At 41.2% G+C, this 57,671-nt stretch carries 52 protein-coding genes; 36 read left to right on the forward strand and 16 right to left on the reverse strand.

Annotated elements, in window-relative coordinates; all coding sequences use genetic code 11:
- On the reverse strand, window positions 1-521 hold a 521-nt coding region (locus ACQKMH_RS00005), incomplete at its 3' end, for an NAD(P)/FAD-dependent oxidoreductase (protein ID WP_427585503.1).
- A gap of 38 nt (window positions 522-559) precedes the next feature.
- Complete coding sequence (locus ACQKMH_RS00010; RefSeq protein WP_427585504.1) at window positions 560-991, reverse strand: DUF1641 domain-containing protein; 432 nt, start codon at window positions 989-991, stop codon at window positions 560-562.
- Window positions 992-1,354: 363 nt separating this feature from the next.
- On the opposite strand from ACQKMH_RS00010, the gene ACQKMH_RS00015 reads away from it, so the two are divergent.
- Both ACQKMH_RS00015 and ACQKMH_RS00020 read left to right on the forward strand, forming a co-directional pair.
- Window positions 1,355-1,525, forward strand: coding sequence for a hypothetical protein (locus ACQKMH_RS00015; protein ID WP_427585505.1), 171 nt, complete (start codon window positions 1,355-1,357; stop codon window positions 1,523-1,525).
- A gap of 176 nt (window positions 1,526-1,701) precedes the next feature.
- On the forward strand, window positions 1,702-1,839 hold the full coding sequence (locus tag ACQKMH_RS00020) for a hypothetical protein (RefSeq protein WP_427585506.1): 138 nt from the start codon (window positions 1,702-1,704) through the stop codon (window positions 1,837-1,839).
- 271 nt (window positions 1,840-2,110) lie between these two features.
- On the opposite strand, the gene ACQKMH_RS00025 is transcribed toward ACQKMH_RS00020, so the two are convergent.
- Window positions 2,111-2,695, reverse strand: coding sequence for a DJ-1/PfpI family protein (locus tag ACQKMH_RS00025; RefSeq protein ID WP_427585507.1), 585 nt, complete (start codon window positions 2,693-2,695; stop codon window positions 2,111-2,113).
- A 151-nt stretch (window positions 2,696-2,846) separates the two neighbouring features.
- Here ACQKMH_RS00025 and ACQKMH_RS00030 point away from each other — a divergent pair, with 151 nt between their 5' ends.
- Entirely contained in the window at window positions 2,847-3,278 is a 432-nt protein-coding gene (locus ACQKMH_RS00030; protein ID WP_427585508.1) for an Lrp/AsnC family transcriptional regulator, read from the forward strand.
- Window positions 3,279-3,408: 130 nt separating this feature from the next.
- The gene (locus ACQKMH_RS00035) at window positions 3,409-4,239 is read left to right on the forward strand and encodes an STAS domain-containing protein (protein WP_427587461.1); all 831 of its coding nucleotides are present in this window, start codon (window positions 3,409-3,411) and stop codon (window positions 4,237-4,239) included.
- 154 nt (window positions 4,240-4,393) lie between these two features.
- Here the strand turns inward: ACQKMH_RS00035 and ACQKMH_RS00040 are convergent, their stop codons facing one another.
- On the reverse strand, window positions 4,394-4,918 hold the full coding sequence (locus ACQKMH_RS00040; RefSeq protein ID WP_427585509.1) for a GNAT family N-acetyltransferase: 525 nt from the start codon (window positions 4,916-4,918) through the stop codon (window positions 4,394-4,396).
- Window positions 4,919-5,090: 172 nt separating this feature from the next.
- Here ACQKMH_RS00040 and ACQKMH_RS00045 point away from each other — a divergent pair, with 172 nt between their 5' ends.
- The 3 genes from ACQKMH_RS00045 (at window position 5,091) to ACQKMH_RS00055 (ending at window position 8,719) form a co-directional block, all read left to right on the forward strand.
- On the forward strand, window positions 5,091-5,237 hold the full coding sequence (locus ACQKMH_RS00045; protein WP_141994063.1) for a hypothetical protein: 147 nt from the start codon (window positions 5,091-5,093) through the stop codon (window positions 5,235-5,237).
- Window positions 5,238-5,364: 127 nt separating this feature from the next.
- A complete protein-coding gene (locus ACQKMH_RS00050) occupies window positions 5,365-6,330 on the forward strand; it encodes a quinone oxidoreductase family protein (RefSeq protein ID WP_427587462.1) in 966 nt (321 codons plus the stop codon).
- 628 nt (window positions 6,331-6,958) lie between these two features.
- A complete protein-coding gene (locus ACQKMH_RS00055; protein WP_427585510.1) occupies window positions 6,959-8,719 on the forward strand; it encodes a hypothetical protein in 1,761 nt (586 codons plus the stop codon).
- Between the two features lie 58 nt (window positions 8,720-8,777).
- Here ACQKMH_RS00055 and ACQKMH_RS00060 read toward each other — a convergent pair whose 3' ends face one another.
- Complete coding sequence (locus tag ACQKMH_RS00060; RefSeq protein WP_427585511.1) at window positions 8,778-9,473, reverse strand: FHA domain-containing protein; 696 nt, start codon at window positions 9,471-9,473, stop codon at window positions 8,778-8,780.
- A gap of 990 nt (window positions 9,474-10,463) precedes the next feature.
- Between ACQKMH_RS00060 and ACQKMH_RS00065 the strand changes: the two genes are divergently transcribed.
- Together ACQKMH_RS00065 and ACQKMH_RS00070 are read left to right on the forward strand one after the other, a co-directional pair.
- Complete coding sequence (locus ACQKMH_RS00065) at window positions 10,464-10,796, forward strand: hypothetical protein (protein ID WP_427585512.1); 333 nt, start codon at window positions 10,464-10,466, stop codon at window positions 10,794-10,796.
- A 460-nt stretch (window positions 10,797-11,256) separates the two neighbouring features.
- Complete coding sequence (locus tag ACQKMH_RS00070; RefSeq protein WP_427585513.1) at window positions 11,257-12,720, forward strand: protein adenylyltransferase SelO; 1,464 nt, start codon at window positions 11,257-11,259, stop codon at window positions 12,718-12,720.
- 105 nt (window positions 12,721-12,825) lie between these two features.
- Here the strand turns inward: ACQKMH_RS00070 and ACQKMH_RS00075 are convergent, their stop codons facing one another.
- A complete protein-coding gene (locus ACQKMH_RS00075) occupies window positions 12,826-13,254 on the reverse strand; it encodes a MarR family winged helix-turn-helix transcriptional regulator (protein ID WP_427585514.1) in 429 nt (142 codons plus the stop codon).
- Between the two features lie 121 nt (window positions 13,255-13,375).
- On the opposite strand from ACQKMH_RS00075, the gene ACQKMH_RS00080 reads away from it, so the two are divergent.
- Both ACQKMH_RS00080 and ACQKMH_RS00085 read left to right on the forward strand, forming a co-directional pair.
- A complete protein-coding gene (locus ACQKMH_RS00080) occupies window positions 13,376-13,963 on the forward strand; it encodes an NAD(P)H-dependent oxidoreductase (protein ID WP_427585515.1) in 588 nt (195 codons plus the stop codon).
- Window positions 13,964-14,006: 43 nt separating this feature from the next.
- Window positions 14,007-14,588, forward strand: coding sequence for a hypothetical protein (locus tag ACQKMH_RS00085; protein ID WP_427585516.1), 582 nt, complete (start codon window positions 14,007-14,009; stop codon window positions 14,586-14,588).
- A 141-nt stretch (window positions 14,589-14,729) separates the two neighbouring features.
- On the opposite strand, the gene ACQKMH_RS00090 is transcribed toward ACQKMH_RS00085, so the two are convergent.
- The 7 genes from ACQKMH_RS00090 to nikC all read right to left on the reverse strand — a co-directional run bounded on the left by ACQKMH_RS00090 (window position 14,730) and on the right by nikC (window position 21,462).
- On the reverse strand, window positions 14,730-16,055 hold the full coding sequence (locus ACQKMH_RS00090; RefSeq protein WP_427585517.1) for a sodium:solute symporter family transporter: 1,326 nt from the start codon (window positions 16,053-16,055) through the stop codon (window positions 14,730-14,732).
- Window positions 16,052-16,750, reverse strand: coding sequence for an AraC family transcriptional regulator (locus ACQKMH_RS00095; protein ID WP_427585518.1), 699 nt, complete (start codon window positions 16,748-16,750; stop codon window positions 16,052-16,054). The genes ACQKMH_RS00090 and ACQKMH_RS00095 overlap by 4 nt, the downstream gene beginning before the upstream one ends.
- Window positions 16,747-17,514 carry a sensor histidine kinase gene (locus ACQKMH_RS00100; RefSeq protein WP_427585519.1) on the reverse strand — a complete coding sequence of 256 codons (768 nt, stop codon included), beginning with the start codon at window positions 17,512-17,514 and terminating at the stop codon, window positions 16,747-16,749. Before ACQKMH_RS00100 ends, ACQKMH_RS00095 begins: the two co-directional genes overlap by 4 nt.
- An 88-nt stretch (window positions 17,515-17,602) precedes the next feature.
- Window positions 17,603-18,592, reverse strand: a complete 990-nt coding sequence (locus ACQKMH_RS00105) for an ABC transporter ATP-binding protein (protein WP_427585520.1) — start codon at window positions 18,590-18,592, stop codon at window positions 17,603-17,605.
- Entirely contained in the window at window positions 18,592-19,614 is a 1,023-nt protein-coding gene (locus ACQKMH_RS00110) for an ABC transporter ATP-binding protein (protein WP_427585521.1), read from the reverse strand. The genes ACQKMH_RS00105 and ACQKMH_RS00110 overlap by 1 nt, the downstream gene beginning before the upstream one ends.
- Window positions 19,615-19,626: 12 nt before the next feature.
- Window positions 19,627-20,547 (reverse strand): nickel ABC transporter permease, encoded by a 921-nt coding sequence (gene nikB / locus ACQKMH_RS00115; protein ID WP_427585522.1) that lies wholly within the window; start codon window positions 20,545-20,547, stop codon window positions 19,627-19,629.
- 12 nt (window positions 20,548-20,559) lie between these two features.
- Window positions 20,560-21,462: a nickel transporter permease gene (gene nikC / locus ACQKMH_RS00120; RefSeq protein WP_427585523.1), complete on the reverse strand. Its 903-nt coding sequence runs from the start codon at window positions 21,460-21,462 to the stop codon at window positions 20,560-20,562.
- Between the two features lie 208 nt (window positions 21,463-21,670).
- On the opposite strand from nikC, the gene ACQKMH_RS00125 reads away from it, so the two are divergent.
- From ACQKMH_RS00125 to ACQKMH_RS00195, 15 genes are all read left to right on the forward strand, one after another.
- On the forward strand, window positions 21,671-23,227 hold the full coding sequence (locus ACQKMH_RS00125; protein WP_427585524.1) for a glutathione ABC transporter substrate-binding protein: 1,557 nt from the start codon (window positions 21,671-21,673) through the stop codon (window positions 23,225-23,227).
- 67 nt (window positions 23,228-23,294) lie between these two features.
- Window positions 23,295-24,803, forward strand: a complete 1,509-nt coding sequence (locus tag ACQKMH_RS00130; RefSeq protein ID WP_427585525.1) for an amidohydrolase family protein — start codon at window positions 23,295-23,297, stop codon at window positions 24,801-24,803.
- A gap of 1 nt (window position 24,804) precedes the next feature.
- Window positions 24,805-26,289, forward strand: a complete 1,485-nt coding sequence (locus ACQKMH_RS00135) for an amidohydrolase family protein (protein ID WP_427585526.1) — start codon at window positions 24,805-24,807, stop codon at window positions 26,287-26,289.
- Between the two features lie 122 nt (window positions 26,290-26,411).
- Window positions 26,412-27,977: a glutathione ABC transporter substrate-binding protein gene (locus ACQKMH_RS00140; protein WP_427585527.1), complete on the forward strand. Its 1,566-nt coding sequence runs from the start codon at window positions 26,412-26,414 to the stop codon at window positions 27,975-27,977.
- Window positions 27,978-28,142: 165 nt separating this feature from the next.
- Entirely contained in the window at window positions 28,143-29,390 is a 1,248-nt protein-coding gene (locus tag ACQKMH_RS00145; RefSeq protein WP_427585528.1) for an amidohydrolase family protein, read from the forward strand.
- Window positions 29,391-29,414: 24 nt separating this feature from the next.
- A complete protein-coding gene (locus ACQKMH_RS00150; protein WP_427585529.1) occupies window positions 29,415-30,656 on the forward strand; it encodes an amidohydrolase in 1,242 nt (413 codons plus the stop codon).
- 35 nt (window positions 30,657-30,691) lie between these two features.
- Entirely contained in the window at window positions 30,692-31,939 is a 1,248-nt protein-coding gene (locus tag ACQKMH_RS00155; RefSeq protein ID WP_427585530.1) for an amidohydrolase, read from the forward strand.
- Window positions 31,940-32,380: 441 nt separating this feature from the next.
- Entirely contained in the window at window positions 32,381-33,676 is a 1,296-nt protein-coding gene (locus ACQKMH_RS00160) for a uracil/xanthine transporter (protein WP_427585531.1), read from the forward strand.
- Between the two features lie 612 nt (window positions 33,677-34,288).
- The gene (locus tag ACQKMH_RS00165) at window positions 34,289-34,543 is read left to right on the forward strand and encodes a heterocycloanthracin/sonorensin family bacteriocin (protein WP_427585532.1); all 255 of its coding nucleotides are present in this window, start codon (window positions 34,289-34,291) and stop codon (window positions 34,541-34,543) included.
- 157 nt (window positions 34,544-34,700) lie between these two features.
- On the forward strand, window positions 34,701-36,632 hold the full coding sequence (locus ACQKMH_RS00170; RefSeq protein ID WP_427585533.1) for a putative thiazole-containing bacteriocin maturation protein: 1,932 nt from the start codon (window positions 34,701-34,703) through the stop codon (window positions 36,630-36,632).
- A complete protein-coding gene (locus ACQKMH_RS00175) occupies window positions 36,629-38,572 on the forward strand; it encodes a TOMM precursor leader peptide-binding protein (protein WP_427585534.1) in 1,944 nt (647 codons plus the stop codon). Before ACQKMH_RS00170 ends, ACQKMH_RS00175 begins: the two co-directional genes overlap by 4 nt.
- Before the next feature lie 23 nt (window positions 38,573-38,595).
- Entirely contained in the window at window positions 38,596-40,164 is a 1,569-nt protein-coding gene (locus ACQKMH_RS00180) for a SagB family peptide dehydrogenase (protein ID WP_427585535.1), read from the forward strand.
- 205 nt (window positions 40,165-40,369) lie between these two features.
- Window positions 40,370-41,800, forward strand: coding sequence for a PLP-dependent aminotransferase family protein (locus ACQKMH_RS00185; RefSeq protein ID WP_427585536.1), 1,431 nt, complete (start codon window positions 40,370-40,372; stop codon window positions 41,798-41,800).
- Between the two features lie 595 nt (window positions 41,801-42,395).
- Window positions 42,396-42,590, forward strand: coding sequence for a hypothetical protein (locus ACQKMH_RS00190; RefSeq protein ID WP_427585537.1), 195 nt, complete (start codon window positions 42,396-42,398; stop codon window positions 42,588-42,590).
- A gap of 391 nt (window positions 42,591-42,981) precedes the next feature.
- A complete protein-coding gene (locus ACQKMH_RS00195; RefSeq protein WP_427585538.1) occupies window positions 42,982-43,431 on the forward strand; it encodes a YfmQ family protein in 450 nt (149 codons plus the stop codon).
- Between the two features lie 388 nt (window positions 43,432-43,819).
- Here the strand turns inward: ACQKMH_RS00195 and ACQKMH_RS00200 are convergent, their stop codons facing one another.
- Complete coding sequence (locus ACQKMH_RS00200; protein WP_427585539.1) at window positions 43,820-44,698, reverse strand: MurR/RpiR family transcriptional regulator; 879 nt, start codon at window positions 44,696-44,698, stop codon at window positions 43,820-43,822.
- Between the two features lie 725 nt (window positions 44,699-45,423).
- Between ACQKMH_RS00200 and aspA the strand changes: the two genes are divergently transcribed.
- Window positions 45,424-46,854: an aspartate ammonia-lyase gene (gene aspA / locus ACQKMH_RS00205; protein WP_427585540.1), complete on the forward strand. Its 1,431-nt coding sequence runs from the start codon at window positions 45,424-45,426 to the stop codon at window positions 46,852-46,854.
- 265 nt (window positions 46,855-47,119) lie between these two features.
- Here aspA and ACQKMH_RS00210 read toward each other — a convergent pair whose 3' ends face one another.
- Both ACQKMH_RS00210 and ACQKMH_RS00215 read right to left on the reverse strand, forming a co-directional pair.
- Window positions 47,120-47,812 carry an N-acetylmannosamine-6-phosphate 2-epimerase gene (locus tag ACQKMH_RS00210; RefSeq protein ID WP_427585541.1) on the reverse strand — a complete coding sequence of 231 codons (693 nt, stop codon included), beginning with the start codon at window positions 47,810-47,812 and terminating at the stop codon, window positions 47,120-47,122.
- Window positions 47,813-47,843: 31 nt separating this feature from the next.
- Entirely contained in the window at window positions 47,844-49,379 is a 1,536-nt protein-coding gene (locus tag ACQKMH_RS00215) for a maltose/glucose-specific PTS transporter subunit IIC (protein WP_427585542.1), read from the reverse strand.
- Between the two features lie 410 nt (window positions 49,380-49,789).
- On the opposite strand from ACQKMH_RS00215, the gene ACQKMH_RS00220 reads away from it, so the two are divergent.
- The 9 genes from ACQKMH_RS00220 to ACQKMH_RS00260 all read left to right on the forward strand — a co-directional run bounded on the left by ACQKMH_RS00220 (window position 49,790) and on the right by ACQKMH_RS00260 (window position 57,620).
- Complete coding sequence (locus tag ACQKMH_RS00220) at window positions 49,790-50,164, forward strand: DUF2294 domain-containing protein (protein WP_427585543.1); 375 nt, start codon at window positions 49,790-49,792, stop codon at window positions 50,162-50,164.
- A gap of 192 nt (window positions 50,165-50,356) precedes the next feature.
- Window positions 50,357-51,394, forward strand: coding sequence for an ABC transporter substrate-binding protein (locus ACQKMH_RS00225; RefSeq protein WP_427585544.1), 1,038 nt, complete (start codon window positions 50,357-50,359; stop codon window positions 51,392-51,394).
- 21 nt (window positions 51,395-51,415) lie between these two features.
- Window positions 51,416-52,345, forward strand: a complete 930-nt coding sequence (locus ACQKMH_RS00230) for a nucleoside hydrolase (RefSeq protein WP_427585545.1) — start codon at window positions 51,416-51,418, stop codon at window positions 52,343-52,345.
- Between the two features lie 24 nt (window positions 52,346-52,369).
- Window positions 52,370-53,191 carry an ABC transporter permease gene (locus ACQKMH_RS00235; RefSeq protein ID WP_427585546.1) on the forward strand — a complete coding sequence of 274 codons (822 nt, stop codon included), beginning with the start codon at window positions 52,370-52,372 and terminating at the stop codon, window positions 53,189-53,191.
- Between the two features lie 6 nt (window positions 53,192-53,197).
- Window positions 53,198-53,986 (forward strand): ABC transporter permease, encoded by a 789-nt coding sequence (locus tag ACQKMH_RS00240; protein WP_427585547.1) that lies wholly within the window; start codon window positions 53,198-53,200, stop codon window positions 53,984-53,986.
- A 15-nt stretch (window positions 53,987-54,001) separates the two neighbouring features.
- A complete protein-coding gene (locus ACQKMH_RS00245) occupies window positions 54,002-55,066 on the forward strand; it encodes an ABC transporter ATP-binding protein (protein WP_427585548.1) in 1,065 nt (354 codons plus the stop codon).
- Between the two features lie 20 nt (window positions 55,067-55,086).
- The gene (locus ACQKMH_RS00250; RefSeq protein WP_427585549.1) at window positions 55,087-56,805 is read left to right on the forward strand and encodes an adenine deaminase C-terminal domain-containing protein; all 1,719 of its coding nucleotides are present in this window, start codon (window positions 55,087-55,089) and stop codon (window positions 56,803-56,805) included.
- A 347-nt stretch (window positions 56,806-57,152) separates the two neighbouring features.
- Window positions 57,153-57,302 (forward strand): hypothetical protein, encoded by a 150-nt coding sequence (locus tag ACQKMH_RS00255; protein WP_427585550.1) that lies wholly within the window; start codon window positions 57,153-57,155, stop codon window positions 57,300-57,302.
- A gap of 165 nt (window positions 57,303-57,467) precedes the next feature.
- Complete coding sequence (locus ACQKMH_RS00260) at window positions 57,468-57,620, forward strand: hypothetical protein (protein ID WP_155726505.1); 153 nt, start codon at window positions 57,468-57,470, stop codon at window positions 57,618-57,620.
- Window positions 57,621-57,671: the final 51 nt, after the last annotated feature.

Consider the following 57,671-nt stretch of genomic DNA (forward strand, 5'->3'; position numbering starts at 1 on the left):
ACAATTTCACCAATTAACTCGACGCCCGTCAATCCGCCGCCGCCGATTACGATGGTAGCGTCCGCTTCATTTTTAGTTTGTGCATATTCACGAATACGATCTTCGATATGTTTGTAAATATTGTTTGCATCTTTTACGGATTTCAACACCATGCTGTTTTCTTCAAGTCCTGGAATGCCGAAGAATCCTGTTTGGCTTCCCAAAGCAACAACTAGGGCATCATAAGATAAAGTGGACCCATTGGAAAGGTTCACTTCTTTTTTATCAACTGAGAAAGACTCCACTTTTGAAATGGCAAGGTCGATATCTTTTCCTTTGAAAAGTTTTTCCAAAGGAATGGAAATGGCTTGCTCAGAAATGGATCCGCCTGCAAGACGATGCAATTCGGTGATGATTTGGTGTGTTGGAAATTGATTCACCACTGTAACCTGCACTTCATCCTTATTGTAATATTCACGTACGGATAACGCAGATAGTAATCCAGCGTATCCTGCACCTAAGATGACGATTTGTTTTGACATAGTTAATCCCCCGTCCTTACTGATTGATGTTTATGAATTTACTTTTGGTTTTTACGTTCTGCAGAGACTTCAAGAAAAGCATTCGCGAAACGGAATAGTTTTTGTGCTTGCGGGTCTTTCATCATTCTTAACAGACCAAACAGGCCAATTACATCATGATTCACTTCAGCACGATCTTTAGCTTCGATGGCAGTAGCCGCAAGCCCTTTCACTGAATCGACTACAGGTGTCGCGATTTCTGAAATCGCGCTGACCGTATCATTTTTCAGTACATCATCAGTGGCTACCGATTGAGCAAAATCATAAGACTTTGTTAAAATATTCACTAATTCAGTCAGTTTTGGTAACTGATCCACTAAAGTATTGAGTGATTCCTGAACCTCAGGCTTTAATAATTGGTCCAGTATATCTAATTGTTTTTGACGTGCATCCAGTTGTTCTGACTGTGCTTGGGTAATCGTTTCTGACATTCCAATTCTCCTTTGCAATATGCATTTTGTTGAGTTGATTAGAAAAACTTGTAAAAAGTTACACAATGTGTAACGCAACAAAAAAATACATGTAAAAATGTAATAAAAGCTATCCCTATAGTATATCCCTTTAGTTCCATGAAAACAGCTGATTTTTAAAAAAATCTCTTTAAAATAATCTTTTTCTGCATATTTAAAGACCTATCACAATGGGGAGGTCCGATGTTTGATCTAAATCCTTCATTAAAATCATGTAAACGTTTGGCATATTGACATTTTATCCTTGAAAGAAGGGTTCAATACTGTTGGTTATCGGACATATTCCCACCTAATAACGCCATCCTAATGATGGAGGTGAAAAATGTGACTGATTCAGAATCCAAAATGATAGAAGATAATAATGATAAGAAGCATAATAAACTGGTCGGCAGTATGGAATATACAAAAGAACAACTCATGGAAGGCATGAATGGAATTTCTGAAGCATATCTCAAAAACAGCGAGGAAGGTACCTCGGAAACACCTGATAAATAATAAGGTTGTAAGCATGGAAAAAAGGGTTGTGCATACTTAATTCTGTGCATTATTGTAAAAATTCATCTGAAATCCTTAGTTAATTTGAATCATGAAGAACAGGCTAGCGTATTTAAGAAACCACCGTAAACAATGGCTTGAGGAAAACATACAAAACGTGGAAGATAAATTCGCCAATGGCGAGCTGGATAGCCTGGATCATTCGCCAGTATGGTGTCATCATCATCGATTATGCAACGAATAAAGTCCTGCCAGAATCAACAAAACAGTTCCGTGAATCCATGAAAACCCGTTCATTGGCATATTGGAAGTAACATATCGTACGAAAAAGGTTCCGAATTCATTCGGAACCTTTTTTGTAGCCCATCTCACGATTCGATGTACTTTTTTAATTGCTTAGGTTTCTTCCATGTTTAAAAAGCATCCTTCAAATCCTTTTATTTTAAAAAGACTATAGGAGAATGGGTTCGGAAAATGTATCTTTCATCAAGTAATGTTCCCGAACCAACTGACCCAAAGCAACACCAGGTAGGATTTCTAGTCCAAACTGTATAGGTTCCGAATTCATTCGGCTAAAAGCCAATGTTAATGGAAACCCATCAATTCCTTCACATGTTTACAATTATCTTTGGAAGTAAGCATTTCCAGGAGCGTAAAGGCAACATCGAATGCTGTGGAAGGATTGTAGGATGTAATAATATTGTCCGTGACGACAATCGGTTCATTAACGACCAGCGCACCAAATTCTTTTAGCTGTCCCTGTCTTACACTGGTAGGGTGATTGTACGTAGTGGCTTTTCTTCTATTTAATACCCCGCTTTTTCCTAGTGGAAGAGAACCTACACAAATGGTTGCGATGATTTTCTTTTTATCATGAAAATCTTTAATGACATCAAGGAACTTCGGATCATAGGCATCTTCGTAGAAACCAGCTTCTTCAAAGCCTCCTGGAATGGCCAAAGCATCGAAGTCATCAAGATTTACTTGATCGATTGTAAATTCAGGCTGCACGATAAAATTCCATGTGCATTTCAATTTTTCATGAAGACCAACCGTAACGAGATCAGTGGTACCATCCCCCTCTAATTTATTCCAACCTAGTACATCTGTAAAAACACTGGCTTCAACCGCTTCGAATCCATTGGAAAGCAGCAGCAATACTTTTTTCATCGTAGCATCTCCCTTACCTAATATTTGTATTTATTATATAAAAAGAAAACCCCTTGATACATATGATTAATTACGTAATCATCCCATTTCTATTTATTTAATAATGTATTAGAATGATTTTTATTAATAATGAAAAGTGAGGGTGATTGGATTGGATCGAACGGATAAAAAGATACTTTCATTGCTGGAGAATAATGGGCGCATATCAATGAAAGAACTGGCACATGAAGTTTCCTTAACAGCACCTGCTGCTAAAGAACGTGTTAATAAATTAGAGGAAAGCGGAGTGATAAAGGGATATAAAACGGAAATATCCCTTGAAAAACTGGATAGGAGCATTACAGCATTCATTTTATTTGAAACAGATAGATGTAAAGACTTTTATAATTTTAGCTTGAGACATCCAGATGTTCTGGAGTGCCACCGGTTAGCAGGTCAGTACAGTTATCTTATTAAAATAAGTACATTTTCCATGGAAACATTGGAGGACTTTGTCGATGAAGCCATTAAATATGGAAAATCATCCACCCATCTGATTTTTTCTTCCGCAATGAAGAATATTTTTGCAGGCGAAGAGATGTAACCCGGTTTTATATCTAAAAATATCCATATTAAGGTTAATAAATGTACGATTAGCAGGAATAAACTCGACAGATAGAGAATGTAAACAGTGACAAAAATCACAATTGAAGAGAACAAAAAGGGAGTGGGGAATAGTGAGTATTATTTATGAGGAAGAGAAAATAATGGAATTCCTTTTGCAAAATAAAAGTGAATTTGAAGAATATCTTTTATCAGAAGCGGTCAATGTTAGAGATAAAATCGAAGAAATCTTACTGATTGGAAATGTCGACCTTTTGAATAATGCTCATAAGCTCATCCGCTATATCGTGGAGCAGAATGAAGTGGATATGATAACTTTTGCCGAAAAAGAGGGAGTAACGTGGGCAACCCACTCCTTGACGCTCTCATTCAAGCTAGAATGGATCCAGGCGATCCGGAGAACGCTTTGGACCTTTCTTTATAAGTTCGAACATTCACAAGAAGTGTTTAGTGATTCGGAAGTCTTTTTTGTTTTAGAGAAAAAGATGAATGATAAGGTTGATGTTTTCCTTAAATCCTTTTTCGTCAGTTATTCGGATTACAAAGACAAATTGATTTTGGCCCAGCAAAACTTGGTGGAAAATCTCTCGGTCCCCATCATTCCAATCACGGCCTCCACCTGCGTCCTTCCGTTAATCGGGACAATCGATGATTCGCGTATACGGATAATTGAAGAAAAAGTATTGTTGGAGATAGGGAAACTAAGGATACAGACCTTGATCTTGGACTTATCCGGTATCATCGAAATGGAGGCTGAGATCATCAATCATTTATTGAATATCCTCGAAGGAACGTCAATGATGGGGTGTAAAGTCGTGGTGACTGGATTACGCCCGGAGGTGGTCACCAAAATGATCCGTGCAGGGGTCGATTTCGAAAACAAAGCAGAGACAAAGGGGACGCTGCAGCAGGCATTGAAGGACTATCTTGTAGTGAACTAAATCTTGGAAGCCGCCATGTTCGGTGGCTTTTTGGTATAAAGAAAATTCATTTTTGCTGTATTTGATTACACTGATAAGATAAGGAATAGGCGGATGAACTCTCAATGGTCAATACGAAAAAGCCCCCTCTTTGTCTGCAATAGAGGGGGATGCATCACTTAAGCAAAGAATACATATATGTATCATGCGGAATGCCATTTTGGTACATATAACTTCTTAAAATTCCTTCCTGGATGAAGCCTTGCTTTACCAATAAATCGATGGAGAGTTGGTTCTCCAGAAAAACAACCGCTCCGATACGAGTTAAATCAAGGTCGGTGAAACCGTAAGCGATTATTGCTTTAATCGCTTCAGATGCATATCCCAAGCCCCAATGTGCTGGATGGATTTCATAACCGACTTCCGCCCGCCTGTATTTCGGGCTATGTGCATGAAAACCGATTGTGCCGATCAAATCATGCGTATCTTTTCTTTCAATTCCCCATCGAACCGCTCGTTTTTCAAGATGGTTTTTCGCAAAAGATGCTATGATATCCTTCGCCTGTTCGACATTTTCCAATGAATCTTGGCCATAAAAACGGGTGACCTCATCTTTTGATAAACATTGGAAAAGAGCTTCCGCATCACTTTCATGAATTTCCCGTAAGCGTAACCTTTCTGTGTTCAATACAGGAAACATTTTTTTCCCTCCTCATATTTCAGTATTCTATCTATTCGGTCTTCACGAAGATTTTTCCTTTATTATGAAGTACCTATTTTTCCGGTATTTTCGGGGGTAATCGGACAAGCTAACATTAGACGCTATTTAAAAAGTTCAACCTAAAAAGCATTGGATGAAGGGGAGATAGATCATGGGAAAAAAACATCGTAACCGTACCGGTTCACCGAAAAAGAATAACCATATTCCGAAAGCGGACATCATTGCAGAACATGAAGCACACGGTAAGGAATATTCTGCGAATAAACGAAAGAACGGCCCAGGCTCCAATACCGATTAATCGCATTTTCATGACCGCTTATGCCTTTTTAGGGCAGGGCGGTATTTTTTGTAACTTGTGTTTCTTGCCATCAAGGGGTTCATCCTATATCTTAAAGAATGTAGAACCTTTGAAGGGAGATAGGATGATGAAAGCACTTGTCTTTGATAACTTTGGCGGACCGGAAGTCCTTTATGGGCGAGAAATTGAGGAACCTGAACATTCAAAATCAACAGTGATCGTTCGAATGAAAGCAATCGGCTTAAATTTTGCTGATGTATATAGAAGGAAAGGGAATTATCATTTAGTGGGTGAACCCCCATTTATTCTAGGTTATGAAGGAGCAGGGGTCATCGAATATGTCGGGGAAGATGTTCATCATGTGAAAGTTGGGGATCGTGTCGGGTTTGCAGATGTTCCCCATGCCAATGCAGAACTGGTTTCAGTTCCAGTCGATAAGCTATTACCGCTTCCTGATGGCATTTCCTTTGAAACAGCCGCTTCCGTTTTACTTCAAGGATTGACTGCCCAATATTTGACTGATGACAGCTATTCAGTTAAACAAGGCGAAACCGTCCTTGTTCATGCTGCGGCAGGTGGAGTCGGTCAATTGCTGACACAGATGATCAAGATGAAAGGCGGCCAAGTCATTGGCTTAACCTCTTCAAATGATAAAGCGGCTGTTGTAAAACAAACGGGTGCCGATCATGTTTTTCTATACGGATCGGACTGGGTAAATTCGATTAAGGATGCAACGGGTGGAAAAGGTGTTGACGTCGTGTATGAATCCGTCGGCCAAACCTTGCTGGATAGTTTTGCGGCAACCAAGACTAGAGGGACTGTCGTATTCTTTGGAATGGCAGGTGGTGATCCAGAGAAGGTCGATCCGAGAATGCTAATGGATACATCCAAAGCATTAATAGGAGGAGACCTCTGGAACGTATTGACCACACATGAAGAACGGAAAAGAAGAACAGCAGAGCTGTTCAAATGGATCATGTCAGGGAAAATCATCATTGATGAACCGACTACTTTTTCGTTGGAAAATGGAGCGGATGCCCATCGACTACTGGAAAGCCGGAAAAGCACCGGGAAAATATTATTAATACCTTAAAGTGATGACTGTAGAGAAACTCGATCATGTTGAGTTTTCCTACAGTTTTTTAGGTTTTATAATTTGAATGTTGATTTTCTCTTCAGGCACTCGCTTTCCGCGGGAGTCTCGCACACCGGTTCCAAACAACTTTGTTTTCCTTTTGTAACCTTTTTGTCTATAAACTAGGCTATCCATTGAATGGTAGCCTTTTTTCCTTCCATTTTTTACTCGTAAAATGCCTGCTTCATTCATTTCCTTATTCATATTGAGGATTAGATTCTTTTTCAGTCTCCTTTTGTAGAAATCTTTAGTCCTTGGATAACTCACTTTTAAATGCCCTTGCTATTAAAGGGGGGGACCTGCGCCCCAACACCCTGCTGACCAAGTCCCCTTATCCACAAGACCCATGTGCAACGAAAAGACTGGTTTTCGCTTATACACGCTAAATCGGAAAAAGTAGCATCTTTAGAAAAAATATTTTTGGAAGATGTATGATTAAGAAGAAATATTATTTTGATATATTTTAAAAATAGTAAATTAGTTGAACAAAAGTGATAAAATGGGTAAATAGGAACATACATGACAAGGAGAGATTTTTAAAACCATGATACTTTCACTCATCGTTTTCATCTTAAAAGGGATTTTTATGAAAATACCATTTGCCATATTGGGACTTTCCTTCATTCCGCAAAGATGGACAAACGCAATCACGAAAAAGGATAGATCCTTTTTCATTGAGCAAGTGCTGAGACTTTTACTTTCCGCTATCGTCTTATTTTTCGTTATCGATATTAAGTTAGTGGATTTTACTGTGCCTGCATTCTTTTCGAGTTTTGCCTTTATTCTTGGGCTCATTCTCATCATTGATTCAAGAATGTACGTGTACAGTGTTAGGGAATCTTCAACATCCCGCCGAAATAGGAAAAAAAATGAAGGAACGAATCAATTAAATACCCCTTGGAATGTACATTTTAACAGATTGTTAGGGTACATTTTAATAGCAGCTTGGGTCGTCATGTTGTTTTACCATATCACTTTTGCCGGAGATCTACATGGCTTGGCAAAGGTCGATAAGAAAAATGAGCTGGAAGAAGTCCAAGATATAAAAACGATGCCGCTTGTTACAGTGAAAATGGCTGACGCAAAAGGTGATGCAGCGATTAACAAAATACAAAATGCATCATATTTCACTGAAGGCGAGTATCGCCTTACTAATATAAATGGTGAATTGGCTTATACCTCACCCATTGAAATGGATGGGTTTTTTAAAGCAGGGAAAGCGGAATACACGCCAGGTTATAATTTGATTTCCGCCGTTTCGACTGATAAAGGGGCAAGCTCTGTTCAAGGGAAGATGCTTTATGCCCCCTCACAGTATCTCGATCATGATTTGGAAAGGACGATCCGGAAGGCCTATCCAAATAAAATCATCCATGATTCATACCTGGAACCGAATGAGGACGGAAAGCCATTCTTTGTAGCTTCAGTGGGACATTATTTGAAATACCGAAGCGGGTCCGTGGTGGATGGAGTGGTATTGGTGAATCCGGAAAATGGAGACACGAAATACTATCCGTTAGGAAAAGAACCTAAATGGGTAGATCGAACATTCACATTGGAAACAGCCCTGGAATATTGGACATACTGGGGGAAATATGTTCATGGGTGGAAAAACCAGTCCTTAATTGGGGCGAAGAAAGATGTCTTGATCCCTAATGAGGATAATATGCAAGTTACGTTTAACGAAAAAGGCGAATTGATTTATGTGGTTGATTTTACGAGAGCTAAATCAAAAGGGAATTCCAAAACCTTGGTAGGGTACGGTGTTTTCAATGCAAAAACCGGTGAAATGACGTACTACAAAGGCGTCACGTCCGTTCTAACTGGAAAGGAAGCAAAATCCAACGCGAATGCGAGTGAGTTTTTGTCTAAATATCCAGGCTGGAAAGCCACTAATGGCATTTTCTATACGATATACGGTGCTCCCACTTATGTCATTCCGGTTACAAAGGGCTCAAAGTTTCAAGGTGTGGCAATAGTTTACGCCAATAGCGATAATCCCCAAGTAGTCTTTGGGAAATCGAAAGACGAAGCTTTCCGGAACTATAAAAAATTGATTGCATCTTTAGGGAAAGTCAGCGGTGTAACACCTCAAAAAGGATTTGAAATGAAAGAAATCAAGGGGAAAGTAACAAGAATCAACGATGCCAATCTCCCAAATGGCTACGTGTTCTATTTAATCGTGGAAGGCAATGGCAAAAGGTTCACAGTGGATCCTGGAGTCAATGCGTTATCTGATATAGTATTGACGAAGGAAGGAGATCGGGTTGTGCTGAAAGTGATGGATATGGACGAGGACGTCGTCCCAGTTGATCAATTCACTAACCTGGACTTACCCAAGCAATAAAAGCATGAAAAAAGCATTGCTATATGCAATGCTTTTTTTCATGAAATCGAACCATTGTTCATGACAGGTCTGATAGATTGATGGAAAGGATGGATTCCATATAATATCCCTTTTGAATGACGGCTTTTATGGCGAAATGGCCATTTATCCGTTTCCGCACTCGATACAGGAGTGAAGCGATTTCTTCTGCCGTCACAATTTGCGCGGGATCACCGATTCTCTCTGGCCACACATGCTGGACAATCATTTCCTTTGAAATAAGGTTGTCCAAGTTCTCATAAAGCAGCTTAAAGCAATTGAATTCCTTCGAAGGCATTTTAATGGGTGCTTCTTCATTGATGATCACGGTCTGCAGATGCTCATTGATGACCACGGTTTGCAGGATATCAAGGTTCAACGGAGTGAAATCCCGTGTTAAATCATTGTCGATGGAAATCATGAATTCAATCAATCCATTAATCAAAGCAATGGTATCTCCCGGTTCAATATGGCAGGGATGGCCAGGAACGAGCGGCATCTCATTCACCGAGGTGCCGTGTTTGCTCGCCAAGTCCTCAATGAGAAGCTGTCCTTCCTTCATATAAATCAGGCAATGTTCCCTTGAAACGAAGTCATTGTAAAGCTTGAAATCAGCTTTGGAGTGCTGGCTTGCACGACCAATCAGCAGGCTCTTCCCTTCATAAACATAGGCGAATTCCTCCGTTTGACCTTTGTGCAAGGCTCTCAATACAACCTTAAAAGTGTTATTGCTCATTTACTTCTTATCCCCTTAAAAGTCTGAAAATTCAGATTGTTTTCATGGATTTATCATTTTAACTACATGGCTGTTTAGTGGATTCAATCCTATAATTATAAATTATCAGACGCTTACTTACTAACGAAAAATAAAAAAAGTCCAAATTAGGCAAATAGTCATTATAACAAATCGGAATGATGGATGAAAAAGAAACTATATTTTTGCTGATAATCGCTTTGACTGTAGGAGGAGTGCTTTTATGATGTTTCCTCAAAGCCGACCGGCAGCACCGGAAGAAGTATGCGATGAAAATGTACCTTACGCTTGTGGAAAAGGAGTTGACCAAAGGTGAGTATGTGGAGAGATAGGATAAATGCCTTCAGCATTCTGCTGATGATCATTAGTATGATAATATATATTATTTTTCCCCAGCCCTTTACACTCATTCTGTACTGTATATTTGGCATTGCCTTTATCAGCCTGACTTTACTGAATTAAGCATACTTCCGATGGGAGAGGAATCGGGAGATAATGCTGAAAGGAAGAGAATTAAAACGTAGAAGCGATATGGCTTATAATGAAGCCTCTATTCGATTACTTGTTTAGAAAAATCATAGAGAGTGTAATGATAAATTCAGGCCTGCCGGAACATCGGTGGGCTTTTTTTTGCTAGAGTTAATTAGACTGATTTAATAGATGTTACACAATATCCTTTTACTTGATTCACGCAAGTAATGGCAGACTTTTGTATTGGTTTTTTGAAAATAATAATACTTTAATTAAAAAAAGAGATTTTTATAATACAATATACCTAAAATAACCATAACTGTAGTAATCTTACTTAAAGAGGGTTGATATTGCTTCTGTGGTACTAAATTATTTTGTAAAAAAGAGATTTCAAGAGATAGGGGGTATAAATTCTGAAAAAATTAATGTTGTTAATAGGTGCTTTGTTACTACTCGCTCTAATCTTAAATATCTTTTCAAATACAGAAACAATGGCTACGGATGGAATTGAAAATTAATAAAACATTTTTAAAAGACTCAAAAGATTTAGTAGCTGATATCAGTATATCTGGCAACCTTCGTAATAAGAAAACGCTTGAACTGAAAATTCTTAAAGGAACAAATACAATTTCAATAAAGAATGATCAAACTGGTGGTGAAATAGAATGTATAGTAACTAATTCAAAGGGAGATGAGGTATTCTCTGAAGTAATAAAAGGAGATGCAATACATTCATTTGAATCAATGTCTGGTGAAGGAAACATCATACTAGTTTTAAATAGCGGGAATCAAGATTCAATGATAATAATAAATGGGGATGAGCTTCATAAATAATAATTGGCTAAAAGCAGAATCTATTTATGTTATGTAAGTAGATTTATAATTGACTCTATATAAATTTGTCGCACACTTATTGCTGGCAGCCCTTGCATTAAAAGAAGTGAAATCATTAAATGATTTCACTTTTTTTAATTTTAGGAACTAAAGGCGGCAATCATGAGAAATCTGCATTAAATTAAGTTTTCAGCGTTTTTAATGGAGTATCATAGTTCTCCCTACTATTTGGACCTTTAAATATGATGGTTAACCATATTACAAGTGCTGGTATAAAAAATAGAAATGTTATCAACAGTGATAGATGACTTAAAAAGAGCCATTTTTATGCAGAAACGGTATAATTAATTGGCAGAAGTAGACATTAAAATGGACTGCAACTGAGTTTTATCGTGTGTATTAACTGAATGATGAGAGAACGAACATAATACAAAAAAACAAAAGAAGAAAAGGAGAAGCTATGACTAAGAGTAATGAAACAGGATGGAATTTAGACAATAGTTATGCCCGTCTTCCGGAAAAATTTTTCACCAGCACGAACCCGACTCCTGTAAGCTCACCGGAGTTGATCATTCTCAATGAACGGTTGGCAGAATCCCTTGGTTTGGACGTTTCGTCGTTGGAAAGCGAGGATGGCGTAGCGGTGTTTGCCGGAAACGAGATTCCCGAAGGTGCTTTGCCACTTGCTCAAGCTTATGCTGGGCATCAATTCGGGCATTTTAACATGTTGGGTGACGGACGGGCGGTGCTGCTTGGCGAGCAAATCTTGCCTGAAGGTGAGAGGGTCGATATTCAGCTGAAGGGTCCAGGAAGAACGCCATACTCCCGCGGGGGAGATGGCCGGGCTGCACTTGGACCGATGCTGCGTGAATACATCATCAGCGAAGCGATGCATGGACTAGGCATTCCTACCACCCGAAGTCTGGCAGTGGTGACCACAGGTGAAACGATAATCCGCGAAACTAGGCTGCCCGGGGCCATCATGACCCGTGTGGCTGCCAGTCATCTGCGCGTCGGAACCTTTCAATTCGCTGCAAAATGGGGCACGGTCGAAGAACTCAGGACCCTTGCAGACTATACAATAAAGCGCCATTATCCAGACGTTGAAGCAGATGAAAATCGCTATCTTTCGCTATTTCAGGAAGTGATCAAACGTCAGGCCAATCTTATTGCCAAATGGCAGCTGGTCGGCTTCATTCATGGGGTGATGAACACCGACAACATGACGATTAGCGGAGAAACCATCGATTACGGCCCTTGTGCCTTCATGGATACCTATGATCCGGAAACGGTATTCAGCTCCATTGATCAACAAGGCCGTTATGCCTATGGCAATCAGCCGCTTATTGGGGGATGGAATCTTGCGCGATTTGCCGAATCCCTATTGCCGCTGCTGCACGATGATCAGGAGCAGGCCGTCAAACTGGCACAGGATAAGATTTCTGAGTTTAATGAGATATACCATTCTAATTGGCTAGCGGGAATGAGAGCGAAATTGGGGCTATTTAACGAAGAAACACAGGATGAAGCCTTAATCAATGGACTTCTCAGTATGATGAAGAAGCATGGTGCTGATTATACCAATACTTTCCGAGCTTTAACCTTTGATAAGATGGAGGATACGGTCCTTTTTGGGGCACCGGAATTCGTTCAGTGGTATGAACTCTGGCAGGCGAGACTAGGCAGGCAGCAGGAATCGAAAGCATCCTCGACTCAGTTGATGAAAAACAGCAATCCTGCTGTGATCCCACGGAACCACCGGGTGGAAGAGGCACTCGAGGCAGCCGAGAAAAAAGGGGACTACAGCGTGATGGCCAAGCTTTTGGATGCCCTTTCAAACCCTTATGCACACTCCGAAGAACAAGCTGAGTACTCCACACTTCCCGCGTCAACAAAACCTTACCGGACCTTTTGCGGTACCTGATTATAAGTTAGTTTATGCGTGCATGGAGATAATGAAGGAGCTCCCGCGATTGAAGGTGATTTGTTGTCAACTTCGATCGGGGAGCCATTTTTGTATTCAGGTCCATCAGTAAAATAGTTTTGTTTGAAGAATATCCATTGCACGCTCAATATCCGCTATATCTTCCTTCGAAGCATGCTGCAGTCGGCTTTGGAAACGAGATTCCACGATTGCAAATGCCTCGTTCATCATCATTTCCCCCTCTTTAGAGAGACGGATGTATTGCTTTCGTCTATCTTCCGAATCACTTACTTTTTCAATTAAATTTTTTTCGCTTAATTTTTTTAGTTCACGGCTCGTGTTAGGCATGGATATATGCTGACAGTCACTGATTTCACTTGGTGTGACAGGCTGACTGACTGTAATGTATTCAAGAATGTTATATTGAACTGGCGTGATGGATTCAGATTTCGCGTTTTGTGTTAATTCGTGAGTCACTTGATGAACGGAAGTTGTAAATGCCACCCATTTATCAAAAAGAGCTTTTTTGTCCATTACTTTCACCTCATACTGAGAAGATATCAAAAATGTTATCAAAGTACAATTATCATTTGACAACAAAAGTGGGAAAGAATATATTATTGTTATCAAATGATAAGTAAATAGGGGGAACGTCATGAATATGCTGGTCATTTACACATATCCAAATCACAAAAGTTTGAGTTATGCCTTTCTAGAAAAAGTCATCAAAGGAAGTAAAGAGAACCCTAACATAAAGGGGCTGCAGGTTTTGGATTTATATGATGAGGGCTTTAATCCACTTTTGGTGTTCAATGAGCATAAACGTAGGCGTGATATGCATCGTGATCCTCATCTTGAAAAATATAGAAATCAAATTACTTGGGCTGACAAGATTGTCTTTGTCTATCCAATCTGGTGGGGGCGGCCTCCCGCAATGCTGATGGGGTACATTGATCAATTATTTGCTTCGAATTTTGCCTACAAGGATAAGTCGGGACTGTTACCGGAAGGTCTTTTAAAAGGAAAGTCGGTCGTATGTGTGTCAACGATGAAGGGACCTGCAAAGTATCCGCTTCTCTGGTTGAATGATGCGCATAAAATATTGATGAAAAGAGCGTTATTCAATTTTGTCGGAATCAAAAAAGTGAAGTTTTTTGAATTCGGTAATATGGAAAGTCCGAAGGGGAAACAAACCCAAAAATTAGAAAAGGTTTATCGCTATTTCAAAAAGGTGGCAAGCTAAGTCTTGGTGTATTTGGCTCCGCAGATCTGGATGGGGAGTTTATATGGAGAAGTGTCAAGATGCCCGGCTCGATAATACTACGACTATAAATGGTAAAACAAGTACCACTACGATTCATGTACCTTATAGTAAAAGTTTGAGTGCAGGAAAATGGAAGGCAGGCAAAGATTTACCGGCAGGCCGTTATAAAATCACTACGAAATCCGGCAGTGGCAATTTATTCATCAGTATGAATGACTACGATCGATATGTAAATGAGATTCTATCGAGTGAAGATGATGGTTTTGGTGTGACAGTTGTTACAACGGATATAAAATCTGGTGATAGTATTGAAATTTCTGGACTGGACAGTGTACAGTTTACTAAAGTCTCCAATGTTAAATCGAATACATTGCATGCTGGATACTGGACAGTCGGTAAAGATATTGCTGCCGGAAAATATAAAATTACGACATCAAGTCCATCCGGGAATTTAATTATATACAGGGAACAACATTTACTTGTAAATGAAATCCTTTCAAATGAACGTGATGATTATTCAGTAACAAGCGTAACAACCACACTAAAATCAGGAGATCGTATTAATATTTCTGGTTTGAATAAGGTGAATTTCAATAAAAAATAGTTTTACAGGGTGAGTGCTCCCTAATTGGGTGATTCCTTTTAAAACAAAAAAGTTGCCGGCTTGACGTCGGCAACTTTTTTGTTTCGTTTTACTATTTTTATAGTCATTCAATAGATTACAAAGAAAAAATCGGAAAAGGATTTAGCTATTACGAATTTCCCATTTGTTCTTGATGAAGGCAATAATCGTACAAATCACGATGATGGTAAGTGAAGTCAATCCACTAAACCAAATGCTTTGAAATTCACTTACATAAGGCTGGAGGATGTATGACGCCACAATGGCCAAGACGGCACTTATCGGTATGAAATCAGCGACTTTCCCTTTACTGAATACTATCACCAGTATTGGAGCCAGCAACGCTGAGTATATATTGCCAGAATAAAATAAAAGCTCTAATAGGTTTGGGGAATAGAAAAGGGTAGCAATGAAAACCAATCCTCCGATACAGCTGGAAAGAAGATAGGCCATCCTAATCTTTTGCCGGTCACTTTTTTTGGTTTGGAAGGGTTCTATAATATTGGCTACAAGTAAGCTTACTAATGAATGCAGGCAGGCACCGAATGTTGAGGTGATTGCACTGAAAGCACAGAGTACAAAAAGAATGAAAAAGAATGGTGTCGTTATCTTGTTTGCCAAACCAGCTAAAATCGAGTGTATATCAGTGAAGCCGCCAGTAAAGATAACCATGATGAACAGGGATGAAAAGGAGAGCGGGAATATGAGCCATATAACGCCAGATAAAGAAAAGGTTAATGGAACCTTTTTCATTTCTATCATGAATAAACGCTGCCATGATGTCAGGTCAAAGAAAAACTGACCGAATCCTACAAGAAGCCCTGCAAAAAGAAAACTCCACAGATCATACTTATTGATTACGAGCATATATGGATGGTATAAACGAATCCCATCATAAACGGGCTCTATCCCTTCCTTGACGAAAAAGTATAAAGGAATTAAGATAACGGCGGCAAACATGAAGACGACTTGAAAAGCTGCAAAACCATGAAGGAGTTTTAACCCGCCGAAGCCAGCATAGAGAACACAAAAACTGAAGAAAAAGAACAGCCCAACATATAGCGGCGTATCGAAAAGAAACTGACATAGGGTGGATGCGGCCATTCCTTGAATGAATAAAATGTGTAAGCTGGTCATGACCAGTATCACCATCAAGATCCAATATCCCAAAGGATGAAGCCTGGTTTTTAAATAGTCCCCCATAGTCAATCCCACGGAAAAATCCTGCCGAACCCTCTTCCCGATGAAACTGAACATGAACAGGGCGATCGCTCCCATTAGCGCATAGCCGATTCCTCCGAAAACTCCATACTTCACCATCGATTCTGGTGAGGATAATATCGTTGTCCCTGTCACCCAACGTGCCAGGAGGGAGATAATCCCTAAGCCCATACCAATTTGAATGGGGCCTTGTACGTATTCTTGAAATGTACGTGGAAGCAATGTCATTTTCCTTTCTCGCGGAACTCCTTGGGTGTGATTCCCTCTATTTTACGGAATAAAGTGCTGAAATAATGCTGACTATTGAAACCCGAACTTTCAGCGACGTCAGAGATGCTCCAACTAGTGTTATTGGTCAAGGCCCTTTTAGCGGCTTTAATTCTATATTGCATTAAATATTCCGAAAAGGAAGTGCCGACCTCTTCATGGAATTTCCTGCTTAAATAGGTCGGGTTCGTATGCACTTCACGAGCGATCTCCGAAAGGGAGATTTTTTCAGCATAATTTTCATGAATAAATGAAAGCGAATGATGAATCAAGCTTGAATAATGATGAGAAGACTCCCTTTCATTATACCTAGATAGCACTTTACGCAAATCACTTTCAATGACAGGCTTCGTTAAATAATCAACGACACCGATCCTTATCGATTGCTGGGCATAATCGAAGCTTTGATGTGCGGTTACCATAATGATTTCCACATCTTTGTTCAACGCCCTCAGATCTTCACCAAATTCAAGACCGGATCGTCCGGGTAGATTAATATCCAAGAAAGCGAGGTTAATTTTAAAGTTTTGGTTGAGTGTAAGAGCCTGAACAGCATCGGCTGCTTTGTGAAACTTCCAAAAAGGGTAGATGGACTGAATCATATATTCCATTTGTTCAAGGACTAATGGTTCGTCATCAACTAATAATACATTCATTCTTGGTCTGCCTCCTCAACTTTCTTATCATAAACCAGTGGCCATGATACCTTAACCATTGTTCCCGATTCATTGGAAGATATATTTAATTGTGCACGGTCACTGAAATACAAATATAAACGTTTTTGTATATTGTCCAGTCCATGGCCGCCTTCGTCTGTAAAGGTAGTGGTATTTCCCATTAACCCATTATCCTTCACTACCAAATATACTGTCTGCGAATTCTGATGGAACCGGATATGCAAAAGGGCTTCCCCCACTTTTTTTTCTAGCCCGTGCTTAAATGAATTCTCCACTAAAGTCTGGAGAATGAAAGGGGGTACCAGTGCGATTGATAATTGGTCGGGGCACACCATATCAATCTTAAGCCGATCACCAAAGCGAAGACTTTGGATGTCGAGATAATGCTGAGTATACTGAATTTCCTGGGAAAGGGGAATCAATGGTTCAGATGCTTTATACTTGAATTTCAAGAATTGGGAAAATGCCTCCAAGGCACGGATCAATTCTGCCGTCCTGTTGAGGCGGGCCAAGCCTAATATGACGTTAAGTGTATTAAATAAAAAGTGAGGCTGGATTTGCTGGTTCAATTTATTATATTGCGCTTCCTGCAGTGCTTGTTCCAGGCGTATCTCTTTGTTTTTATTTTCAAGAAGATCGATCCTCTTTTCAAAGATGAATAGAAATAAAAGAGCAATAGCTCCCATGATAGGAGCTAAAATGAAGAGCATGATAATTAACGTGAATCCCTCGTAACTAAGCATGGAGAACCTCTGATTATTATGTTTTTATATAACTTGAATTATTCTGTTTATTAGTATCTTACTAAAGACTCCTCGGGAAATCTACAACTTATGACACAATGTGACAAGCCACTTGATGATTTTGTGCAGATTGTTTCAATTCGGGTACCTGTGTTTTACAGATATCCATCACAAAAGGGCACCGTGTATGAAAGCGACAGCCGCTTGGAGGATCGATAGGTGAGGGGACATCACCCGTCAATAGAATTCGTTCTCTTTCCTGCACGGGATTCGGTACTGGGATAGCAGATAGCAATGCCCGTGTATATGGATGCTGCGGCTGTTCGAAAATGGACTTTTTGTCAGCAATCTCGACTATCTTTCCAAGATACATGACCATTACACGATCGGAAATATGTCTGACCACGCCTAAATCATGTGAAATGAAAAGGAAGGTTAAATCGAATTTTCGCTGTAAAGATTTTAATAAATTCAGCACCTGCGCTTGAATGGAGACATCGAGCGCTGATACGGCTTCATCACATATGATCAATTTTGGATCTACAGCGAGTGCCCGCGCAATACCGATCCGTTGCCTTTGGCCGCCGCTGAACTCATGCGGGTATCTTTCCATGGATTCTGGTCTCAAGCCGACATGGCCCAATAATTCTTCAATCCTGGATTTTCGGTTTTCTTTAGGCACTACATTTTGTATGGTCAAGGCTTCTCCGAGAATTTGTCCTATCGTCTGTCTAGGATTAAGGGAGGCAAAGGGGTCCTGGAAAATAACTTGCAAGTCCTTCCGTGTCTTTCTCATTTCCTTTTTGCCCAAACTTAGTAGATCCTTTTCCTGAAAGTGTATACTCCCACCCGTAGGTTCGTCCAATCGAAGAATGGCACGTCCGGTTGTCGATTTACCACAACCAGATTCCCCGACTATACTCAAGGTTTCCCCTTGATAAATATGGAAGGTAATGTCGTCAACAGCTTTTACATGATTAATGGTTCTTCCGAAAAACCCACCCTTGATTGGAAAATATTGTTTTAGTTGATCTACTTTAAGCAGAACCTTTTTTTCTTCAATTGATACTCCCATCATTAAACCCCTACTTTCTCTTGAACGTCATAATCTTTCTCCCATTGGGGGGTAAACATCCAACAGCTGACCTGGGTACTTGGCCCAATGGATTGGAGATCGGGCACAGCCTGTTCACAAATTCTCTTCGCATGTGCACAACGGGGTGCAAAGCTACAGCCTTTGGGCATATTATACGGGCTCGGAACTGTCCCAGGTATGGTGGTCAACTCTTCCTGATCCATGTCGAGACGTGGAAGGGAGTTTAATAATCCAATGGTGTAAGGATGTTTAGGGTTTGTGAAAATCTCTTTGGCCGGTGTGTATTCAACGATTTTTCCGGCATACATGACCGCTACTCGATCACATGTTTCATATACGACCCCTAAATCATGAGTAATCAAGATGACAGCCGTACCGAAATCCTTTTGCAGCGTTTTAATTAATTCTAAAATTTGGGCTTGAATCGTCACATCTAGCGCAGTTGTTGGTTCATCCGCTATTAATACCTCAGGGTGGCAGGCTAGCGCCATGGCAATCATGACCCTTTGCCTCATCCCGCCGCTTAGTTCATGTGGCTCCTGTTTGGCCCTTTTTTCAGGTGAGGGGATTCCGACAAGCCGAAGCATGTCGACCGCTTTGTTCCAAGCTTCTTTTTTTCCCAGCTTTTGATGGAGCCGGATGGCTTCCGCTATTTGCTCACCCGCTGAATAAACGGGATTCAATGATGTCATAGGCTCCTGAAAAATCATCGAAATCTCATTTCCGCGTATGGACCGCATCTGTTTTTCAGTCTTTGTAAGCAGGTCCTCCCCTTTAAAAAGGATGCTGCCACCTGTGATTTTTCCGGGAGGGGATTGAATTAACCTTAATAGTGATAGGGACGTTATACTTTTACCACTTCCCGATTCCCCTACAATCCCAAGCGTTTCCCCTTTGTTAAGGGTGAAGCTGATTCCATTAACTGCTTTACTCGTTCCTTCATCCGTAAAAAAGTAAGTCTGCAAATTTTTAACTTCCAGTATTTTTTCATCAAACTGTTTCATCTTAGTACCTCCTTAATTTAAGTCTATCCGCTTGTTAAAGTATCGATAGAGGACATCTACAGCTAAATTCATAAATACAAAGATAACGGATGCAATAAGGACGCCGCCCTGAACCATCGGTAAATCTCTCGTTCTAATGGCATCAACGATTAATCTGCCAAGGCCATTGATGGCAAATACGGACTCTGTTAACACGGTACCGCCGAGGAGGGCACCGAACTGAAGACCAACGACTGTAATGACAGGGATGAGCGCATTTTTTAGACCGTGCTTATAAATGATGACATGTTCTTTTAATCCCTTGGCTTTTGCTGTTCGAATATAATCCTGGCGAACGACTTCGAGCATGCTTGACCTGGTCATTCTGGCAACAATTGCAGCACCACCTGCCCCTAGGGTTATGGCGGGAAGAATCATGTGTTTAAACGTTCCCCAGCCTGAAACAGGAAACCATTGAAGATTAACGGAAAAAAAGTAGATAAGCATCAGACCTAACCAAAAACTAGGTAATGAGATTCCTAATAACGCAACGATCATGATGGAAATGTCCGCTGCTGAGTATTGCTTGGTCGCCGAGATGATTCCGGCCACCATTCCAAGGACGACGGTTATGAAAATACTTGCCAGTGCGAGTTCAAGTGTGATGGGCAAGCGGACCAAAATCTCGTCCAAAACAGGGCGGCTGCTGCGAAGCGATTCACCAAAATCCCCTTGTACAGCATGGATTACATAGTCAAAGTACTGATAGAGGATTGGGCGGTCCAAGCCAAGCTGATGCCGAATCATTTCAATCGTTTCTTTAGTTGCTCCTTCACCTGCAAGCAGGGTTGCCGGGTCTCCGGGAACCATCTGCATGATGAGAAAAACGACAAGACTTACTCCAAGTAATACCGGTATGGTTTGCAAAATTCTCCGGACAATGAATACAAACATATTCTCTCCTCCTTATTTTTTCATTCTTGGGTCAAGGGCATCTCTAAGTCCATCCCCGAAGACATTGAATCCGAGTACAAGTGTTGATATGGCGATTCCCGGAAATAAAGCGATGTGAGGGGCGCTGAATAAATAATCCCGTCCGCTGCTTAACATCGCTCCCCATTCTGGAGAAGGAGGCTGGGCTCCGAGCCCCAGGAAAGACAAGCCGGCTGCCGATAGAATGGCAGTAGCCAAGCGCAATGTAGCTTGAACGATGACAGGTGAAAGAATATTAGGGAAAATGTGTTTTAAAATGATCGTGAAGTCAGTTGCTCCTAATGCGCGAATGGCATCGATATATTCAAGCCTCCTGACTGAAAGTGTGGAACCCCGTACAATTCGTGCAAACATAGGAATGGAAAAGACACCTACTGCTACCATTACGTTTATTAAACTTGGCCCTAGAGCACTGATGATGGCAAGGGCCAGCAATATTCCTGGGAAAGCAAGCAGGACATCCACGATCCTCATGATGACGGTATCGATCCATTTTCCATAGTAGCCTGCTGTTAATCCTAAGATTATGCCGATAAGCGCCCCGAAGAATACCGAGACAAATCCCACCGTTAATGAAAGACGGGTTCCATATAATAATCTGCTTAAAATATCCCTTCCCTTATCATCCGTTCCCATCCAATGGTCTGCTGTGGGAGGCTGGAGTTTATTGACTAAATCAATTTCATAGGGATCCTGTGGTGAAATGAGAGGGGCAAAAATGGCTAGTAAAATATAAAAAAGTACAATGTATCCTCCTATCAATGCCAATTTATTTCGCTTGAACTTTTTATAAAAGGCTGTCCATCGTTGCAGTCTTGAAGATTTTTTTTTGTTTACATTCAAATTGGTATTATTGATAACGACCTCTGGCTTCATGGCACTTCCTCCTTTTCTTTCATTAAATTTATTCAAAAAAAGTATCGAAGTAAATATGATGGCCAAAAGCAGTAAAGATAATAAAAAAATGAGTAAAGATTCTGAAAATATAAACTATTGTTTTTTCTTATAATTTGATTAAGCCCGATGTACTTATCGTAAAAAGGTAATTGGAAAACATAGGGAAGTATGAAAGGGAGGAAAAATAATGAGAAAAGGCATGGTTGGATTACTATTTGCATCATTAATAGGTATCTCATCGGTTTTATCTGGATGTACATCAGATCAAACCGGCAGCAAGGAACAAGAGAGGGAAGCGAAAGCAGGGGGCACATTGATCGTAGCCCGACTATCTGATGCAACTACCCTGGACCCACACTTCATTACTGATATTCCTTCAGCGAATGTTGTATATGAAAAGGTTTATGAAACATTGGTTGTTCCTGACAAAAACATGAAACCACAACCCCTGCTCGCAAAAGAGTGGAAACAGCTCGATGATGTAACATGGGAGTTTAAACTGCGTGAGGGAGTGAAGTTCCATGATGGAGCACCATTCAATGCTGAAGCGGTAAAAACTAATTTTGACAGAATACTAGATCCAAAAACATCTTCGCCACAGGCGGGTAAATTGGAAATGATCAAAGAAATCAAGGTAGTTGATGATACGACCGTACAATTCAAGCTGAAATATCCTTATGCTCCTCTTTTGTCCATATTAGTAAGTAATGAAGGCAGCATTTTAAGTCCAAAAGCCATTACAGAACATAGTGACAAACTAGGTCAAAACCCTGTGGGCACAGGACCATTTGTTTTTAAATCGTGGAAATCGGGAGAAGAGATTGAACTTTCGAAAAATAAGGACTACTGGGGAGATAAACCTAAGATTGATGGGGTAGTATTCAAGGTTGTCCCTGAAGATGCTACGAGAATTGCGATGATTGAAACGGGTGAAGCACATGTGACCGATCAAGTACCAGTGACTGAGATTGATAGAATTGAATCATCAGATACGATGGGGTTATATCGCACAGAGGGGCTTGCCGTTGAATACTTAAGCTTTAATGTTAAGAATAAGCCATTCGATGATGTACGTGTCCGTAAAGCGGTCGCGCATGCGATCGAAGTGGACTCCATCATTAAAGGCGTTTATAACGATGTTGGTACGAGAGCGAATTCTACAATGAGCCCGAAGGTTTTTGGCTATGATCCAGATATTAAAGGGTACGATTATGATATTAATGAATCAAAAAAGTTATTGAAGGAAGCAGGAATTAAGGATGGCTTGGAAATTACCTTAACGACGAGTGATCGCAAGGAAAGGATAAACATGGCAGAGGTCATACAGTCACAATTAAAAGGAATTGGAATTAAGGTCAAAATCCAAGTTCTTGAGTATGGGGCTTATATTGACGCGACTGCCAAGGGTGAGCACCAGGTTTCAATTGGCGGTTGGGGCAATGCTACGGGGGATGGAGATTATAATCAATACAATCTTTTTGATAGCAAATCCCAAGGTGCTGCCGGGAATAGCTCGTTTTACAGTAATCCTGAAGTAGATAAATTGATTGAAACCGCACGTAAGGAATCAGATGGCGATAAACGTAAGGAACTATATTCGAAAGCACAAGAGATTGAAAGAAAAGAAGTGCCATATGTTCCAATCCGCAACTATGAACACCTGGCTGTTTATGGAGAAACGGTTAAAGGACTTTGGCTGAATCCGGCAAATTACTTAATGCTCGACGACATAACGGTGAAGTAGAGAATTTATCAAAAGAGGGAAGACAGCATAAGGCCGTTATGCTGTCTTCTCGGTTAGGAGAGGAAAAATGATTGATTTGCTGCTCATTCATGGGACTGTGATTACCATGGATCAAAACAGACGGATACTTTTGGATGGCGCCATCGCCATAAACGAAGGAAGAATCTTAGACGTAGATGCAACAGAAAAACTGAAATTGAAGTATGAGGCAAAAAAAGAGATCGATTGCAGTCATCAATGTATATTGCCTGGATTAATAGATGTTCATGGTCATGGTGGGCATTCCATGTTTAAAACGATTGCGATGGAGAATATTGATTTTTGGATGCCCATCATGACCAATACGTATAAACATTTTGTCACAGATGACTTTTGGTACTACGAAGGTAAACTCTCCTCTCTTGAGAGATTAAAGGCGGGTGTGACAACGGGAGTAAGTGTTTTAGGTTCCATGCCGCGATCCGATGATCCAATCTTTGCAATCAATCACGCAAAAGCATACGCCGAAGTGGGTGTTCGCGAGGTTGTCTGCACGGGTCCTTGCAACCCCCCATGGCCGCATTCATTCAGCCGGTGGGTTGACGGAAAAAGGGTGGTGAAGGAGGTTTCCTATGAAGAAGTATTGAAGGGGGCAGAAGCTGTAATCGAAGCACTGAATCATGCAAATGAAGACCGCACGAGAGCCTTCATTACACCATTTGTCATCGTTACGTCCGTTGATCCTTCCAATCCCACATCTCCTGACAGACTTTATGGGCTAAGTCATCACGATCTTTATCAAGCGAAAAGAATAAGGGAGATTGCCAGGAAATATGACACAAGGATCCATTCCGACGCTTTTGGCGGGATGATTCATTTAGCGATACAGGATAAGGAAAATGCCTTGTTGGGTCCAGATGTCCATTTACAGCATTGTCGTGGTATTTCCTTCGATGAGGCAAGGATATTAGCGGAAACAGGTACTAATGTCAGTGCATCACCTGGTTTTGGTCAGGTTCATGCCCGAACACCGATAACCGAATTATTGGAAATGGGTGCAACTGTAGCAATCTCGACGGATGGTACTTCCCCTTCTACAAGTTTTGATATGTTTCAGGCAATGAGGAAAACACAGTTCGTTCATCAAGCAGCACTTAGGGACTATTATTATTTACCTCCAGGAAAGCTTTTGGAAATGATTACGATAGATGCTGCGAAATGCATTGGCTGGGATGATGAAATCGGCTCCCTCGAAATCGGGAAGAAAGCGGATGTCATCACGGTCAATTTGCACCAGCCGCATCTGACACCTGAATTCATGCACGTTCATCGACTTGTATTTCAAGCAGTGGCGAATGATGTAGAGCACGTCATCGTGGATGGGAAATTGATCATGGAAGGGAGGAATGTACGAACCGTTCATGAAAGTACAGTGCTGAACGAAGCCAATGAAGAGGCCTTTTCTACGATAAAGCGGGCAGGGCTTGAAAAGTATATGCAGCCGACGAAATACTTCTGGGGACACGCCAGGGCCTATGTAGATGAAAAAAGATATGACGAAAAAGAACACGCTGTCACAGTGTGGAAAGGGGAATGAGATGAAAACCAAGCTTAAAGGAAGATATGTAATTGGGTATGATGGGTCCGATCATGTCATTTTGGAAAATGCAGAGATCGTTTATGAAAAAGACACGATTGTGTATGTCGGAAAAAATTATACCGAAGAAGTGGACGAGGTGATGGACGCCGGAAACGCTATTATTAGTCCCGGGTTCATTGATTTAAATGCATTAGGGGACATTGACCATGATATTTTACATTTTGAAGCTGGTACCAACAGACAGAAAAATCTGCTCTGGTCAGAGAATTATATAAAAAGCGGTCATCAGGAATGGATGACAGCGGAAGAAGAATCCTTTAAATCTTTATATGCTTATTCACAGCTCATTCTACATGGCGTAACGACTGCCATGCCCATTACTTCCGTTTTTTATAAAAGCTGGGCTGAAACCTATGATGAATTGGCATCTGCGGCAGAACATGCTGCTGGATTGGGGTTAAGAATTTACCTGGGCCCGAGTTTCCAATCCGGAATGAGAGTTGTCCAGCCTGATGGAAAGATAAAACTGCATTGGGATGAAAAGGCTGGGGAAGCTGGATTACAAAAAGCGGTAGAATTTGTAGGAAAATTCGATGGAGCCTATGAAGGCATGGTCAGAGGGATGCTTGCGCCAGAGCGTATCGAGTCCCAAACGGCAGATATTTTAAAACAGACAAAATATTACAGTGAAAAATTGGATGTGCCGATAAAGCTTCATGCTGCCCAGGGAAGCTTTGAGTTCAACACCATATGGGAAGCCTTTGGTGTCACACCCATTAAATATTTGTATGACCTGGATTTTCTTGGTCCAAGGACAGGGATCCCTCATGCCCATTTTGTTTCCGGATATAGTGAAGCCAAATATGGCCATGGTGATGACTTAGCGCTGCTAAAAGAAACGAATACAACGGTGATTCATTGTCCGCTGATCATCGGTCGGCATGGGTCCGCATTAGAGTCATTTGCTAAATATAAAAGGGCAGGGATCAATATAGCACTTGGAACAGATACATTCCCTCCGGATATGTTCCAGAACATCAGGTCAGGCAGCATGCTCTCACGAATTGTGGAAAAAGAAGTGGAAGGCTCTACATTTGCCGATTTCTATCGGTCAGTCACTCTTGATGCCGCCGCTTTTCTTGGCAGGAACGATCTTGGCCGCATTGCCGCAGGGGCAAAAGCGGATATCATTGTGGTGGACTTGGACAGTTATCATATGGGTGTAACCGATGATCCCATTCGGACCATGTTCGTAAGTGGATCTGGGAGTGACGTTAAATTATCCATCATAAACGGAAAAATAGTCATGAAAGATCAAGTAATCCCCAATCTTGATATAAATGAGATCAAATATAAAGGACAAAAGTATTTTGATAGGATGAGAAGAGGATATATGGAAAGAGATTATCAGAAGCTTCCAGAGAAAGAATTGTTCCAGTCGTCATTTAGGGTCGTAGAATCGATCAGTCATGCAAAAGCGTAAATATCATTTCCAAAACAAGTAAAGAAATTGAAAAAGATAGTAAAGATTTTCAAAAATAATAGTCAGAATATTTCCTATAATTAGATAAATGATAAAAAAATGAAATCGGGAGGTCCAAGTCCATGGGGTTAAAAAAGGGGATAAGAAAGCTTTTTCTAGTCATGTTCATGGTTTTCATAATTACTGGCTGTTCTTCCAATAAGGACGTAGGCACAACAGCAAGTGATCAAAACAAAGCATCTAAGGAAGGGGGGACTTTGGTTATTGCCCGTTTATCAGATGCTGAGAATTTGGATCAGCAGTTCATGTCAACGATTAATGCCGCTAGTGTCACTCACCATAAAATTTATGAGGGTCTTGTACAGCGAGATAAGAATAGTGAAATACAGCCTATGCTAGCAGAAAAATGGAAGCAAGTAAATGACACGACCTGGGAATTCAAGCTTAGGGAAGATGTAAAGTTTCATGATGGCACACCATTTAATGCAGATGCGGTCAAAAAAACGTTTGATAGACTTTTAGATCCGAAGGTTGCCTCTCCGCGAGCGGTAGTATTCGAAATGGTAAAAGAAGTGAAACCGATAGATGAATATACCGTGCAATTCATTCTAAAGGAACCTTTTTCTCCACTGCTATCCATCTTGGCGAATCACGAAGGCGGAATCATCAGTCCGAAAACCATTGAAAAGTATGGAAAAAAGATTATCCAAGAACCCAATGGAACCGGTCCTTTCGTTTTTGACTCATGGTCCCCGGGCCAAGAAATCACATTGTTAAAAAACAAAAATTATTGGGGAAATGAACCAAAAGTGGATAAGGTCATCTTCAAGGTCGTCCCAGAAGATTCAACGAGGATATCAATGATAGAGACGGGTGAAGCGCAAATCGCGGAACCTCTTCCCATCGCTGTCATGGACCAGGTGGAATCCTCAACGGCAATGGATGTTTACCGCAGTGAAGGCTATGGTACCGAATATTTAGGGTTCAATGTCAATAATGAACCGTTTAATGATGTACGGGTTCGTAAAGCCATTGCCCATGCCATTGAAATGGATTCGATCATTAAAGGTGTCTTTAATAATGTGGGTGTAAAGGCGAACTCCTTAATGGGCTCTAAAGTATTCGGGTACAACGCTAATCTGAAAGCCTATGATTACAATCTTAAAGAAGCGAAGAAATTGATGGCTGAAGCAGGTTATTCAAAAGGTTTGGACGCGACCATCCTAACGATGGACAGTAAAGAAAGAGTCAACTTGGCAGAAGTCCTTCAATCCCAACTAAAAGGGATCGGAATCAATTTGAAGGTACAGGTCATGGAGTACGGATCGTTCGTGGAACAAGTGAATAAAGGGCAATCGGAAATGTTCATCATCAGCTGGAGAAACGCGACTGGAGACGCTGATTATAATCAATATAATCTTTTCCATACGAATTCACAGGGAGCGGCCGGGAATACATTCTTTTACAGCAATCAAAAGGTTGACGATTTAATAGATGCCGCCAGAAAAGAAAAAGGGGAAGAAAAAAGGAAAGAGCTATACGCAGAGGCACAGGAAATCGAGATGGGTGATACTCCATATATCCCGGTAAGGGTCATTGAAAATGTTGCCGCAGTCGGGAAAGAAGTAAAAGGGTTTTCAATCAGTCCTTCAGGCTATTTAGATATAAATGAAGTAACGATTAAATGATGATCAGATTAGAAGAAGGGGTTCATCCATTTAGGGTGAACCTTTCTTTTGGCACAATAAGTAAAAATAACTTAAAAACGAGTAAAAATTCTGAAATTAATTGATGGCCTTTACAATTATAATGAAATGGAGGCATGTTCAATCTGGAGTGGAAGGGTGAGTTTAATGTCACAATCGTATTGGTTAACGAATGTACGCTTGGAAAATGGATTTACTTATAATGAAAATGAAACGATTACTGGTACTGCAACCGGAAATTACCACGTTAGGATTGAAAACGGAAAAATTTCTTCTATTATATCTGAAAAGGAATCTATAACAGATCAAAACCCACAGTATGATGTGCGTGGCCTGTTGATGGTCCCTTCGTTTAAAGAAATGCATATTCATATTGATAAAACGTACTATGGTGGTCCTTGGAAGGCTTGTATGCCTGCAATTAATGGTGTGAAAACCCGGATAGAGGAAGAGCAGACTTTACTTCCTGAATTATTGCCAACTGCCAAAGAAAGAGCAGAAAAAATGCTGGATTTATTATTGGATTTCGGATCCACTCATATACGCACCCATTGTAATGTAGACCCAGTTATAGGCTTGAAAAATTTAGAGGCTACTATACAAGCGTTGGAAGGTTATAAAGATAAATTGACGTATGAAATCGTTGCATTCCCGCAGCATGGACTATTGCGTTCAAATTCCGTAGGACTAATCAGGGAGGCCATGAAGTATGGGGCGAATCTTGTAGGTGGAGTGGACCCTGCCTCCATTGATGAAAATATAGAGCGGTCTCTTGAAACAATCATGGATATTGCCGTCGAATCGAATTCGGATATCGATGTCCATCTACATGATCCAGATCAGCTTGGCCTCTTTACGATGCAGCGTCTTGCTTCCATGACGGAAGACGCAGGGTGGCAAGGAAGGGTAACGGTTAGCCACGCCAGTGGTTTGGCCGATCTTTCAGTTCCGGAGGCAACGAGTATAGCTGAAAGGTTTTCGGAATTAGGAATATCCATAACATCCACTGTGCCTATCTTCAGAACAATCCCGATCCCCTTGCTCCACGAAAAAGGGGTAAAAGTTGAACTGGGTAATGACAGCATCACTGACCATTGGACACCGTTTGGCATCGGGGATAATCTTGAAAAGGCTGGTCGCCTTGCAGAGAGGTTCCGTATGATTGACGAACGTTCTTTAGCTAAAAGTCTGCAATTCATAACAGGAGGGAAGACCCCATTAAACCAAGAAGGAGTCAAGACATGGCCAAATGTTGGGGATGAGGCGAATATCGTTCTGCTTGAAGCAAGCTGTTCAGCTGAAGCGGTGGCTAGAAGGTCAAAACGTGCCGCAGTCATCTTCAGGGGCAACGTTGTAAGCGGATCTATTTCATCTTTTGAGACGACAGGTGTCTAATCTTCTATTAAAGAGAGTGATGTAATGTATAAATCATACTGGCTTACTAACGTTACACTTGATAGTGGATATGTTTTTGAGAATGAGAGAATCGATAGAACGAAGACCGACTTATATAATATGTATATAAATGATGGGGTCATAAAGGAAATTCAATTGGCTAATGTTCCTTTGCAAACTCATCTGCCCGTTCAAGACGCAGGAAAGCTGCTGGCACTTCCTGCATTTAAAGAGATGCATAACCATCTTGACAAGACCTATTTAGGACTGCCATGGAAATCATGCACACCGGTTGCGAATTTAATGGAGCGGTTAAAATTAGAAGCGGCGGAGCTTCCAGAACTTGCACGAACAGGACAGCACCGAGCTGAGCAGATGCTTCAACTCTTGTTAAAAGGCGGGGCAACGCATGTCAGGACGCATGTTAATATTGACCCGTACATTGGTTTGAAGAATTTGGATGAAGTTCAGAGAGCGCTAGATCGCTTCAACGGTAAAATGACACATGAGATCGTGGCGTTCCCGCAGCACGGGTTGCTCCGAACGAACTCAACTGCGTTAATGAGACAAGCGATGAGAGAAGGGGCTTCCTTAGTGGGTGGCTTGGATCCGGGTGGAGTGGACAATAATATAGAAGCTTCCTTATATGGAATGGTGAATCTAGCTGTTGAATTTGATGCAGATATTGATATTCATATACATGATCCAGGTCATCTGGGATTTTATACAATCAAGAAACTGGCTTCTTTCATCGATGAAGCAGGGTGGAAAAACAGAGTGGCTGTCAGCCATGCTTTTGCACTTGGTGATGTTTCTATTGAAGAGTCCCATGAACTGGCAAGCCTTTTATCAGATTTAGGGATGGCCATCATGTCCACCGTTCCGATAAACCGAATCATTCCCCCGATTGATTTACTGCATGAAAAGGGTGTACATGTAGCGCTTGGATGTGATGGTTTTTATGACTCCTGGTCTCCATTCGGGACAGGAGATATGCTGGAAAAGGCAGGCCGATTAGCTGAGAGATACAACTGGAAGGATGAATATGCTTTGTCTCAATCCCTCCAATTCATTACGGGCGGGGCTAAGACACTCGACCGTAAAGGTAACCGTTTATGGCCGAATGTTGGAGATGATGCAAGTGTTGTATTAGTAGATGCTTCATGTTCTGCGGAGGCAGTTGCCAGGAGATCCAGGCGTGCAGCGGTGATTGCCAAAGGAAATTTGGTTTACGGTGGACTGACCGGTGCAACGGCTTTGAACTGAGAATTTAATGTCTATTACAGGAAGGGATGAAGGGCATGAATACAATCTATTGGTTAAAGAATGCACGTTTGGAATGTGGTTACCAAAAAGAGAATGAAAGAGTTACAGGCACAATAACTGGGCTATTTCATCTATTAATAGAGGATGGAAGGATCACGAAGATTGTCAAAGATGGGGAGCCCATTTCTACCGATGTACCTTGGGAAGACGCAAAAGGATTGCTGGTGCTTCCTTCATTCATTGAAAAGCATGTACATCTTGACAAGACCTTGATGGGAGATATATGGAGAGCGTGCACTCCTTCATCAAGTGTCACTGAACGCTTTGAAAATGAGAAGAAGGTGCTTCCTACTATTGGAAGCAGCACACGTAAACGTGCTGAATCTTTACTGGAAATACTTTTAGCTTCGGGCTCCACTCATGTACGGACTCATGTTGATATCTACCCGGAAGTGAGATTGCAAAACTTAGAACAAGTACAACAGGCACTTGCTGGTTATTCTAATAGACTAAGTTCAGAGATAGTCGCATTTGCGCAGCACGGATTGTTACGGTCTGATTCTACAAAGCTTGTCAGAGAGGCATTGCGAAACGGAGCAGGAATCGTAGGGGCAGTCGATCCAGCCACAATCGATAACGATATTGAAGCATCCCTGGTCCAATTGATGGATTTAGCAGTGGAAGCGAATGCCGATGTTGACCTGCATTTACATGACCCTGGACACCTGGGTACGTTCACGATGAAGCGTTTGGCAGCTCTAACGAAGCAAGCAGGCTGGGAAGGCAGGGTAGCTGTAAGCCATGCATTTGGTATTGGTGATGTATCCAAAGAAGAAGCCTATGAGCTGGCTGACATTCTTAGGGATGCAGGGATTTCCATTGTCACCAGCGTCCCGATTAACAGACAAATGCCCCCTGTTGATTTATTACATGAAAGAGGGGTTGAGGTATCTGTAGGTAATGATAATATCTTTGATTTATGGTCACCACTCGGGAATGGTGATATTTTAGAGAGAGCTGGCAGGCTGGCAGAACGTTTCAAATGGGTTGATGAAGTCTCCCTATCCCAAACACTCAGGCATATAACTGGCGGAAAAACCCCATTAGATGAAAATGGTAACCAGGTATGGCCGAAGGTGGGGGATGCTGCAAGCCTGGTATTAATTGACGCCAGCTGTTCTGCTGAAGCAGTTGCCAGGCGTTCTGAGCGCAAAGCTGTCATTTACAAGGGAAACATCGTTTCCGGTTCACTGAGTAAACAAAAGCAGTCAATTGACTTGTAAGGTTAACCCAAAAAGGATCTCTGGATACTTCCGGATTTCCTTTTTCGTTTTGGTCAATGTAAGGCTAGGCAAGCTGGCTGTTCATCATTTTCCGATCTCGTGTACTTTTACTAACTTGTGTTATATGCTGGGAAAGTCATTTTTTTTGCTATTTTGGTTAAGGATTTCCCTCCTATTTCATTATCGTTATTGCCCTATACACTTTAAAGAGATAAAATGAATTCGACTCAAAAAACGGCTGGTTAACAATGACTCTTTAATTCCTTGCTTCCCATAGATTCCATGCATGATAGCGGTTACTATTAAAATATTGCTAGCATGACGATCTGGAGGAAGCGTTTTATTAACCATGGGTAGTGTCCTTCGTCTTCGCTTAAGGGGAAAGCGATGGAAGGAATCACCATAGCTTGAAAAGCATCATGTTCAAAGGAGATGGAAACTATGAAAAGCTGGGGATCATCTGTGACTCTATTTTCTTCTTTTCAATGGTTATTTTTTATTTTTGCAAATACGGTAGTAGTGCCGATATCGATTGGCGCAGCTTTTGATCTTCCTCCCAATGTTACGGAAATGACCATGAGAAGCTCGCTCATTTTCACCGGGATCGCTTGCGTGTTTCAGGGGTGGAAGGGGCATAAGTATCCGCTTATGGAAGGCCACTCCGGTCTATTATGGGGAGTGATGTTGAATTTAGGGTTATCTGCACCGTCCATAGGTCTCGGTTATGCTGAGATCGGAGGGGGAATTGCTACTGGCCTCATTGCAGCCGGTGTCGTGACCCTCATCATTTCTGCCTTCAACCTGATTTCTTATGTCCAGAAGATTTTTACTCCGATGGTCATGACGGTTTACTTATTCCTTCTGACGTTCCAGCTCATATTTGTCTTTTTTAAGGGGATGCTGGGGATTACGGAGAATGGGGAAATTAACATCCCCGTCAGTTTCCTATCAGTGGGGATTGTACTTTTAGTAAGTATATTAAAAATAAAAGGACCAAGGACCATTAGCAATTTCTCCATATTGATCGGGATTATCGTGGGATGGATTTTTTACGTGCTGCTATTTCCGGATGCCGGGGGAGAAATGGCCACTACGGGTGCCGCTTTTTCATTTTTCCCATTAGGTGCTCCAAACCTGGAATTCGGGATAATAGCGATTTCCTTTTTTGCAGGATTACTGAATTTGTGCAATACGTTCGCTTCCATTCAGGCCGCATCGGAATTAATCGGTGATGAAGCTGAACACAAGCAGTATCGAAATTCTTTATTCATGACTGGCGGTTTTACCATTTTCGCTCCGGTACTTGGCCTTGTTCCGTATACACCTTTTACTTCATCCATCGGATTTTTGCAGAGCACTCAAATCTATGAGCGGAGGCCCTTCTTATTTGGAGGCTTGTTATTGACTATAATTGGTCTTATTCCTCCTTTCATCTCTTTCCTGGCCACCATGCCGATTACAGTCGGGAATGCAGTATTGTTCGTTGCTTACCTTCAACTGTTCGGTACGGCTTTCAACAGCGTCAAGGGTCAGTATTTCACTTCAGACACGATATTCAGGCTTGCCGTACCAGTATTGATTGGAGTGAGTTTGATGAATATCCTGCCTAATGCATTCTCGAATGTTCCCACGCTTTTACAGCCCTTTTTGACGAACGGGCTCATAATGGGAGTATTGATATCAATCGTGCTGGAAAAATCGGTAAACTGGAATCGTTATGAACAACTGCAGAATTAAGGGGCCGTTCCATTTAGTTCGTGTGTTCGTACATATTGACAAAGAAAATGCCCATGTCGTGAAATAAAGGAGAGTTATTGTTGAAAAATATAATTTTTCTAAATTAATATTATTAATGATAACGGTTTTATAATTATTATATTATTAATGCTTATTTCCGCATTAATAATCAGAAAAAAGTTGCGCATTGCTTTTTTTGATAAGTAAGCCTTATTTGAATTCAATTTAAACTTATAGTTCCAACAAAAAATTGACCCATTAGGGTCTTTTTTTTGTATAGTACAACTTTTCCTTGCTACTGATTAACAAGCTTCGTAGCCGTCTGGAGGTATAAATGATGCAGCTCATGGCGTTCAGGATCCAAATAAACCTACCGTTGCCAAGGTGAACAGTCGGAAGTTGCTCCAATTCACGGGCTTCCCGAAAAAGATGGGAAGTCAGTACTTGAATATGATAAAAATAGGCTTTTGAATCAGTGGCAATCCCCACTAGCCTTACATATTTTGTTGAAGGGAGTGCATGACACGGTGTGAATTCCCGGACTATTTTGTTCTGTTTCTCTTTCCTGCTATAAGGCGTTACATTATTAATGAATATACGGAGGTTATATAAATGAATGAGTTTCAAAATCAATTGCAAATGTTGAATGTAGAGGATTTCCAGGTAAGTCAGCCAGTTCCTTGGGAGCAAACCCAGTACAATTTGGATGATTCGTCTCGACAATTCATTGGTGTGGGTGGTGGCTTTGGTTGTTTTGGCTGTTTCTTATGCTTTGGCTGCTTTGGTTGCGGTGGTCGTTGTGGTGGATGCGGACGTTGCGGAGGGTGCGGAGGGTGCGGCGGCCGTTGCGGACGTTGCGGCCGTTAAGAATCCAGGCTTTCTGAATAGAAGGAGATGTCCCTGCATGTGGTATGGCAGGGACTTTTCTTTATAGTATTAGACATAAGAGACAAATTGTCGTACATAGGATAAAAGTGAAGTGATAAAGCAGGACTTAGAACAGCTTCGGGTTAGGAGGAGCGGAATGGGAAATTTGACCCCTTCTATGCGTCTGAAAGTAAAAAGGGACACTTTTTTTCTCCCTGAACCAAACAGAGGTGTGTATTTCCGGAATAACATAAGTTCGTTCCATATGGAGGGCAGCACGATCGTCCAGTGGATTGAAAAGTTATTGCCGATGTTCAACGGGGACCATACATTAAGTGAATTAACGGATGGATTGCCTGGACCATATCGGAACCGCGTGATGGAAATTGCCGAAGTTTTGTACAAAAATGGCTTTGTTCGGGATGTAAGTCAGGACAGTCCTCATCAATTGAGGGATCAGGTTCTTGAACACTATGCGTCCCAAATTGAGTTCCTGGACAGTTTCGGCGATTCAGGGGCACAACGTTTTCAAGCATATCGAAAGGGGAAGGCGTTGGCAATAGGTTCTGGACCATTATTCCTTTCATTGGTGTCATCGTTGATGGAATCAGGACTTCCCACATTCCATATCCTAATTACGGACACGGTGCCGACCAATAGACAAAGATTAAAGGAAATTGTTTCTAATGCGCGTAAAACGGACGATGAGGCAGCGGTAGTGGAGGTCATGCTAAAGGGCGGTGAAAGGGACTGGGAGGAAATTGTAAGGCCGTTTGATTCGATATTATATGTGTCACAGGAGGGTGATATAGAGGAATTAAGAGAACTTCATTCGGTTTGCAGGAAAGGGAAAAAGGTACTTTTCCCTGCATTGATCATCAATCAAGTTGGATTGGCAGGTCCCCTTGTCCATCCGGAATCCAAGGGGTGCTGGGAGTCGGCATGGCATCGTTTACATCAAACTGTTCTGAAAAAAAATCAGGGCCCTTATTCCTCCACGGCAGGAGCTATGTTAGCCAATGTAATGGTATTCGAGTGGTTTAAAGAGGCTACAGGTGTTACTACAGCAGATCAAGACAATCAATTCTATCTATTGGATATGGAGACATTGGAGGGAAGCTGGCATTCGTTCCTTCCTCACCCGAGTGTCACGGGACGAGGGGCTGCTAAATGGATTGAAGATGTTGATCAGCGGCTCGAACAAAAATCGGGACGGGGTGAGCCCGGTAAGATGTTTTTGCATTTCAGCCGGTTGACATCAAGGCAATCTGGAATCTTTCATACTTGGGAGGAGGGAGATTTAAAACAGCTGCCGTTGGCTCAATGTCGCACTCAGGTTGTTGATCCGTTGTCTAACGGTCCAGCGGAACTTCTGTCTGATATTATCCGTTCGGAACTGACTCATGAGGAAGCAAGGAGGGAAGCCGGTCTTGCAGGGGTCGAAGCGTATGTAACCCGAACACTCAGCCAGCTCATGTCGACTCTTCCTTCGCTTCCAGATACAGGGGAAATAAAGGAATCGATTGGTGTTGGAGCAGGGGAAACATTTGCTGAATGTGTTTGCCGTGGGTTGCAGGGCAGTTTGGATGCAGAGCTTGGAAAACGACAGTTCGGTCAAGAGGACCTTGTGTCGGTGCAGTTGGGGACGGTGGAAGATGAACGTTGCCAATACTATATACAAGCGCTGACCCGGCTGCAAGGTGAACCGATCATCGGGCTGGGTAAGAATGTGTCCGGTTTCCCTGTGGTATGGGTCGGTACAAGTGACGGCTGGTCTGGGGCTGTTGGTTTGAATGTAACCATCGCATTACGGAACGCCTTACAAAAGGCCGTTATGAAAGTCCAAAATCAGACCGTTTGCCTCACAGCTCCAGATTTATTGGTTTCTCCGGAAGTAAAGGTCCTGCAAAACCTTGTGATTCCTTCGTGCGAGGTTACAGCGAATTCTGAGATATTGCAGTCCGCCATGCAGGTCTTGGAGAAGAACAAGAAGCGAATGTTCGTTTTTGAATTAGAACTGGAACCTTACTTGAAAGAAGAACTGGCAGGGGTATTTGGGGTGTTTTTGCGAGAGGAGGAATCAGGGTGAAAGCTGACGTATTGGTTGTCGGGGAAGGAGTGTTGGCCGACCATGTTTCAGGAGACTTGTCCGGCCAATATCAAGTCAATCGCCAATCCGATTTCGAGGCAGGAATCCCACAAACGACTGCTTTGGTCCTCGTGCTGCAAGATGCTTGGAATCCTGCTGTCCATCAAAAGGCGGAGGAGTTGTTAAGGCCAACAGGCATTCCTTGGTTGCGAGGGTTCGTATCATTTGGAGAAGGAGTGGTCGGTCCACTGGTACGTGCGAATACTCTGGGGTGCTCGCAGTGTGCAGACCTTAGGCATCTCATGGCAGGACGTGATCGCCAAGAAATGTTGGGAATCCGCAAGCAGCTGCAAGAAAATGGAGGTATTCAGCATGATGTGGCGGCATCGCGCACTGGCCTTTTACAGATGGCTCACCTGATTGGGGCAGAGGCAAGGAAGGTGATGAAAGGAGATCGGGCCCGTTCGGAAGGGCGTATATCATTAATCAACCTGAAAACGCTGAATGGTTCTTGGCATTCGTTTTTACCTGATCCATTGTGTCCGGTGTGCAGTCAATTACCGGATGACTCGAAGGAACGCGCAAGGATTTCGTTAAAGCCAAGTCCAAAAATCAGTCCCGAAAGTTATCGAACCCGTTCGATGGAAGATCTAAATAAAGTTCTGGCCCATGATTATTTGGATCATCGCACGGGATTCTTGAATAATAAAATGATAGACCTTGTGCCCCCATTTGCCGATGTAAGTGTTAATTTGCCTTTGCTCATAGGAGATGAGGGGACAGCAGGCCGGACTCTTTCATATGCCGCAAGTGAAATGACAGCCATATTGGAGGGCCTGGAAAGATATTGCGGAATGGAGCCCCGTGGGAAACGGACAGTCGTGCATGACAGCTACAACAACCTGAAGGACCAAGCACTGAATCCCATCAAAATAGGAGTACACTCGAAGGAAAATTATGCACAGCCGAATTTCCCGTTTCGACCGTTTAATCCTGACCGCTCGATAGATTGGGTATGGGGCCACTCATTTTTGCAAGAGCGTCCGATCCTGGTTCCAGAATTGCTTTCCTATTACAGCTTGGGCTGCGGAGAGGGGTTTGTCTATGAAACTTCCAATGGTTGCGCTTTAGGGGGAAGTTTGGAGGAATCCATTTTCTACGGCATCATGGAAGTGGTGGAACGTGATTCGTTTCTATTGACTTGGTACGCGCAGCTGCCCCTCACACGGCTTGACCCAAAATCTGCAAATGATAAAGAGCTGGAGTTGATGATTGACAGGGCAAGGGCTGTGGCGGGATATGATATCTATTTGTTTAATTCCACAATGGAACACGGTATACCGAGCGTTTGGGCGTTAGCAAAAAACAGGAAACAAAAAGGATTGAATATCATATGTGCAGCCGGGGCGCATCTGGACCCGATCCGGGCTGTGAAAAGCGCGGTTTTCGAGTTGGCAGGCATGATGCTGACCCTTGACGATAAATTGGAAGAAAACCAGGAGGAGTTTGTAAAAATGCTGCATGAATCCTCACTGGTAAGGAAGATGGATGATCATGGCATGCTATACGGTTTACCGCAATCGGAAGAGCGACTGCAGTTTCTGCTGGATGATGACCGTCCAATGCGAACGTTTGATGAAGAATTCGAGAAAAGGGTGTTGCAATCGGACTTGACCGATGATCTGCAAGACATTCTTCAAGAGTTTCGTCGATTGAAACTAGAGGTAATTGTGGTGGACCAAACGACACCGGAAATTGAAAGAAATGGATTACATTGCGTGAAAGTGCTGATTCCGGGAATGCTGCCGATGACATTCGGCCATCATCTTACCCGCGTAACGGGGCTTGAGAGGATTCTGAGGGTTCCGATGGAACTCGGATATGCAAAAAGGCCGCTTGAATTCGACCAGCTCAATCCGCATCCGCATCCGTTTCCATAAGCGGTGACTTAGGAGGTAGGAGGATGAGGCTAGAGGCATTTCTGCACAATTTGCATTTTGACATCGAAAAGGCCAGTCCGCAGGATTGGAAAGTGGATTGGGATGATGCACCGCTTACGTATAAGCTTTACCGTGACTTGCCCGTATTTCCATTGTCACTGGAGGTACCGCTTACGATTGAAGGGGGCAGCACCCCCAAAAAACACGACCTCAAAGGAATCGGTCATTTTCTATGGTATGCATATGGCCTTACCCAGGTCAGTCAGTCACTGAGGTCCAACGATCAAGAGGACCTTATGCAATCATTCCGGCGTTTTCCGCCTTCAGGGGGAGGGTTGTATCCCAGTGAATTGTACGTGTATTTGAAGATGGAGGAAGTGCCTGCTGGCGTTTACCATTATGATGCGGCACACCATCAATTGGTGTTGTTGCGGGAAGGGGATTTTGATTCATATTTAACCATGGCCCTTGGTGATCGCTGTGATGTGTCCGCTTGTTTTGGCATGGTTTTTGTATCGACGATGTTTTGGAAAAACTTCTACAAATATAATAATTTTTCATATCGTCTGCAAGGGCTGGACGCCGGCGTACTCATAGGGCAGTTACTCGAAGGGGCTAAGCGGTTTGGAATCGCATCTGAGGTGTACTTCCAATTCCTTGATCGGGCCATCAATCATCTGCTTGGGTTATCGGAAAAGGAAGAGAGCACGTATGCGGTGATTCCCTTATCGGAAGAACTTGCAAATTGGTGTACGGAAGAAAAGATGATTGACGGACCTGTCACTTCGACACAATTGTGCCGGGAATTGACGGATATCCATCCAAAACATTATGTACGGTCGCAGAGGATCAGGGAGTATCCGATGTTAATTAAAATGAATGAAGCATCCATGATCGAATCCACCCGATTATTTGGGCCGATCCATGCCAAGAAAGGGGAGGGATGCGAAGGACATACGATCGAGCTTCCTATTGTGAAGCGATTATCCTATGATTTTGCTTCTGTTTGCAAAAAGCGGTTTTCACCTGAAATGGACTTCATTCTAGGAAAGGTAAGTCAAGTGAAACTGGCGACTCTCCTGCAGGAGGCAACAGCTTCTTTCTCATATCGAAATGATTTGGATGAAACAAATGAGAACCAGGTAGATCGCGTCTCCTTATATGCTTGTTTGTATAATGTGGAAGACATTCAAGATGGTGCCTACCATTATGACAGCACGACACATTCATTACGACAGATACAACCAGGTGATCATCGGCTCCAACTGCAATACGGATTGTCCCTGGATATCATGAATTTTCAGCAAGTACCGATTTGCTTACATGTAGTTGGTGATCAGGATTATTTCAAAACGCAACTTGGATATAGAGGATACCGTATCCAGCAAATGGAGGCGGGCATGCTTGTCCAGCGCGTACTGTTAGCGGCGTCGGCCCTTGGAATGAACGGGCATCCTTTGCTCGGGTTTGATGTGAATAGTAGTGATGAACTTTACAAATTGGGAGATCTTCAAGGGAAAACGAGTTTGATCCAAATCCCGATCGGATACTATCGGGATCGCCCTTGGCTGAAGGGGAGTCTGCATAGTTGAAGAAGATGAAACGAAAGCCTCCATTTCATTTAAGAAATGGAGGCTTTCGTTTTAATTTTGTAGTACAGCTTCTATCCTAAGAGTGCAATAATCTCGGCTGAAGATTATACTGAAATAAAAGGTTTTACTACTTTTGGGAATGAATAAGTATATAAAGTTAATCATTTAGTACGCTTTTAACTAAACATTTTAAAGGATGTAGCTTATGGAATGGAAAACTGACAGAAAATCCAAGAAGCCTTTATATAAACAAATAGCAGCTTACATCGAGAGTGGTATTGCTGATGGAACCTTTTTATTGGATAAGCCGCTACCGTCTGAACGATTCTTGGCAAGTGAACTGGGAGTTAATAGAAGCACAGTTGTTGCGGCTTATGATGAATTGGAAGCAAATGGGCTAGTTGAACGGAAAAAAGGAAGCGGAACGATGATCAGCAAGGATATCTGGGGAATTACTCGAAAACGTATACCTAGTTGGAATAGATATATCGAAGCGGGTTCTTTTTTGCCCAATATGCCAGTAACCCAAAGAATACGTAAAGAGACGGAAGGGCATAACCTTATTAACTTAGCTAGTGGGGAGCTTTCAGAAGACTTATTTCCAGTCCAATCCTTGCGTGAAATCATTTCTAATAGGTCCTTCATTGGTAGCTTAGGTTATGATCACCCTCAAGGCAATGCGGTTTTAAGGGAAACGATAACCAATCATGTTAAACAGTATAGGAGAATTGACACGCATCCATCTTCCATACTCATTACTTCTGGTGCACAGCAAGCCTTACATCTGGTGGTCCAATGCTTGTTAAAGCCAGGAGATGCCGTTGTATTGGAAGATCCATCATATAGTTACAATCTTCCCATCTTTCAATCCGCGGGGCTAAGAATTTTTCCTTTGCCAGTTGATAAGGATGGCATCAACCCAGAGGATTTACTGGAACTCCATAAAAAACATCGGATCAGGATGATTTTTTTGAACCCTGTATTTCAAAATCCTACAGGAACTGTCCTTCATATCAACCGTCGTAAAAGGATTCTTGAACTTTCATCCGAATATGGAATTCCGGTCATAGAAGACGATCCTTATAGTTTAACTTCCTTTACTGGGGAAGAAATTTCCACTCTTAAATCGATGGACAACAACGGAAATGTTTTATATATAAGCTCTTTGTCAAAAATTGTTGCTTCCGGTTTAAGAATAGGGTGGATTATAGGACCGAAACCAGTTATAGAGAGACTCTCTGATGCTAAGCAGCAGGTTGACTTCGGTCATGGCTCATTCACTCAATGGATAGCAAACGATTTTTTGGATTCAGAGTATTTTCCTGCCCATATTGCCTACTTAAGGGGGCAACTAGAAAAAAGAAGGGATGCAATGGTTTCAAGTCTTCAACAATTCCTGCAAAAAAAAGTTGATTATTATTCGCCAAATGGTGGAATTCATTTGTGGTGTAAGCTGAAAGTGCCATTGAACGAAATAAAGCTATTGGAGGAATCCATCAAAAGAGGAGTCATATACGTCCCGGGTTCAACTCTAGGTACAAATAAGGAATACGTACGCTTTACTTTTGCAAGGGAAAATGAGGCTTCCATTCACGAAGGCATCAAAAGGTTTGCAGAGGCTGTAAAAAGTTTATAATCATATGCTTAGATATTCACGAGAGAGAACCATTATGAATCCATGATTTCAGACTGTAGACAAACTTGTTCGGTTTGCCTGCAGTTTTTTAATTAAAAGGTTCCGGTGATTTCAGAAATCCACTCGCTTTCCGCCCGCGGAAAGCGAGTGCCTGGAGTGGAAATCCACATCTAAATTGTAACCATACCCTAGGAGTTGAAGGTGTTGTTTTGGGTCAGTTGTTTCAGGAACATCATTTAAGTTACGTTTTCCGACCCACTTTTATCTACTAACTGGAATCATGACAAATTCATGATTCTTTTTTTGTTTTTTTCAAGGAAGCAAGATAGGTTGGAGTTCCTGCAATACGTGGTAAATTAGTCATTTCTTTAGTGGCGCTTTGCACTTTTCTATGTATAGTAACGAAAGAATTCAACAAGTGGATGGTGGAAATTTCACTTAATTGGATGGTCCTAAAGTTGGTTGTTCTTTTATTATAAAGAAGTAGGCTTTTTCTAATATATTTACTCATAAAACATGAAACGCGATATACGATGAGAATCGGAATAATTTGAAATGGTTCAAGGAAATAGATAATATGGGGAGGCGTTGAATCATGACGATAAGTGTAATTTTAGTAGTGGCCATTTGTTTAGTTGCTCTGGTTGGTACCCTTTCGTTAACGGGGAAGAGTGATAGTGATTATTCTGCAGCAACGAGAGGGAATTTGTTGAACCTTAGTTATATTTATATTGGTCTTGCCCTAGTATTAACTGTCGGCATCGTTTACTTCGTAATAAAATTAGCCTAAGAATACCACGTGAATGATTATTCTAATAGTATATCAAAATGTACAGAAATGTAGGCTTAATTGTATAAAGGTCATGTTTTGTACGAGTGATATACAAGACATACTCTATATGTGGAAAAATGTGAATTTGTTCACAAATATGGCGAAAATGTGAACGATAGGAATCTGGAAGATACCTAAAAAAGAATCACCTTTGTAAGCTGAGTGAACAAATGAAGCGTTTGATATTTATGGATAAAAATTTAAACAAAAGTTTGATTATGTTTTGGGCCTCTTTAAAAGTACAACTTTTCACCAAAAATGAAGCGTGAATAGAACGGTCACTTCAAAGAAAAACTGACCGCCTCTTTCATTTAATAATTAAATTATAACGTAGCGGAGATGATCAAATATGACATTGCCTGTTTTGATTTTGACAATTATCTTAAGTTTACTTAAATTATTAGTTACCTGTCTTCCAACCGATGCAGTGAATTGGATTATGAGTAAATTTAAAATGCATTCAGAAATTAGTGACGAGAATGCAATCGTAACCTTTGATGGAAAACGTTTGGAAGGTGAAGACAAAATTCAAGTAATTAATTATTTTAACGAAGCAAAGTTTTTGAAAAAAAATCATATATTCCCAGGGAACGAGCAATTGTTTTTACATCCAGAGAACAGCGGGACTCCAATAATAATTGAAACTAAAAGAGGAAAAAACGATGTTAGATTATTTGTGTACAGTTACAACGACCACGTGGATGTAGTCAAACAGTACAAGAATAAAGTAGTTGCGTATAGTCTTCTTTCCGAGAGCCTCCAAGGACGTTCCATGCCAGTAATAAGGAATTTAGTTTAAAAGGAACATAAAAAAAAGACGTCTTTTAAAGTGAACTGCACCCCCATTGTTAGTAACATCTAACCAATTGGAGATGCAGTTTTTTAATAGGATGAATTATGAAAATGACTTTCTGTCAGGTTCAGCTAAACAAACAAACTAATAACTTTCAGCCCTACCATCCTATCACCAACAATGGATTTGCCACATTTTCTGCCAATCTTAAAGCTGTAGTTGTACGGGCGCTGTGGGGGAGCCGCTTTAATAAGAATATAACAAGGGTGAATCCCTATTTTGGGTGAATATAACTGTATGCAGTAGTAATTAAAATTTCAAAAAATAACCAATGGATTTTGTATAATTCGTGTATGGGCAGGTCAATGTACTTTTTTAACGGAGCAGCCAAAAGTCAGTCGGTCTCGGTTAATACCTTTAAAGTCTTTTCCCTGATGCTTATCCTGTTTTTATAATCTTTAGCAACCAACTCTGTATATAGTAAATCAAAAAGTAATAAGAGCGGAAGCAATGGAGAGATGTTTTGTCCCATATGCATGCTGTTCTTGCTCGTGACCAATAGTGAGATATCGCCAAGTTGTGAGAGCTCGGAATTCTTATCTCCAGTAAAAATCAAGATACGTGAGCCTTGCTTCTTTGCGATTTTAACTGCAGAAATCACTTCTTTCGTTGTTCCGGAAATGGAAATGCCGATGACAACGCTATTCTCGTTACTTAAAGCTGCATCCATCATTGACTGGTGGGGGTCCGTAATAGCTTCTACAGGTAAGCCGATCCTGAAAAATTTGGATTTGAATTCATGGGCGGCTATGCCAGAACTCCCTATTCCATAAACATGTATTTTCGATGCCTGTGTAAGAAAGGATACCGCTTTCTGGATCTCGTCATATATTGTTATATGAAAGGTATGATCAATGATCCCTAAGTGATCTTGATAAAGTTTAGCGAAATAATCGACCTGCATGATGTTCTTCATATGTATCGGTGTATTTCGGAGATCCACGAACCTTTTTAACTCATGCCTGAACTCATTGAAACCAGAAAAGGCTAATTTCTGGCAGAAACGCGTAATGGTTGCAGGTGAAATATGAAGCTTTTTAGCTATTTGACTAATGGTTAACTTACTTGCTTCTTCAGGGCGCTGCAGAATATAATTGGCCAATTCTTCTTCTGTTTTGGTGAATTTGTCCATGCTGCACTCAATGCCATATATGAGGTTTTCTGCTAGATATTCCATGTGATCACCCATTTCAAATTTCTTATATGTATTCATAGTTTAATGTATCCATTAGGGACGTCAATAACCGATTTGTTTAAAATGCATGGAAGGTTACAACAGTAAAAATTGAAAAAGACCTTTTAAACAGCTGCTATGATATTATCCCAATGTAGACAGTGTAAAAAAAGATCATGATCAAACATGGATATTGACTTTTACTTGGTAGAGTTTCATTTTGAATAAAAAAGGGGCTTAATTTCCATTTCAGATGAACTAAAGGGACAAGGTTTAGCATGAAATAGAGAACGAAAAGCCAAGACTCGTGTTAAGAATAAATTTACCTTTTTATTGCTTCTATATATTAATTTACCTTTATATTGGTCCTATATATTAATAGAAATTGGAGTATAATTAGATTGTTCATTTACCAAAGAATAAGGAAGCAGGGTTTAGGTGCTTCACAGATGTTGCTTTGGATAATGAACCCCGGAACTAAGCCAAATAATTGAAAGTTATGGTAGTGATGGTATATCATTTCACAGTGATACATTTTGGGAAATAGAATAAGTTGGCCGGGTATGGAATATTTGTTGTCATTACTATATGATATTAGAGGACTTGGGGCGATGAGAGTGTCAACAATCGTTCCAAAAATAGAAATACGGTGCCAATCGATCCTAAACGGATGGTGATATTCTGCAAAAAATGGGATTCACAAAAGGTGAAGGAATGAGGAAACACCTATTACAGAAATATTAAAACATGGGGGAACTGGGGAAATGATGATAGACGAGAGAACATGCAGAATTGAGAAAGACTTTCTTGGTGAAAAGGAAATTCCATCAAATGTTTATTATGGAATACAAACTTTACGCGCTGTAGAAAACTTTCCGATTACAGGTTACAAAGTCAATGAGGAAATGATTCGTGCATTAGCCATGATAAAAAAAGCAGCCGCTTTAGCAAATATGGACACAAAACGTTTGTATGAAGGAATTGGAAAAGGCATCGTTAAAGCTTCAGATGAAGTGATCGAAGGGAAATGGCATGAGTATTTCATCGTTGATCCAATTCAAGGTGGCGCGGGTACATCGATGAATATGAACATTAATGAAATCGTTGCCAACCGAGCTTTAGAATTAATGGGACACGAAAAAGGTGACTACGCAAAACTTAGTCCAAACAGCCACGTTAACATGTCGCAGTCGACCAATGACGTATTTCCAACCGCTATTCATATATCAACACTACGACTGCTAGAACAATTAATTCAATCAATGACAAAGATGAGTTCGGTTTTTAAGGCAAAAGCAAAACAATTTGATCATGTTATCAAAATGGGCCGTACACATCTTCAGGATGCAGTGCCAATTCGTCTCGGCCAAGAATTTGAGGCATATAGTCGCGTAGTAGAGCGAGATATTAAGAGAATAAGTCAATCACGCCAACATTTATATGAAGTGAATATGGGAGCAACAGCGGTTGGAACTGGATTAAATGCAGATCCACGTTACATCGAAAATGTTGTTATTTATTTAGCTGAAATTAGTGAATTGCCACTTGTGGGTGCAGAACATTTAGTGGATGCAACACAAAATACGGATGCTTATACTGAAGTGTCCGCTGCATTGAAAGTATGTATGATGAATATGTCTAAAATTGCTAATGATTTACGTTTGATGGCTTCAGGGCCAAGAGCTGGATTAGCGGAAATCATGCTTCCTGCACGTCAACCAGGTTCATCAATCATGCCTGGAAAAGTAAATCCAGTAATGCCGGAATTAATCAACCAAGTTGCTTTCCAAGTAATTGGGAATGATAATACGATTTGCTTAGCGTCAGAAGCAGGTCAATTGGAATTGAACGTTATGGAGCCCGTACTTGTATTCAATTTATTGCAATCAATTAGTATCATGAATAATGCGTTCAATGTCTTTACGGATTATTGTTTAGAAGGTATTGAAGCGAATGAGGAACATTTAAAAAATTATGTCGAACAAAGTGTTGGAGTGATTACAGCAGTCAATCCGCACCTTGGATATGAAGTGGTTTCACGTATTGCACGTGAAGCGATTTTAAAAGGCAAATCAGTTCGCGAACTTTGCTTACAGTATGATGTGTTAACAGAAGAGGAATTAGATTTAATTCTAAACCCTTACGAGATGACCAAGCCTGGTATAGCGGGTGCTTCTCTTTTCGATCGAGAATAACAAATAAATGAGTAGATAACTTTAACATATATTGAATATTTATCCTAAAGAACTATGTCTATTAACATAAGTGTTAAAGGCATAGTTCTTGTTTTTTTGATTTTTTCATGATCCTCCCCGTATTGATGCACTTTTTCTGAAACTTGAATACGACCCAAACACTGCCGGATGGGTTCGGAAATGTTTGGGATTATCGAAGCTTTGACTCCAGATAAAAAAGACCCAAACTGTTGCCAGTCTGGGCCTTTTCATTCCTATCAATTTTCTATTTTTGGATAGCATCCACGAATCTTTTAGTGATTTGCTGAGGTCTGGTAATGGCACCGCCCACTACTACTGCATGGACATTCATATCCAAAACAGAGCGAGCGATTTCTGGTGTGATGACGTTGCCTTCAGCGATCACTTTCGCTTTTTTCACTGCTTGTACTATCTCTTTGAGCAGAGTATAGTCATCCTGGTATATTTTCTGGCCGATCGTTTCGTTCGTATAGCCGTATAAAGTGGGGGCCACAATATCGAATCCTAAATCGTCAGCGTATACGGCTTCCTCAATGGTAGATACATCCGCCATTAGTAATACATCCGGATATTTTGCTCTTATTTCATAATAGAACTGCTGTAACGTTTTACCATCCGGTCTTACCCGGGCTGTAGCATCCGTCGCTATGATTTCCGCTTTAGTTTCCATCAATGCATCAATTTCGGCCATGGTGGGAGTAATATAGACATCGTTTTGTCCATACACCTGTTTAATGATCCCTATGACTGGAAGGTCCACATTTTTCTTGATTTCCATTATGTCAGCTACAGAGTTTGCGCGAATGCACTTTGCACCGCCTTCTTTGGCAGCAATAGCCATACGTCCCATAATAAAAGAGCTGTGCAGCGGCTCATTCTCCAATGCTTGACATGATACAATTAAGCCTTTGTGAATTTTATCCAGCACCTGTTGCATGTTTAACACGTCCTTATCGTTATCTATGTTCTCAATGACCTAAGAATTCTTCCACTTCGTTTTTGATGATCGTTACTTGGGGACCATAAACTATTTGAATGCCATTCCCTTTTTTTACGACTCCTTTTGAACCGGTTTGTTTAATGACGTCCTCTTTTACCAATGATTCATCCTTTACCGTGACACGCAGACGAGTTGCACAGCAATCGACTATATCGATATTTTCTTGTCCACCTAATCCATTGACGATGGTCTGTGTTCTCTCTGATGCCGTAACTTGTGTAACAGCGGTCTGTTCATCATCTTCGCGTCCGACCACTTTTAAATTCTTCTTCCTGATTAAGAATTTAAAAGTGAAGTAGTATAGGAAAAACCATGGAATGCCTACGAGAAGTACATACACCCAATTGGTTTTACTGATACCCTGGAGTATCCCGAATAAAGTAAAATCAATAAACCCTCCAGAAAAGGTTTGACCGATCGTTATATTGAATATATCTGCCATCATGAAGGCAAGTCCATCAAATAAGGCATGAAAAACATAAAGGATTGGAGCGACAAATAAGAAACTGAATTCAAGTGGTTCGGTGATGCCTGTTAAGAAAGATGTTAAGGCAGCTGAAAGAAGCAAGCCGGCCACGACTTTCTTATTTTTAGGTTTAGCGCAGTGATAAATGGCCAATGCAGCGCCGGGTAAACCAAACATCATCGTAATAAACCGTCCGGACATGAACCGGGAAACGCCCTCATAGTACTTGACGGTAGTTGGATCGGCCAATTGCGCAAAGAAGATATTCTGGGTCCCGCTTACAATCTGCCCTTTAATCTCCATCGTTCCGCCTAAAGCTGTTTGCCAGAAGGGAAGGTAGAAAATATGGTGCAACCCTAACGGCCCGAGCATCCGTAATATGAATCCGTAAAAGAAAGTCCCAATCGTACCTGTGCTCGTTACCAGCGCACCTAATTGGTTTATGAAAAGTTGGAAATAAGGCCATACGATAAAAAGCACGGCTCCAACCAATATGGAAGCGAAGGAAACGATGATCGGAATGAAACGGGAACCACCGAAAAACCCTAACACTTGCGGAAGCTGAATTTTATTATATTTATTGTGCAAAAGTGCGGCAACGATACCTACTACGATACCGCCAAACACACCAGTCTCCAGTGTTTGGATCCCGACCGCCATTCCCTGTCCCGCACCTGCCAAATTCTCTTTGGCAAGTTCCCCGTTTATTTGAAGCAGTGCATTTATTGAACTGTTCATGACGAAATAGCCAATCATGGCTGCCAGTGCAGCGGTCCCTTTATCCGAACGTGCCAATCCTACTGCAACACCTACGGCAAAAATAACCGGCAAGTTGCCGAATACAATACTTCCTGCAGAACTCATGATTGTGAAAATGGCCTGCAGCCAAGCAAAGTCTAAAAAAGGATAGGCCTCAACTGTATTTGGATTAGAAAGGGCACCACCAATTCCCAGCAATAAACCGGCCGCAGGTAAAACGGCAATCGGGAGCATAAAAGATTTTCCGAACTGCTGCGCTTTCTCAAAAGCTTTCTTCATTAAAATTCCTCCCTTATTTAACGTGCCTTTGATACTCTCTATTTTTAGTCGATCTATACTAGCTATATTAAATCCGTATGATAGCGTTTTCAATACGAAACAGGATTATATCAATTGTTTTCAAACTTGCGATTATTTCTCTGAAAAAGTTTTCAAAACAGGAATTCCCTAAAAATCCTTAAAGCTGATAAGTTATTTATTGATCTCTTCAGTGTGAAATTCCTATTGAATAATAGGGGGGCTGATTTGGATATAATGTTATATAAGTATAATAAAACCCTCATATACTTATCTTTATAATTCGTGTATTGGTGAGTAAATGTACTTTTTAATAAAAAAAAACATTTTTTTTGTGTGAAATCCGAATATTATCTTGTGCAATTAAGAAAAAGTATATATAATTACCTCAAATGATAGTTTGGCAGGTGATAGTCATCTTACCGATAAACTCTAACGAAACGAAGAAATTGCTTTCTCATATGTATAATGAGGTATCGAAGGAATTGTTCGGCTTTGGTACGACGCTGCTGAAGGTTACCGTTGAGCAGAATGTGATTACATTTCAGGCCAAACATCGGCGTGCCCCGCGCTCTGAAGCTTTAGAAGGGGAAGTTCCCAGCCTGAAGCAGGAGGTTGACTTTCATATGTCCCTGCTTTATAAAAAGAAACTGAAACAAAAGCTGGAAACGCAAACGAATTGGGCTATCGAAGCCGTCCTGAGGGATTATGACTCAGCGACGCAGCTGGCATTCACCAATATTGTATTGAAGGAAAAAAATATATAATCATATAAATGGATTTCACTTCGGATTTATCTGGAGGGAACGCCACAAGAGAACCAAATGATAAGTTTTATCTTTGTTTACAAAGAAAAGACAATCTTGGGTAGAATTTCAATTCTATTTAAGATTGTCTTTTTTTACATGTATATCAGTAAAAAGGAAAGTTTAAACAATATAAAATTGGAGGTTTGGAAGATGAAAAAAATATTAATGATGTTATCGCTTTTCACATTAGTTTTAGCTGCATGCTCTTCAAAGGAGGAAGGAAAGGAAAAACCAGCCAAATTGGTCGTTTCCACGTGGGGATTTGCCGATGATTTCTTTCGGCCGGAAGTCTACGAACCTTTTGAAAAGGAGCATAATGTCGAGATTGTCGTTGATTCAGGAAATAATGCAGATCGTTTGAACAAGGTACGCCAAGCGAATAGCGATGTGGATGTTATCTATTTATCCGACTACTATGCACAGCAGGGCATCGATGAAGGGTTATTTGAGAAAGTTGACCATAGTAAAATTCCGAATATTGATAATATATACGACAAAGCAAAAGCACCAAACGGCGCTGACTTTGGACCAGCTTATACCATTGCACAATTTGGCATTGCCTATAATCCCGATGAAGTGAGTAAACCGATTACCTCTTGGAAAGATCTTTGGAGCAAGGATTTGAAGGGTAAAATCACGATCCCATCCATCACTTCAACAACTGGACCGATGTTTTTGGATGCTGCTTCGAAAGTAAGCGGAAGTGAAGAGTTCAATGAAGATAAAGCATTTGCTCAAATGAAAAAGATCATGCCGAATGCGGTAAAAGAATATGGACAAACGTCAGAGTTCGTAAACATGTTCTCACAAGGGGAGATTGCAGCAGGGCCGATCATGGAAATGTATTTTGGCGATTTACAGGAAGCAGTTCCTAATGCTAAGTTCATTTCCCCAAAAGAAGGCGGCTACGCAGTCATGAATACGGTGAATATTGTTAAAGCCAGCGATCAAAAAGAATTGGCTGAGGAGTTCATGAATTACATCTTAAGCAAGGAAGTTCAGGAAAAATCAGCGAAAGCGAAAGTGGATTCTCCTGTCAATACGGAAGTCAAGCTCTCGAAAACGGAAGCGAAAGGCTTAACCTATGGAGATGACGTCATTAACAGCCTGCGTGTATTGGACATGAAGTTTGTAAATGAAGAATCTAAACAATGGATCGATCGTTGGAATCGTGAACTTACGCACTAACAAAGTAAAGAGGTGTGATTGATGAAGAAAAAAATGATTCTTGATGTAGATACTGGAATAGATGATGCGATTGGGATCATTCTTGCTGTTAAAAGCCGTCAATTCGACATATTGGCGATTACAACAGTAAATGGGAATGTATCACTTGATACGGCCACACTGAATACATGCAAAATATTGGATTTGTTGGGTGAACAGGATATCTCCGTCATAAAGGGGGCAGATAGCCCAATTATAAGGAGCCCCTTTTTTGAACACCGGATCCATGGGGAAGACGGGATTGGCGGAGCCTTAAAGGATGTGCCATCCATAAAGCAGCCTGATGATGGTTTTGCTGCTGATTTCATTATCAATTCCATTTTGAATTTTCCTGATGAAGTAACGCTTGTCATGACGGGACCTCTTACGAATCTGGCACTAGCGGTGAAAAAATGTCCGCAAATCACCAAACTTGTAAAAGAAGTCATTTTTATGGGCGGAGTTATACAAGGGGTTGGCAATGTCACGCCAACCTCGGAATATAACACATATGTTGATCCTGAAGCAGCCAAACTCGTATTACAGGCGGGGTTCGAATCGATCACGCAAGTGGGTCTTGATGTCACGAGAAAGGTTCTATTGGGAGAAAAGCATATCGAATCGATTCAGAACGATGCACTTGCTGACTATATAAGGGAAAGTACATCCGATTATCGGAAAAGGTATTTTGAACGTAACGGTATATGGGCTTGTGCCATGCATGATCCATTAGCTGTAGCTATCGCTTTGCAAGAAAATCTTGTCACTAGAGAAGAATATTATGTGGATGTTGAAACAAAAAGTGAGCTTTGTGATGGACAGATGGTTTGTGACTTTCAAAATCGGCTGATGAAGCCAGCAAATGTTCATGTTTGTCTAGACGTCAATGCGGAAGCGTTTTTCGACCTGTTTATTCGCATAATCAATTCATAAATAAAACGAACAGGGGGTTCCGAGGTGAAAAAACGCTATCTTTACCTGTTGCTGTTGCCAGGGTTACTTTTTTTGACGATTTTCATGATCATTCCCATCCTATTAACGATCGGAACGACATTTTTTACTGAAAACGGATTTTCCATACAAGGGTATCTCGATTTTTTCAAGGATCGATACTTTATTGAAATTCTGCTAACGACTCTTAGGGTGAGTCTGTTCACGACAATCATTTGTATTCTATTAGGATTTCCAGCAGCTTATTATATTTCGAAACTGAAGCAAAGAAAAAAAGCCATCATGCTTTTGCTGACGATCTTCCCGCTATTAACAAGCCCTGTGGTTCGTTCATTTAGCTGGATGGTCATTATCGGTAAAAACGGTGTGGTGAATAAATTGCTTATGGGCATGGGCCTTATTGAACAGCCGCTTGATATTCTGTACACGCCAACTGCGATCATCATCGGATTGGTCCATTTATTCTTGCCATTGATCATTGTGACGTTGGTGGGAGTAATGGAAAACATCGAGACCGATTTATTAAAAGCGGCGGAGAGCCTTGGAGCATCAAGATTGGCAGTATTTTCAAAGGTGATCATTCCGCTTTCGGTTCCAGGTTTGGTCATAGGCAGCATTCTTGTTTTTGTAGGGAGCTTCACGGCTTATACAACGCCAGCTTTACTAGGTGGGAAACAGCGGGTCATTTCGACCTTTCTTTATCAAAATGCGATTACATTGAACGAATGGCAAGTGGCATCGATTGTCGCAACCATCATGATTGCAGTGACAGTTCTTATCATATCGATCATGAATGGTTTAGCAAAAAAATTAAATCCAAAGGGGTAGAGGTGTATGCAGGAAAAAAATCGAGGATTGGCCCTGTTTACTCTCCTGGTGTTTCTCTTTTTACTAGGGCCTTTACTTATCATATCCGTTACGTCATTTGAAGGCGGAAATATTTTGAAGTTCCCGCCAGAAGAGTTTTCTTTAAGATGGTACGAAAATATTTTCAATGTGGAAATGTTTTTGGTCGCTTTTAAAACGTCCATCCTTGTTTCATTGGGAGGCAACCTTTTGGCACTGTTACTGGGAGTGCCGGCTGCCTATGCATTAAGCCGATTTGATTTCAAAGGGAAAAGTGTGATTAATGCATTTTTCGTTTCTCCAATATTAATTCCGGGAATCGTACTAGGCTTTGCGTTTTTACGTTATATTGTGGGGACTTACCAGCTTCCGATTTATGCGGCTCTGTTTGTGGGACATACTGTTATCATGCTGCCGTTCATCATCCGTGTGATTTCCTCAAGCTTAACAAACTTTGACTTTTCCATTGAAGAGGCGGCGGAGAGTCTTGGAGCCAGTAAATTGGGCACGTTCTTTACAGTCGTCCTCCCGAATATAAAATCAGGAATTCTAGCGGCAGTCATGATCGCCTTTTTGGAATCCTTCAATAATGTAGACATTTCCGTTTATATGACAGGTCCTGGGGTGAGTACGTTTCCGATACAGATGTTGACGTATGTAGAGAACTACTTCGATCCTACGATCTCGGCCATTTCCGTATTACTCATGTTCATAACGGCATTCTTCATGTTTATAGTCGAACGGCTCATGGGATTGTCTTATTTCACAAAACGATAAAGGAGGTAATGATGGATGGCTTTATTCACTTTACAAGATATCTCTGTAGCATATAACAAACAGAATATATTAAAAGATTTCAATCTTGAGATTGAAAAAGGGAAACTGGTATCCCTTCTTGGCCCGAGCGGCTGTGGGAAAACAACGACCCTGCGTTTAATTGCCGGATTTTTGCAGGCGAACGAAGGGAAGTTTCTATTCAAGGAAAAGGATTATACGAAAGTACCCGTTAACAAGCGGAATTTTGGCTTTGTGTTCCAAAACTATGCATTATTCCCGCATTTGTCGATATTCGATAATATTGCATTCGGTCTTCGTCTTAGAAAGAATTCTAAAAGTGAAATTGAAAAAAAGGTAATGAATGTACTTGAAATCGTTAATTTAAAAGGATTTGAAAAGAGATATCCTCAAGAGCTTTCCGGAGGGCAAAAGCAGCGGGTTGCTATTGCCAGGGCGCTGGTGATTGAACCCGATATCTTATTATTTGACGAGCCTTTGAGTAATCTAGATGCGAATTTAAGAGTGAATATGAGAGTCGAGATTCGCCGTATCCAACAAGAACTGGGGATTACAACGGTATATGTTTCCCATGATCAGGAAGAGTGTTTTTCCATATCAGACCAGGTAGCGATCATGAATAAAGGCATCATCGAGCAGCTTAGTGATCCTGCCACCATTTACAAGTATCCTCAAACCAAATTTGTCGCAGACTTCATCGGTTTTAAGAACTTCATTGAATTTGATAAACGGACGGATCATGAAGACAAAATTGAACTGAATAAATCAGGATATTCATTTGTGCTGCACAAGGATGCACAGATGACCAATGCGAGTGGAAAAATAGGTGCTATCAGACCGGACGATCTGTTAATCAGGGAAAAAGATGACATGGGGGCGGTCCTGGAAAATAGTTTATCTGGCAGGGTTAAGGTAAGTACGTATCTTGGTAGAAGCTATCAATATGTCGTTGAAACCCCAATAGGTGATTTCACTGTGAACAAGGAAATGACGGAATCTTATCGGACGGGTCAGGAAATTATCCTTGAAATTCCGAGAAATCAGATGGTGCTTGTTGACTAGCTTAGGAGGGTAAGTAAGTTATGCGAATGGATATGATAGTAAGAGATATCAATGTTTTTAACAGCTATTTTAAAAGATTTATTAAAGGCAATGCAGCCATCAAGGATGGAAAGTTCTATTATATTGGAGAACGGGAATTGGATGCCTTTCAGTCGGATACAATCGTCGATGGGCAGGGGAAGTATATGGTTCCAGGTTTGATCGATATCCATCTCCACATTGAAAGTACGATGGTGACGCCTGCGACGTTTTCCTACGGGTTAATCAAGAATGGCGTGACGACGATCGTGCCGGAACCGCATGAAATGGCCAATGTTTTCGGGATTTCGGGTGTGAAGGAAATGATCAAAGCGAGTAAAGATTGCGTAGCGGATATGTTTTATGCCATCCCGAGTTCCGTTCCTGCGACATCGATGGAAACAACAGGCGGTGCTATAGAAATAGCCGACATCGATGAATTGATGCAAACGGAGGACATTAAATGTCTCGGCGAGATCATGAATTACTATGAGGTCATAACCGACCCCGCTTGCAAAACGAATAAAATCTTGTCCCATATCCGTTCCCGTTATCCAGATCTGATCATAGAGGGGCACGTTCCAAAGCTGCTCGACTTGGACTTGCAGAAGATTGTTTATGCCGGAGTGAATTCAGATCATACACACCAGACTGTGGAAGGGATGGACGCGAGGATCGCTGCCGGAATGTTCATTGAGATTCAAGAAAAATCAATGACTGAAGAAGTGATGAATTACTTGAAGGAAAATCAGGTGGATGAGCATTTCTGCTTTGTAACCGATGATGTCATGACCGACTCTTTCCAAAGCAGGGGACATCTGAATGTCCTTTTAAAGAAGGCGATTCAAATGGGCATGACTCCGGAAAAAGCCATTTATGCATGTACCTATACACCTGCGCAGCGGATGAGGATGTATGACCGCGGCGCCATTGCACCTGGAAAAGCAGCAGATTTCCTGCTTGTATCCAACTTGGAAACATTTGATATTGAACAAGTATACAAAAAAGGTGAGCTCGTTTATGAATCTTCACGTCCATATGTGCAAGAAGTGAAGGAAAGACAATTTCCTGAGCATTTCTATCAAAGTGTGAAGCTTTCGGAACTTACTGAAAACGATTTTAACATCCCAATCTCAGATAATCATGAACACATCAAATGCCGGATCATCAACGTGCAGAATGGTTCCACTTTCACGACTGAAACCCATGATAGCTTAAATGGGAAGAATGGTGAATTATCCTGGGAAGAAAGCCCATACGGTTTAATCGCAACATTCGAACGGTACGGGAAAAACGGTAATAGGGCGCATGGGTTGATCGCCGGGGATGTTTTGAAGCGGGGAGCTGTCGCCACCACCTATTCGCATGATAACCATAATCTTTTGGTAATCGGCCATAATAAGCAGGATATGCTGATCGCCGCTAATGAAGTAATAAGGAAGCAAGGCGGAGTCTGTTGCGTTGAAGATGGCAATGTCCTATCCATGATTCCACTTCCTGTTGGGGGCATTCTTTCCGAAGAGCCGATGGACATCGTTTCGGAACAGGTTCAGCACCTGACAGATGCACTTAAATCGCTAGGCTACGAACATTATAATGTCATTATGTCATTAAGCACCTTATCGCTTCCTGTCAGTCCGGCCCTGAAAATAACGGACCATGGATTGATCAACGTGAATGAAGGGAAAAGAGTCTCTCTCATAATGAGTGATGAAGCTTAAACCGCAAAAGGGGATTATCCACTGGATAATCCCCTTTTCCAATGCTATAAAAAATGATAACAGGATGAAAAATTATGACTTAACAGAATCAATAGTTCAATTAGAGGGGTTTTTTCATTGTATATGTGCAATGTCTAGTTAAATTAAGAGGTCCTGACTATGTATATTGGCTTTTTTTGGGATAAAGTCTATTGCAGGAGGTTAAACACCCTACAAAAGCCTTTCTATTACTTTTTTTGTTTATTTACTATTATGGTGAAATTTATAATGTGAGTGCATAGAGAAATTGAATGATAAATGAATAAAACCATGATTCCCAAATCGAAATAATAAGGAGTAGATGCTTTGTGAAAATTGATCCAGAAAAACAGGAATTGATTAGAACATACTCTTTAGCTGTTATTGCAGCAAGCCTTTTCGTCATTGCTTATCAAATGGTTACCTACTTTGGTGATGTTGTTCAGATGTTAGCTGCACTTGTAAACAAAGGGAATTAATTTACTCAGAGTAGAAGGTGAAGAATATTCTTTTTTTATCAGTATTTTTTTCATAAAATTACCATTAAGTGAAAGATATGATAAAATAGAGGGACAACTGAGGATAGAGTGGTGGTCACAGTTTTGCTTTTCCATCTAATTATAGATGGGGAAGGAGGTGACCGCATGATTCATTTCTTATTGAACTTAATTACAGATATGGGGAAAGAGATATTTGTTGCTGTAGCAACCAGTCTTATCCTGTCTGTGTTCGCCAAGAAACGGAAAAAGAACCACTCATCCTCCCAAGATGGCAATGGTTCTTCTTCTGACGATTAATTAAGTTAGTTGTGACCAACCACTCTTGCTAGTTGTCAGCCTCATGTTAGC

The sequence above is a fragment of the Peribacillus sp. NPDC097895 genome (genome assembly GCF_050277555.1).
Taxonomy (GTDB): domain Bacteria; phylum Bacillota; class Bacilli; order Bacillales; family DSM-1321; genus Peribacillus.

Coding starts and splice junctions, on each gene's coding strand:
- ACQKMH_RS00010 (WP_427585504.1), bottom strand. CDS start 991: ATGTCAGAAACGATTACCCAAGCACAGTCAGAACAACTGGATGCACGT.
- ACQKMH_RS00020 (WP_427585506.1), top strand. CDS start 1,702: ATGGCGAGCTGGATAGCCTGGATCATTCGCCAGTATGGTGTCATCATC.
- ACQKMH_RS00025 (WP_427585507.1), bottom strand. CDS start 2,695: ATGAAAAAAGTATTGCTGCTGCTTTCCAATGGATTCGAAGCGGTTGAA.
- ACQKMH_RS00040 (WP_427585509.1), bottom strand. CDS start 4,918: ATGTTTCCTGTATTGAACACAGAAAGGTTACGCTTACGGGAAATTCAT.
- ACQKMH_RS00045 (WP_141994063.1), top strand. CDS start 5,091: ATGGGAAAAAAACATCGTAACCGTACCGGTTCACCGAAAAAGAATAAC.
- ACQKMH_RS00050 (WP_427587462.1), top strand. CDS start 5,365: ATGAAAGCACTTGTCTTTGATAACTTTGGCGGACCGGAAGTCCTTTAT.
- ACQKMH_RS00055 (WP_427585510.1), top strand. CDS start 6,959: ATGAAAATACCATTTGCCATATTGGGACTTTCCTTCATTCCGCAAAGA.
- ACQKMH_RS00060 (WP_427585511.1), bottom strand. CDS start 9,473: ATGAGCAATAACACTTTTAAGGTTGTATTGAGAGCCTTGCACAAAGGT.
- ACQKMH_RS00065 (WP_427585512.1), top strand. CDS start 10,464: ATGGAATTGAAAATTAATAAAACATTTTTAAAAGACTCAAAAGATTTA.
- ACQKMH_RS00070 (WP_427585513.1), top strand. CDS start 11,257: ATGACTAAGAGTAATGAAACAGGATGGAATTTAGACAATAGTTATGCC.
- ACQKMH_RS00075 (WP_427585514.1), bottom strand. CDS start 13,254: ATGGACAAAAAAGCTCTTTTTGATAAATGGGTGGCATTTACAACTTCC.
- ACQKMH_RS00080 (WP_427585515.1), top strand. CDS start 13,376: ATGAATATGCTGGTCATTTACACATATCCAAATCACAAAAGTTTGAGT.
- ACQKMH_RS00085 (WP_427585516.1), top strand. CDS start 14,007: ATGGAGAAGTGTCAAGATGCCCGGCTCGATAATACTACGACTATAAAT.
- ACQKMH_RS00090 (WP_427585517.1), bottom strand. CDS start 16,055: ATGACATTGCTTCCACGTACATTTCAAGAATACGTACAAGGCCCCATT.
- ACQKMH_RS00095 (WP_427585518.1), bottom strand. CDS start 16,750: ATGAATGTATTATTAGTTGATGACGAACCATTAGTCCTTGAACAAATG.
- ACQKMH_RS00100 (WP_427585519.1), bottom strand. CDS start 17,514: ATGCTTAGTTACGAGGGATTCACGTTAATTATCATGCTCTTCATTTTA.
- ACQKMH_RS00105 (WP_427585520.1), bottom strand. CDS start 18,592: ATGATGGGAGTATCAATTGAAGAAAAAAAGGTTCTGCTTAAAGTAGAT.
- ACQKMH_RS00110 (WP_427585521.1), bottom strand. CDS start 19,614: ATGAAACAGTTTGATGAAAAAATACTGGAAGTTAAAAATTTGCAGACT.
- nikB (WP_427585522.1), bottom strand. CDS start 20,547: ATGTTTGTATTCATTGTCCGGAGAATTTTGCAAACCATACCGGTATTA.
- nikC (WP_427585523.1), bottom strand. CDS start 21,462: ATGAAGCCAGAGGTCGTTATCAATAATACCAATTTGAATGTAAACAAA.
- ACQKMH_RS00125 (WP_427585524.1), top strand. CDS start 21,671: ATGAGAAAAGGCATGGTTGGATTACTATTTGCATCATTAATAGGTATC.
- ACQKMH_RS00130 (WP_427585525.1), top strand. CDS start 23,295: ATGATTGATTTGCTGCTCATTCATGGGACTGTGATTACCATGGATCAA.
- ACQKMH_RS00135 (WP_427585526.1), top strand. CDS start 24,805: ATGAAAACCAAGCTTAAAGGAAGATATGTAATTGGGTATGATGGGTCC.
- ACQKMH_RS00140 (WP_427585527.1), top strand. CDS start 26,412: ATGGGGTTAAAAAAGGGGATAAGAAAGCTTTTTCTAGTCATGTTCATG.
- ACQKMH_RS00145 (WP_427585528.1), top strand. CDS start 28,143: ATGTCACAATCGTATTGGTTAACGAATGTACGCTTGGAAAATGGATTT.
- ACQKMH_RS00150 (WP_427585529.1), top strand. CDS start 29,415: ATGTATAAATCATACTGGCTTACTAACGTTACACTTGATAGTGGATAT.
- ACQKMH_RS00155 (WP_427585530.1), top strand. CDS start 30,692: ATGAATACAATCTATTGGTTAAAGAATGCACGTTTGGAATGTGGTTAC.
- ACQKMH_RS00160 (WP_427585531.1), top strand. CDS start 32,381: ATGAAAAGCTGGGGATCATCTGTGACTCTATTTTCTTCTTTTCAATGG.
- ACQKMH_RS00165 (WP_427585532.1), top strand. CDS start 34,289: ATGAATGAGTTTCAAAATCAATTGCAAATGTTGAATGTAGAGGATTTC.
- ACQKMH_RS00170 (WP_427585533.1), top strand. CDS start 34,701: ATGGGAAATTTGACCCCTTCTATGCGTCTGAAAGTAAAAAGGGACACT.
- ACQKMH_RS00180 (WP_427585535.1), top strand. CDS start 38,596: ATGAGGCTAGAGGCATTTCTGCACAATTTGCATTTTGACATCGAAAAG.
- ACQKMH_RS00185 (WP_427585536.1), top strand. CDS start 40,370: ATGGAATGGAAAACTGACAGAAAATCCAAGAAGCCTTTATATAAACAA.
- ACQKMH_RS00190 (WP_427585537.1), top strand. CDS start 42,396: ATGACGATAAGTGTAATTTTAGTAGTGGCCATTTGTTTAGTTGCTCTG.
- ACQKMH_RS00195 (WP_427585538.1), top strand. CDS start 42,982: ATGACATTGCCTGTTTTGATTTTGACAATTATCTTAAGTTTACTTAAA.
- ACQKMH_RS00200 (WP_427585539.1), bottom strand. CDS start 44,698: ATGAATACATATAAGAAATTTGAAATGGGTGATCACATGGAATATCTA.
- aspA (WP_427585540.1), top strand. CDS start 45,424: ATGATGATAGACGAGAGAACATGCAGAATTGAGAAAGACTTTCTTGGT.
- ACQKMH_RS00210 (WP_427585541.1), bottom strand. CDS start 47,812: ATGCAACAGGTGCTGGATAAAATTCACAAAGGCTTAATTGTATCATGT.
- ACQKMH_RS00215 (WP_427585542.1), bottom strand. CDS start 49,379: ATGAAGAAAGCTTTTGAGAAAGCGCAGCAGTTCGGAAAATCTTTTATG.
- ACQKMH_RS00220 (WP_427585543.1), top strand. CDS start 49,790: ATGATAGTTTGGCAGGTGATAGTCATCTTACCGATAAACTCTAACGAA.
- ACQKMH_RS00225 (WP_427585544.1), top strand. CDS start 50,357: ATGAAAAAAATATTAATGATGTTATCGCTTTTCACATTAGTTTTAGCT.
- ACQKMH_RS00230 (WP_427585545.1), top strand. CDS start 51,416: ATGAAGAAAAAAATGATTCTTGATGTAGATACTGGAATAGATGATGCG.
- ACQKMH_RS00240 (WP_427585547.1), top strand. CDS start 53,198: ATGCAGGAAAAAAATCGAGGATTGGCCCTGTTTACTCTCCTGGTGTTT.
- ACQKMH_RS00245 (WP_427585548.1), top strand. CDS start 54,002: ATGGCTTTATTCACTTTACAAGATATCTCTGTAGCATATAACAAACAG.
- ACQKMH_RS00250 (WP_427585549.1), top strand. CDS start 55,087: ATGCGAATGGATATGATAGTAAGAGATATCAATGTTTTTAACAGCTAT.
- ACQKMH_RS00260 (WP_155726505.1), top strand. CDS start 57,468: ATGATTCATTTCTTATTGAACTTAATTACAGATATGGGGAAAGAGATA.